Origin of the sequence: Kitasatospora saccharophila, assembly GCF_039529925.1 — a bacterium.
In the GTDB taxonomy this organism is placed as follows: Bacteria; Actinomycetota; Actinomycetes; order Streptomycetales; family Streptomycetaceae; genus Kitasatospora; species Kitasatospora saccharophila.
In genome coordinates, this window is sequence record NZ_BAAANS010000061.1 from 1 (window position 1) to 46989 (window position 46989).

The 46989-nt window shown below is 71.5% G+C and carries 46 protein-coding genes and 2 pseudogenes; 29 read left to right on the top strand and 19 right to left on the bottom strand.

Features of this window, described 5'->3' with window-relative positions; all coding sequences use genetic code 11:
* Positions 1-24 precede the first annotated feature (24 nt).
* From ABD345_RS32300 to ABD345_RS32320, 5 genes are read right to left on the bottom strand one after another with little or no spacing between them, the layout of a single operon-like run.
* Positions 25-756 carry a class I SAM-dependent methyltransferase gene (locus ABD345_RS32300; RefSeq protein ID WP_344557372.1) on the bottom strand — a complete coding sequence of 244 codons (732 nt, stop codon included), beginning with the start codon at positions 754-756 and terminating at the stop codon, positions 25-27.
* Positions 753-3158, bottom strand: coding sequence for an amino acid--tRNA ligase-related protein (locus tag ABD345_RS32305; protein ID WP_344557374.1), 2406 nt, complete (start codon positions 3156-3158; stop codon positions 753-755). Before ABD345_RS32305 ends, ABD345_RS32300 begins: the two co-directional genes overlap by 4 nt.
* Positions 3151-3693, bottom strand: a complete 543-nt coding sequence (gene dcd, locus ABD345_RS32310) for a dCTP deaminase (RefSeq protein WP_344557376.1) — start codon at positions 3691-3693, stop codon at positions 3151-3153. The genes ABD345_RS32305 and dcd overlap by 8 nt, the downstream gene beginning before the upstream one ends.
* Positions 3690-4181 (bottom strand): dCTP deaminase, encoded by a 492-nt coding sequence (locus tag ABD345_RS32315; RefSeq protein WP_344557378.1) that lies wholly within the window; start codon positions 4179-4181, stop codon positions 3690-3692. Before ABD345_RS32315 ends, dcd begins: the two co-directional genes overlap by 4 nt.
* A complete protein-coding gene (locus ABD345_RS32320; protein ID WP_344557382.1) occupies positions 4178-5392 on the bottom strand; it encodes a cytochrome P450 in 1215 nt (404 codons plus the stop codon). Before ABD345_RS32320 ends, ABD345_RS32315 begins: the two co-directional genes overlap by 4 nt.
* Positions 5393-5658: 266 nt before the next feature.
* On the opposite strand from ABD345_RS32320, the gene ABD345_RS32325 reads away from it, so the two are divergent.
* The 3 genes from ABD345_RS32325 to ABD345_RS32335 all read left to right on the top strand — a co-directional run bounded on the left by ABD345_RS32325 (position 5659) and on the right by ABD345_RS32335 (position 7185).
* Positions 5659-6516: a helix-turn-helix domain-containing protein gene (locus ABD345_RS32325; protein ID WP_344557384.1), complete on the top strand. Its 858-nt coding sequence runs from the start codon at positions 5659-5661 to the stop codon at positions 6514-6516.
* The gene (locus ABD345_RS32330; RefSeq protein ID WP_344557385.1) at positions 6513-6794 is read left to right on the top strand and encodes a DUF397 domain-containing protein; all 282 of its coding nucleotides are present in this window, start codon (positions 6513-6515) and stop codon (positions 6792-6794) included. The genes ABD345_RS32325 and ABD345_RS32330 overlap by 4 nt, the downstream gene beginning before the upstream one ends.
* Positions 6795-7062: 268 nt before the next feature.
* Positions 7063-7185, top strand: coding sequence for a hypothetical protein (locus ABD345_RS32335; RefSeq protein ID WP_344557386.1), 123 nt, complete (start codon positions 7063-7065; stop codon positions 7183-7185).
* On the opposite strand, the pseudogene ABD345_RS32340 reads toward ABD345_RS32335, so the two are convergent.
* From ABD345_RS32340 to ABD345_RS32360, 5 genes and pseudogenes are all read right to left on the bottom strand, one after another.
* A pseudogene (locus tag ABD345_RS32340) lies at positions 7173-8013 on the bottom strand (hypothetical protein). The gene ABD345_RS32335 and the pseudogene ABD345_RS32340 sit on opposite strands and share 13 nt — an antisense overlap.
* A complete protein-coding gene (locus ABD345_RS32345; RefSeq protein ID WP_344557387.1) occupies positions 8010-8843 on the bottom strand; it encodes a hypothetical protein in 834 nt (277 codons plus the stop codon). Before ABD345_RS32345 ends, ABD345_RS32340 begins: the two are co-directional and overlap by 4 nt.
* Positions 8824-9669 carry an aldo/keto reductase gene (locus ABD345_RS32350; RefSeq protein WP_344557388.1) on the bottom strand — a complete coding sequence of 282 codons (846 nt, stop codon included), beginning with the start codon at positions 9667-9669 and terminating at the stop codon, positions 8824-8826. The genes ABD345_RS32345 and ABD345_RS32350 overlap by 20 nt, the downstream gene beginning before the upstream one ends.
* The gene (locus tag ABD345_RS32355) at positions 9666-10856 is read right to left on the bottom strand and encodes a cupin domain-containing protein (protein WP_344557389.1); all 1191 of its coding nucleotides are present in this window, start codon (positions 10854-10856) and stop codon (positions 9666-9668) included. Before ABD345_RS32355 ends, ABD345_RS32350 begins: the two co-directional genes overlap by 4 nt.
* Positions 10857-10870: 14 nt before the next feature.
* Positions 10871-11014, bottom strand: coding sequence for a hypothetical protein (locus ABD345_RS32360; protein ID WP_344557390.1), 144 nt, complete (start codon positions 11012-11014; stop codon positions 10871-10873).
* A 154-nt stretch (positions 11015-11168) separates the two neighbouring features.
* On the opposite strand from ABD345_RS32360, the gene ABD345_RS32365 reads away from it, so the two are divergent.
* Complete coding sequence (locus ABD345_RS32365) at positions 11169-12587, top strand: NsdA family TPR-like regulatory protein (protein ID WP_344557439.1); 1419 nt, start codon at positions 11169-11171, stop codon at positions 12585-12587.
* A gap of 40 nt (positions 12588-12627) precedes the next feature.
* The gene (locus ABD345_RS32370) at positions 12628-13311 is read left to right on the top strand and encodes a RibD family protein (RefSeq protein WP_344557391.1); all 684 of its coding nucleotides are present in this window, start codon (positions 12628-12630) and stop codon (positions 13309-13311) included.
* A gap of 88 nt (positions 13312-13399) precedes the next feature.
* Here ABD345_RS32370 and ABD345_RS32375 read toward each other — a convergent pair whose 3' ends face one another.
* Complete coding sequence (locus tag ABD345_RS32375; protein WP_344557392.1) at positions 13400-14125, bottom strand: 5-formyltetrahydrofolate cyclo-ligase; 726 nt, start codon at positions 14123-14125, stop codon at positions 13400-13402.
* Between the two features lie 16 nt (positions 14126-14141).
* Positions 14142-15278 carry an NsdA family TPR-like regulatory protein gene (locus ABD345_RS32380; RefSeq protein ID WP_344557394.1) on the bottom strand — a complete coding sequence of 379 codons (1137 nt, stop codon included), beginning with the start codon at positions 15276-15278 and terminating at the stop codon, positions 14142-14144.
* Between the two features lie 201 nt (positions 15279-15479).
* On the opposite strand from ABD345_RS32380, the gene ABD345_RS32385 reads away from it, so the two are divergent.
* A complete protein-coding gene (locus tag ABD345_RS32385) occupies positions 15480-17288 on the top strand; it encodes a S9 family peptidase (RefSeq protein ID WP_344557396.1) in 1809 nt (602 codons plus the stop codon).
* On the opposite strand, the gene ABD345_RS32390 is transcribed toward ABD345_RS32385, so the two are convergent.
* Positions 17239-18510, bottom strand: a complete 1272-nt coding sequence (locus ABD345_RS32390; RefSeq protein WP_344557398.1) for a helix-turn-helix transcriptional regulator — start codon at positions 18508-18510, stop codon at positions 17239-17241. The two genes, ABD345_RS32385 and ABD345_RS32390, sit on opposite strands and share 50 nt — an antisense overlap.
* Positions 18511-18791: 281 nt before the next feature.
* Between ABD345_RS32390 and ABD345_RS32395 the strand changes: the two genes are divergently transcribed.
* The 14 genes from ABD345_RS32395 to ABD345_RS32460 all read left to right on the top strand — a co-directional run bounded on the left by ABD345_RS32395 (position 18792) and on the right by ABD345_RS32460 (position 32744).
* The gene (locus tag ABD345_RS32395) at positions 18792-19817 is read left to right on the top strand and encodes a hypothetical protein (protein ID WP_344557400.1); all 1026 of its coding nucleotides are present in this window, start codon (positions 18792-18794) and stop codon (positions 19815-19817) included.
* 62 nt (positions 19818-19879) lie between these two features.
* On the top strand, positions 19880-21391 hold the full coding sequence (locus ABD345_RS32400; protein ID WP_344557402.1) for an amino acid permease: 1512 nt from the start codon (positions 19880-19882) through the stop codon (positions 21389-21391).
* Positions 21388-22752, top strand: a complete 1365-nt coding sequence (locus tag ABD345_RS32405) for a glutamine synthetase family protein (RefSeq protein ID WP_344557404.1) — start codon at positions 21388-21390, stop codon at positions 22750-22752. Before ABD345_RS32400 ends, ABD345_RS32405 begins: the two co-directional genes overlap by 4 nt.
* 157 nt (positions 22753-22909) lie before the next feature.
* The gene (locus tag ABD345_RS32410; RefSeq protein WP_344557405.1) at positions 22910-24415 is read left to right on the top strand and encodes a Mur ligase domain-containing protein; all 1506 of its coding nucleotides are present in this window, start codon (positions 22910-22912) and stop codon (positions 24413-24415) included.
* Positions 24416-24432: 17 nt separating this feature from the next.
* The gene (locus tag ABD345_RS32415) at positions 24433-24927 is read left to right on the top strand and encodes a hypothetical protein (protein WP_344557406.1); all 495 of its coding nucleotides are present in this window, start codon (positions 24433-24435) and stop codon (positions 24925-24927) included.
* A complete protein-coding gene (locus ABD345_RS32420; RefSeq protein WP_344557407.1) occupies positions 24924-25247 on the top strand; it encodes a hypothetical protein in 324 nt (107 codons plus the stop codon). Before ABD345_RS32415 ends, ABD345_RS32420 begins: the two co-directional genes overlap by 4 nt.
* Positions 25241-25513, top strand: a complete 273-nt coding sequence (locus ABD345_RS32425; protein WP_344557408.1) for a hypothetical protein — start codon at positions 25241-25243, stop codon at positions 25511-25513. Before ABD345_RS32420 ends, ABD345_RS32425 begins: the two co-directional genes overlap by 7 nt.
* Positions 25510-26442 (top strand): hypothetical protein, encoded by a 933-nt coding sequence (locus ABD345_RS32430; protein ID WP_344557409.1) that lies wholly within the window; start codon positions 25510-25512, stop codon positions 26440-26442. Before ABD345_RS32425 ends, ABD345_RS32430 begins: the two co-directional genes overlap by 4 nt.
* A 36-nt stretch (positions 26443-26478) precedes the next feature.
* Positions 26479-27042 carry a nucleoside 2-deoxyribosyltransferase domain-containing protein gene (locus tag ABD345_RS32435; RefSeq protein ID WP_344557410.1) on the top strand — a complete coding sequence of 188 codons (564 nt, stop codon included), beginning with the start codon at positions 26479-26481 and terminating at the stop codon, positions 27040-27042.
* Between the two features lie 35 nt (positions 27043-27077).
* Positions 27078-28997 carry a glycoside hydrolase family 15 protein gene (locus ABD345_RS32440; protein ID WP_344557411.1) on the top strand — a complete coding sequence of 640 codons (1920 nt, stop codon included), beginning with the start codon at positions 27078-27080 and terminating at the stop codon, positions 28995-28997.
* Between the two features lie 74 nt (positions 28998-29071).
* Complete coding sequence (locus ABD345_RS32445; protein WP_344557412.1) at positions 29072-30142, top strand: hypothetical protein; 1071 nt, start codon at positions 29072-29074, stop codon at positions 30140-30142.
* A 53-nt stretch (positions 30143-30195) separates the two neighbouring features.
* Positions 30196-31191 carry a hypothetical protein gene (locus tag ABD345_RS32450; RefSeq protein ID WP_344557413.1) on the top strand — a complete coding sequence of 332 codons (996 nt, stop codon included), beginning with the start codon at positions 30196-30198 and terminating at the stop codon, positions 31189-31191.
* Between the two features lie 73 nt (positions 31192-31264).
* Positions 31265-31726, top strand: coding sequence for a hypothetical protein (locus ABD345_RS32455; protein WP_344557414.1), 462 nt, complete (start codon positions 31265-31267; stop codon positions 31724-31726).
* A 55-nt stretch (positions 31727-31781) separates the two neighbouring features.
* The gene (locus ABD345_RS32460) at positions 31782-32744 is read left to right on the top strand and encodes an IS481 family transposase (RefSeq protein ID WP_344557416.1); all 963 of its coding nucleotides are present in this window, start codon (positions 31782-31784) and stop codon (positions 32742-32744) included.
* Here the strand turns inward: ABD345_RS32460 and ABD345_RS32465 are convergent.
* Complete coding sequence (locus ABD345_RS32465) at positions 32741-32941, bottom strand: hypothetical protein (protein ID WP_344557418.1); 201 nt, start codon at positions 32939-32941, stop codon at positions 32741-32743. The genes ABD345_RS32460 and ABD345_RS32465 overlap by 4 nt on opposite strands.
* Before the next feature lie 15 nt (positions 32942-32956).
* On the opposite strand from ABD345_RS32465, the gene ABD345_RS32470 reads away from it, so the two are divergent.
* The 8 genes and pseudogenes from ABD345_RS32470 to ABD345_RS32505 all read left to right on the top strand — a co-directional run bounded on the left by ABD345_RS32470 (position 32957) and on the right by ABD345_RS32505 (position 39329).
* The gene (locus ABD345_RS32470) at positions 32957-33598 is read left to right on the top strand and encodes a tetratricopeptide repeat protein (protein ID WP_344557420.1); all 642 of its coding nucleotides are present in this window, start codon (positions 32957-32959) and stop codon (positions 33596-33598) included.
* A 44-nt stretch (positions 33599-33642) separates the two neighbouring features.
* Positions 33643-34233, top strand: coding sequence for a helix-turn-helix domain-containing protein (locus ABD345_RS32475; protein WP_344557422.1), 591 nt, complete (start codon positions 33643-33645; stop codon positions 34231-34233).
* Positions 34230-35189 carry a phosphotransferase family protein gene (locus tag ABD345_RS32480; RefSeq protein WP_344557424.1) on the top strand — a complete coding sequence of 320 codons (960 nt, stop codon included), beginning with the start codon at positions 34230-34232 and terminating at the stop codon, positions 35187-35189. The genes ABD345_RS32475 and ABD345_RS32480 overlap by 4 nt, the downstream gene beginning before the upstream one ends.
* Before the next feature lie 536 nt (positions 35190-35725).
* A pseudogene (locus ABD345_RS32485) lies at positions 35726-36061 on the top strand (NUDIX hydrolase); the annotation flags it as partial.
* 150 nt (positions 36062-36211) lie between these two features.
* On the top strand, positions 36212-36730 hold the full coding sequence (locus ABD345_RS32490; RefSeq protein WP_344557440.1) for an AAA family ATPase: 519 nt from the start codon (positions 36212-36214) through the stop codon (positions 36728-36730).
* A gap of 63 nt (positions 36731-36793) precedes the next feature.
* The gene (locus tag ABD345_RS32495) at positions 36794-37285 is read left to right on the top strand and encodes an NUDIX domain-containing protein (protein WP_344557426.1); all 492 of its coding nucleotides are present in this window, start codon (positions 36794-36796) and stop codon (positions 37283-37285) included.
* 77 nt (positions 37286-37362) lie between these two features.
* Positions 37363-38826: an ATP-binding cassette domain-containing protein gene (locus ABD345_RS32500; RefSeq protein ID WP_344557429.1), complete on the top strand. Its 1464-nt coding sequence runs from the start codon at positions 37363-37365 to the stop codon at positions 38824-38826.
* Between the two features lie 83 nt (positions 38827-38909).
* Positions 38910-39329, top strand: a complete 420-nt coding sequence (locus ABD345_RS32505; RefSeq protein ID WP_344557431.1) for a resolvase — start codon at positions 38910-38912, stop codon at positions 39327-39329.
* A 139-nt stretch (positions 39330-39468) separates the two neighbouring features.
* Here ABD345_RS32505 and ABD345_RS32510 read toward each other — a convergent pair whose 3' ends face one another.
* The 4 genes from ABD345_RS32510 to ABD345_RS32525 form a co-directional block, all read right to left on the bottom strand.
* Positions 39469-40455, bottom strand: coding sequence for a hypothetical protein (locus ABD345_RS32510; RefSeq protein WP_344557433.1), 987 nt, complete (start codon positions 40453-40455; stop codon positions 39469-39471).
* A gap of 281 nt (positions 40456-40736) precedes the next feature.
* Positions 40737-43409 (bottom strand): tetratricopeptide repeat protein, encoded by a 2673-nt coding sequence (locus ABD345_RS32515; protein ID WP_344557434.1) that lies wholly within the window; start codon positions 43407-43409, stop codon positions 40737-40739.
* Positions 43406-43777, bottom strand: coding sequence for a hypothetical protein (locus ABD345_RS32520; RefSeq protein ID WP_344557435.1), 372 nt, complete (start codon positions 43775-43777; stop codon positions 43406-43408). The genes ABD345_RS32515 and ABD345_RS32520 overlap by 4 nt, the downstream gene beginning before the upstream one ends.
* Positions 43778-44026: 249 nt before the next feature.
* The gene (locus ABD345_RS32525) at positions 44027-44380 is read right to left on the bottom strand and encodes a hypothetical protein (RefSeq protein ID WP_344557436.1); all 354 of its coding nucleotides are present in this window, start codon (positions 44378-44380) and stop codon (positions 44027-44029) included.
* Positions 44381-44568: 188 nt separating this feature from the next.
* Here ABD345_RS32525 and ABD345_RS32530 point away from each other — a divergent pair, with 188 nt between their 5' ends.
* Complete coding sequence (locus tag ABD345_RS32530) at positions 44569-45855, top strand: IS256 family transposase (protein WP_380276240.1); 1287 nt, start codon at positions 44569-44571, stop codon at positions 45853-45855.
* Between the two features lie 64 nt (positions 45856-45919).
* On the opposite strand, the gene ABD345_RS32535 is transcribed toward ABD345_RS32530, so the two are convergent.
* Positions 45920-46989 (bottom strand): ISL3 family transposase (locus ABD345_RS32535; RefSeq protein WP_344557438.1); only part of this gene is annotated, 1070 nt, incomplete at its 5' end.

Below are 46989 nucleotides of genomic sequence, written 5' to 3' on the forward strand. Positions count from 1 at the left end.
CCCCGCGTCATCACGCTCACCAACCTAGCCCCTCGCACAGCCAGGACCTGGGGAATTACGTGACCACGGCCCTTGAGGAATTACGTGACCGTCCACAGCGTCGGCGCTCTCGGGGGTGAGGGTGTGGTCGGCCTGGTGGAGGACGTCGAGGTTGGCGAAGAGGGCGAGGGCCTGGTCGCGGTTCTCCATGGGGCTGGTGATGCCGAAGACGTCGCGGCGGACGGCGGCGGCGTGGTCGGGCAGCGCTTCGGGGGCCCAGAAGGGGGAGGCGAGGATGTAGCCGTCGGGGGCGAGGAGGTTGAGCAGGCGGCGGGCCATGGCGGGCGGGTCGGGGAAGAAGCCGAGGGCGGCGCCGACGGCGATGTGGGTGAAGGCGTGGTCGGAGGTGTAGGTGGTGCCGTCGGCCTGGTGGTAGGTGAGGTTCAGGGCCGGGTCGAGGAGCTGGTGGTTGTAGCGGGCGAGGGCGACGGAGTCGGCGCTGAGGTCGAAGCCGGTGGCGGTGCAGCCGGTGAGGCGGGCGAGTTCGCGGCTGGTGAAGCCGGTGGTGCAGGCGACGTCGAGGAGGTGGTGGTGCCGGTCGAGGCGGGAGTGCAAGGCCCAGGTGCTGAGGGTGGCGTGGGCGCCGGGCATGACGTTGGTCTGGTTGACCATGGCGACGAAGTCGGGGTAGCTGGCGGCCCAGACCTCCTCGGCGGTGCGGGGGATCGTGGGCAGGGGCCAGCGGGTGACGGCGGGCGCGGCGGCGGTGGCGGTCATGGGGTCCTCTCGGTGGCGCGGTGCGGGGCTCGGCGCTGGACGGGCAGGTGGACGGGGTGGAGGCCGGCGAGGCGGGTGACGCTCATGCCGAAGCCGACGCACGGGGGCAGGCCGCTGTCGTACAGGTCGACGACCTGCTGGTAGCTGCGGTGGGCGAGGTGGCGGTCCGCGGCGAACTGGGCGGTGAAGGCGTCGGCGAGGCGGTGGGGGGCGCGCTCGTTGGCGGCGATCTCGGCGAGTTCGAGGCCGTCGGCGTAGAGCCAGACCCGTCGGGCCTGGCGGCCGGTGCCGGCGATGAGGGGCGAGGCGGGGCCGGGGATGTCGGTGATCGCGGTGAAGCCGCGCAGGTGCTGGCGGACGCTGTGGCGCCACAGGCGGCGGGCGAGGAGGTCCGGGTCGTCGGTGCGCGCGGCGGTGAAGGGGATGCGTTCGGCGGCGAGCGCGCGGACGGCGGCCCCGTCGGAGGGGTGGATGCCGGTGATGGCGGCGAAGGCGTGGTCGAAGGTGTGGTGGACCAGCGGGGCGGTGAAGGCGGTGGTGTTGGTGACGAGGTCGGCAAGGTAGGCGGTGGCCTGCGGCAGGGTGAGGTCGGCCGCGTACGCCTCCAGCATCACGAACTCGACCGCGGGTCGGCCTCGCTGGCCCTCGTTGCGGAAGCTCGGGCCGATCTCGTAGCAGCGGGTGGTCCCGGCGGCGATGGTGGCGAGCAGGTCGATTTCGCTGGTGACGCGCAGGTACTGGTGCTGTCCGGCGGCGTGGGCCCAGGTGGTGAACGGCCGGGCGGCGCCGCCGAAGTAGCCGCTGGTGAGCGTGGGGGTGATCGTCTCCTGGAACCCGCTCGCGGCGAGGTGTGCGCGCAGGGGGTCCAGCACGGGGGTCAGGACTGCGGAGGGCGGCGGCGGTGCGGGTGTGCCGTTCTCGTGCAGGTCGAGGTGCTCGACGAAGAGGGTGGGTTGGCCGGTTCGGCTGGTGGAGCAGGTGCCGCGGGCGGCGACCAGGTCGCCGGTGCGCAGCCCGGCCGCGTCGGCGGGGTTGAGGGCGAGCTGAGCGGTGCGGCCGTCCCAGACGAGGTCGGCGAACGCGCTCTTGCGGTGGGCGCGGACGGCGGTGACGCGCCCGGCGAGCAGGAGTTGTCGGCCAGGGGTCGGCCAGGTCGCCCAGTCGGCCAGCGGCAGCGGGGCGGTGCCGCGCGGACGGGCGGTGGTGGAGCTGCGGGGCGGTGGGGCGAGCGGGTCGTTGGGGCCGGTGAGGGTGAGCAGTAGGTGGACGGGGTCGTCGGTGCGCGGGTCGAGGAGCCAGGCGGTGCGCCGAAGCAGGTCGCGGTGCTGCTCGCCTCGGGTGCCGGGTAGCAGCCGCAGCAGGTGCAGGACGGCGGCGGTGCGCAGGGCGGAGAGCCGGCAGGGGATGGTGGCGCTGAGGGCCTGGGCGGCGGCGGCCAGGCGGGCGGGGTCGGCCGGTCCGTGCGGCCAGGGCGGCCGTCCGGGTTCGGCGGCGGCGGCGAGCGCGTGGTGGAGGACGTCGAGTTCGCGCGGCCCGCGGGCGCCGGGGGCGCTGTGGAGGGGGACGGCCTCGTGGGGGCCGTGGTCGAGGAGGCGGGCGATGCCGGCCAGCAGGTGATCGGCGCCTTCGGCGGGGTGCGCGGTGAACAGGACGGCGGCGGCGCTGAGCAGTTCGGTGGGAGCGTCCCACCGGGTGGGGGTGCCGCTGGCATGGGTGCGGGCGACGGCCGCGGCGAGCGCGGCGGTGCCGCTGCGCACGGTGTCCGCGCTGCTCGTATCGGCGAGCCACCAGGTGACGGGCGGGGCGTCGGGGTGGAGCGGGGCGACGAACTTCTGTGCTTCGGCGGTCTGCTGGGCCAGCTCGGCGTCGTAGGGGGTGCCGGCCGCCTGGTGGGCGGCGCGGATGCGCTCGCGGACGGCGGGGGCGATCACCGTGCCCTTGGGGGTGGCGTGCCGGTCGAAGGAGTGGACGGGCTGTAGGAGGAGGAAGGTGGTGCTGGACCCGCGGGTGGAGCGCGGGGAGGTGGCCGGGTAGCAGGGGGCGAAGACGATCAGGAACCAGCGGACTCCGGCCAGTTGGAGCCACCAGCCGTCGGTGCCGGCCCCGGCGAGGGCGGCGGCCGGGTCGGCGCCGGTTGCGGCCAGCAGGCCGGTGACGGCCTGGCGGACCGTGGTGGCCAGGGCCTCGATCGTGGAGCCCAGGCTCGGGTCGGTGAGCTGGAGGAGGAGTCCGTCGACTTCCTCGGCCTCGATCCGGCGCGCGAGGTCGGCGACCGCGGCCCCGGCAGTGTGGCCGGCGTCGTACGGTCGGGGGCCGGTGTATGCCGGGACGGTCTCGATGCGGGCGCGGGCGGCGAACAGGCACGCCGAGGCGCTCTGGATGGTGCGGAAGCCGTCAGCCACGGGCGCCGACCGCCCATGCGTCGAGGTGGCTGCGCGAGGGCAGCGGGCCGTCCCCGCCCTGGTACTTGCCGTCGTACAGGTCGGCGATCTCGCCGTACGTGGTCCAGAAGGTCACCTGGGCCAGCGGCATGCCCGGCATGAGCACCACGGGCAAGGTGGCGTAGAGCTGCAGGGTGGAGTGCCCGAAGAAGCCGAGGTCGATCAGGTCGGCGGTGACGTGCGCGAAGGCTCCGCAGCGGGCGAAGCCGCTCTTGGCGTGTATGAGCGGCACGAAGGTGTCGCTGCCGAGCTGCTCGGCGGTCTCGCCCAAAACGAACTCCCCGGGCTCCATCGGGTAGCCGGTGGTGGGGATCTCGAAGTACTCGACCTCCGGCTCGTGCAGGGGGTCGAGGACCTGGCCGGGGCGGTACCTCGCCAGGCGACGGCCCAGGGTCAGGTCGTAGCTGTTGGTGGTGCAGCGGCCCGGGTCGAAGGGCGTGATCCGGATGTGGTCGGCGGCGACTTCCTGCGCGATCTGGTCTCCGGTGAGGATCACGGCGTCACTCCGTTCTGCGGTTCGCAGGCGTGGTTGAAGCGGGCGTAGGTGGCCGGGCTCGGGACGAGGCGTCCGGTGTTGCGCCAGAAGCTGACCTGGCCGGCCACCATGCCGGGGCGCAGACGGGTGGGCAGGGCGGCGAGGATCTCCAGCGTCCAGCGGTGGCAGGAGGTGGTGTGGCCGAGGTCGGCGCTGAGCTGGAGGAACAGGCCGCGCCGTCCGTTGCTGCTGCAGCCGATCAGCCGCATCGCGAACTGCCGGCTGCCGATGACCTCCTCGGTGTGCCCGAGGTACATCCGGTGCGGTTCCAGGACGAAGCCGTCGTCCGGCAGGTCGATGTCCCTCCAGCTGCCGTTCTCGAAGACCTTGAGTCCGCGGCCGAGGTGGTAGTTGATCGAGTTGGGGTTGACGCTGGCCGCGTCGTACGGGGAGAAGGTGATCTCGCCCGAGTCGACGGCGTGCCGGATCGCGTCGCCGGTCAGGATCACCGGGTGCCCCTCCCCTCGACGGTGACGGGCAGGACGGTGGCGGTGCGGATCACCTGCGAGGGCTTCCACTGGGTTCCGTCTGCCACTCGGAGGCGGACACCGCGGCGTGCGACGGCGCGCAGTACGGCGGCGGCTTCCATGCGGGCCAGCGCGGCGCCGAAGCAGGCGTGCGGGCCGTGCCCGAAGCCGACGTGCCGATTGGGCCGCCGGTCGAGCCGGAACGCCTCCGGTTCCTCGAACACCTCGGGGTCGCGGTTCGCCGATGCTTGCAGGAGGATCAACCGCCTTCCCGCCGGTACCGGGACGCCGAAGACCTCGCAGTCCGCCGCCGCGGTACGGGCGGTGATCTGGGCGGGGCCGTCCAGACGCAGCACCTCCTCGACGAACGCGCTGGCGGCTTCGGCGGAACCAGCCACCAGCGCTGTCAGATCAGGGTGTTGCGCGAAGGCGCGCAGAATGCCGCCGATCAGCCCCGTCGTCGTCTCGTGGCCCCCGACGAGCAGGGTGATCAGGTTGGCGACGGCCTCCTCGCGGCTGAGGCGCTGGCCGTGTTCCTCGGCTTCCACCAGCGCCGACACGATGTCGTCGGCACGCTCGGCGCGGCGCTGCTCGACACGCTCGGAGAAGTACGCCCACAGGCGGGTCCACCCGTCGGCAAGCCGCAGCTCCTGCTCCTCGGTGAGCGCCGGCTCGGTGAGCAGGAGGACGTCGTCGACCCACTGCACCAGGAGGTCGCGGTCGTCTCGGGGGACGCCCAGCAGCACGCAGATCGTGCCCACTGGCAGGGGCTCGGCGATCTCCCGCGCCGCGTCCCCGCCACCGGCCGCGACGAAGCGCGACACCAGTTCCTCGGCCTCCGCTTCGAGGCGCGGCGCGAGGGCAGCGATGCGGCGCGGCGTGAACGCCTTCGCCAACAGCCCCCGCAGCCGGGGATGCTGCGGGGCGTCCGAGTACAGCACCCACGACTTCACGGGCTCCAACACGGTGCGCAGGCCCGGGTCGATCTCCTGGAGCATCCCCATGGCGGTCGGCGCGCACAGGAAGTTCGGATCCCGCAGCAGATGGCGCACCTCCCGGAACCGGGGGAACACGAGCCTGCCGCTGCCCAGATCGGGACAGTCGACGACCCGCGGCCCGCCGGCCAGCGCGGAGAGCGCGGGTACCCGCTGGGGCCCCTCTCGCAGCGCGGTTAAGACGGTGTTCTCGTCCATGGGCTTCCTCCCCTCTGCCGGGAGCGCGCAGGACGACATGCATGCGCCATCAACCCGGCTGTGGTGCAACGGAGTTCGATCGGTCGATGAGCGGCACTCGGCCAACTGGGCAGTGCACGCTCCCACTTCGGACCGTCAGTCGATGATGACGCTACGTCAGGCGAACGGCAAGGGGGTCGAAAAGGAAACCCTGTCCTTTTCGGGAAACGGGCATATGCGGGTCTGGGACCAACCGCTAACCTGTCTCAGAAAGGGGAGGTGTACAGGTGGCCGTCGAGCCGACACCGCGGCGACGCCGACTCGGCACCGAGGTCCGGCATGCCCGGCACCGTCTCGAATGGAGCCTGGACGAGGCCGCCGCCAACCTCGGCTACAACAGCGCTTCCACCGTCTCGAAGATCGAGAACGGCACCCAAGGCATCAAGCCGCAGCAGCTCCCGCACTTCTTCGACGTCCTCGGGATCACCGACCCGAAGGTCCAGGACTTCTGGCGCGAGCTCGTACGCAACGCGCGCAATCCCAACTGGCACCAGGAGTACCCCGGGATCGCGGACGACCCCCTCGGTGACTACCTCGTCAACCTCGAACTCGCCGATGGGCTCTTCATCTGGTCACCGGTGGGAGTCCACGGCCTGCTGCAATGCGACGACTACGAGCTGGAGGTGATCCTCGCCGGCCGACCGTCGAAGGGCGAGGACGACGTCCAGCGGTTCATCACGGTGCGCCAGAACTGCCGGCATACCGCCTTCACCCGCAAGACGCCCCTGCCGATCTGGGCCGTCCTGACCGAAGCCCAGCTGCGCCAGGAGGTCGGCGGCCGGGCCACGGCCCGCGCTCAGGCCCTCCACCTGATCGAACTCGTCCGCGCCCACCCGAACATAGTGATCCAGGTCATCCCGCTGTCCCACGGCGCACACGCCGGATTCGACGGCCCCTTCATGGCCTGGACCTTCCCCACCGGCCACCACTCCGTCACGATCGAAGGGATGAGGGCCGCTCTCCACCTCACCGACCCCGCCACCGTCGCGGACTACCGCACCATCAGCGACCACCTCAAGACGGACGCGCTGCCGCCGAAGGAATCGCTGGAACTCCTCGCTCAAATCGCCAAGGACCTCACGTGAACCACCCTCCCGCCGACAGCATCATCACCGCCGACGAGAAGAACCAGCTCGACCCGGCCTGGGTTGCACAGCAACTGGAACAAGCGAAGTGGTTCAGCAACAGCACCGGCGGATCCAACTGCGTGGAGGTCGCGTTCCTCGACAACGGCCTTGTCGCCACCCGGGACTCACTCAACACACACAACCCCCCACAGCTCTACTCCGACGACGAATGGATCGCCTTCATCGACGGCGCGAAGAACGGCCGGTTCGACCGCAAGACAGCAACCACCCCGTAGCACCACGGTGGACCCGCCGAAGGGTGGCCCGTCGGCAAGGTGCAGCCAAGCCCTATCCGCACCCGCGACCTCGACGTCCGGAAGGAGCCCGCTCCACGTCAGCAGAGGCCCGCGAAACGGCGTAAATTGAGTGGCCGTCAGCATGCAACCGATGCCGCCGATAACAGCAGCGATTCCCATATCTTCCTGGCCAGGGAGAGGACCGGGACGGCTGCGGCCAGGCGGCGTTTCGGCCGCCTTCGAACTTCTGGTAGTCGGGTCGGTCGCCGTGGGCACTGATCGGCCCGACCATCTGCGCGAGCTGGTCGACGCCACCGGGCTCGCAGTCGACTACGACCTCGTTGGGTGGTACGGGGAGTTGTTCGTCGAGCGGGCCGCTCAGGCCCGCTGAAGGTCGCGGATCAGCTCCCGTGCTTCGGCGCGGGCGAGCTCGACCCGGGGATCGGCTGGGTGGGCGTGGGGTCCGGCGATCTTCGCCAGCATGAACAGCCGCATCACCTTGCCGTCCCGGCTCTCCAGGTCAGCCCGGCGCTCGCGCCGGACGCGGGCGGCAAGTGCCGGGACCGCCAGGGACGCGGCCAGCAGCGACGCCGAGTCGAGGCCCCGCGGCGCCATTCCCCAGTCCTCCCAGTCGAACAGGCAGAACTCAATGGTGACGTTCGCCCAGTTCAGGTCTGCGTGCGCCGCCCGCCACGAGGTCACACCCGTGTTCGCCGCCGTCGGAAACGCGGCCCGGATCACCTCGTCGACGTGTGCCTGAGTGATCAGTTCGGTGTCTGGCGTCGCCACCCGGGTCGTGGGTTGTGCCGCGAGCGCGTCGAGCGAAGTGTTCAGCGCGGCCCACCGGCGGGGACGGCAGGAGGGAGGTCTCGTCAGCCCTCCAGAGGGCCCCGCAGCCCGATTCCAGCCACGTGACTGCCCCGGCCCAGCGTGGCATCGCTACACCGGTCAGCACGGCCGCGGCCTCGGTGCCGGCCCAGCCTTGCTCGACGGCTCGGCTCCACGGACGGCGCTCGACCCGCACCCAGGTCGACCGGCTGCTCCGGGCCCCGACTGTCCGGAGCTTGCGCACGACTGTGCCCCGGCCGAGGATCGTGCCGAGCCGCTGCTCTACCAGCTCCAGGACGTGATCGACGGGTTCCCGCCGAAGGTCCACCGACCCGCCGTCCGCAGGGGCAGCCCCCGTACTGTGTGGGGCTCGGTGCCGCTGTGCTCTCATCCGGCCAGGAACGGTGGAGAGAGATTGGTCAGCTCCTGGGCCCGTTGGGCGAGGGGAGCGGCCAGATGGGGATACCAGCCGCGTTCGACGGCTTGGAGCATCTCGGCGAGGGCGACCAGTTCTCCGACACGACCGGTCGGGGTGTCGAGGATCTCGGCGAACTCGTCGCGGACGCGCGCTGCGACGGTGGGGACGTGAAGGCTGTTGGCCCACAGCATCGCGGGGTCGTAGCCGACTGGCACGGAGCCCCAGCGTTCCCAGTCCAGGAGGTTCAGGGGGGTGGCGGTCAGGTTCGCCCACTGGAGGTCGCCGTGGCCGGTGATCCACTCAATGGAGGTCGGAGCCGGGGTGCCCAAGTACTTGGGGAGGTTCTCTTCGATCCACTGCTGCCGCGGTGTGGTCCTGGCGGCGGAGGCGGTGGCGAGGTCGGCCAGCGCGGCTCTCAGGGCACCCCACCAGTGGTCGTCCAGCAGGGGCTCGTGCTGCAGGTCGGGGGTGGGGGAGATAGCGGGGCCGACGAGGTCGAACACGTCGCCCTGGTAGAACCATTCGCCGTCGATCCAGTCCACGGTCCGGTGGATCCGGGGGCGGGGGACGGAGTCGGGGAGGAGTTGTTCGGCGCCGAGGGGGCCCTGGCCGGTCGGCCGGGGCGCCCGTGTGCGGCTGCTGCGGGAGACACGCAGCCAGAAGTCGTCGGCATGGCGGCCGACTGTGGTGCCGGAGGTGCCGTACACGGGCGGCGCGGAGCACACGAGGCCGAGGAACGCGGCCGCCCTGGCGTGTGCCGCTACCAGGGCGGTCCGCGTCTCGTCAGTCGGCTGAAAGGACATCAAGTACCGTTCTGAGTCGGCCGATCGGAATCGGCTTGGTGAGCGCTTCCCGAGCATCCTCCCAGCGCTGGAGCGTGCGGGCGGGGGTGAGGACGACGTCCAGCGCCGGGCACGCCCCGACGACCTGGAACGCCGCCGCAGACGGTGCCGCCCCCGGCTGGATGAGGTTCACCAGTTCGGGTGTCATCAGCTCCATCAGCTCGCCACCGTGCAGGGGCGCGGAGCCGAACGTGGTGAGCCCCGCGTCGTGTGCCTCGACGAAGGGACCGCCCCCGTCGAGCGCCCGGGCAAGAGCGTCGTACATGACGATGCTGACCGGCATCTGCACGGCACCGAGGTGGTGGTCGGCGGATCCGGCGGCTTCGCGGGCCAGCGCGGTCAACTCGGCGACCGTGAACGCTCCCGAGGTGAAGCCGTTCCAGGTGGCGACCCCATAGCGGCCGATGCGGCCGGCGTGGGCGAACTCCTCCAGGACGGCGAACGCCTCGCGGATGCCGTGCTGCAGTTGCTGCCGGTCGTGGCCGTGGTGTTCGGGGTTGTGGACGAACACCAGGTCTGCGCGGCCGAGGACGGAGAGCGACTCCTCGGTCTGGGCCCGGACGTCCCCCGGGGCGAGGCTGTGGCGCCCGCCGGGGTGGAACCCGGTCTTCGTCGCCACCTTCGCGGCGGGGTGCTCGGCGAGGACCGGGGCGAGGGCTTGGTGCACGCTGCCGTGGCCGTAGTTGGGCGCGGTGTCGATCCACTGCCCTCCGGCCGCCAGAGCGGTGCGCGCCGCGTGGCCGGCGTCGCGCACCCGGTAGGTTCCCAGGCCGAGTTCGGCGCTCACCGGCCGGTCCCCACGACGGCGAGGGCCCGGCCGTGGACGAGGTGGGTCAGCAGAGCGGCCACGTCCTTCTCCCCCAGCCCTGCGGTGTCGGCGAGTTCGCCGACGGTTGCGGCCCTGCCGGTCAGCAGGACCCGCAGCAGCGGTTCCGCACGGGCGTTGAAGTCCCATTCGGTGCCGGCCGCAGACAGCGTGAGCGTCGCGCCGTCCGGGTTGGCGGAGAGTTCGGCCCGCGGCGCGGTGAGCCGCACGGCGATCTCCCGGTCCGCGGGCAGGGCGTCCACGTAGGGCAGCGAGGGGGCCGGTCGGCCGTGGTGGGTGGTGCCGGTCGAACGCGCCCAGTGCCGGATCAGGTCGGGATCGGAGAACTTGGCTAGGACCGCCTCCCGCAGCAGTTCCAGGTAGGCGGCCTGGTCTTCGGGCGTGGCGTGGACGGGGATGTCCGTCCGCACGGCGGAGTTGTGGTGCAGTTCGTCCGTCAGCCAGCCGAGGAGGGTCGCGCCGGTCTGCGCGACGAGCCCGAAGGTGAGGTGCAGCGACGCGCTGCCCTGGTCGGCGGTGACGCTGTGCCACCAGCCTCTGGGCAGGTAGAGGATGTCGCCGGGGTGCAGGACGAAGTCCGCGACCGGTTCGCCCTCGGGATCCGGCGGGGAGTCCACGTCGCGGAAGGTCGGGAACGGCCTGGTCGGCTCCCAGAGCCGCCAGCGCTTCGCCCCGTACTGCTGGAGCACGACCACGTCGTGGTCGTCCCAGTGCCGGCCGAAGCCCTCCTGCTCGGTCCAGGAGGCGTAGGCGTTGGTCTGCACTGGCGTGCCGAGGAAGCGTTCCAACTCTTCGGCGGCGGCGCGGACCAGCGGGTGGATCTCGTCGATCGCGTCCAGCACCAGGGAGGCGCCCTCGGCGAGAGCGGCGTGGAGCCGGGCGGTGTCCGGCCGGTTCCACGTCACCCCGCGCCGGTTGGTGGTCGGGGCCGAGTACCGGTCGACGGGGACGGTCTGCCCGTCCTGCGACAGCCTCAGTCGGGGCGGCTCCAGCCGGTGGGTGGCCAGGACGGCGTTCAGGTCGTCCCAGGACAGCAGGGGACCGGATTCGGTCCCCTGCGCGGAGGACAGGGCATAGGAGCGGTGAAGCGCCTGGGCGAGGAACTGGTCCCCGCCCAGGCGCACCGCCCACGAAGCGGACTCAGGCATCGTGGGCGTTCCGATCAGGTGTCGTTCTGGTCGGAACGGCCGCCGGTGTTGTCGGACGGCACCTCCGCCCGGGACCGCGCGGCCCGGATGTCGCGGACGGCGACCACCAGGCCGCCCTCCTCGGCGGTCGGCGGGTTGTGCGGTTCGGTGATCGGCATGCGGTCAGCCTCCCGTTCCTGTCGTCTGCCGGACTTTCCGGCGAACACCAGAGAACCGCTGCGCGTCGCATCCGAACAGAGCAGAATTGGTGCACCGATGGGGCATCCGTGTTGCAAACCAGGCGCTGAGCAGCCGACTTCACGGTTGGAACTGGTGCACGGGGCGAGGGGGCGGGTGATTCAGGTGCGGCGCGACCGGTTGATCGAGCTTCGTGTGAGCGCCGGGTTCTCGCAGGAGACGCTCGCCGAGGCAATGAACGTCGACCGGTCGACGGTCGGCCGGTGGGAGCGGGGCAGAGCCACCCCCCAGCCCTGGCAGGTACCGAAGCTGGCCGACTTGCTGAAGACGACCTCGGATGCCCTCGGTCCTGTTCTGCATCCAGCCCCTCCCGGCACACCGGACACCGGAGAGCACCAAGCCCTCACGGGCGCACGGAGGCCCGAAACCCGGCCCACCGGAGACGGTCCGCCACAGCCGGCCACGCCCGCAGCAGCGGAAATGGCGACGACGGCCCTCATCGACGGAGGCGTCCGAGTGGGCTGCCGGACGGCCGACGGACAGATCGTCTTCGTGACCATGCCGCGCCAGCTCCTGCCGCACAGCGTGTCGACCACGGCCAATCCCACGTCCTTGCCCGGCCTGCCCCAGCCCGGTGTCCAGGCCCTGCCTTCCCTGCTGTCCCATGGTCTCCACCCGGTCGAGGGCATGCGGGCGTTGCGCAGGTCGTTGGTGGAGTGCGACAACGTCCTCGGCCCGCGGGGCGTCATCGCCACCGCTCAGGAGCATGTCCAGGTGATCCAGCACCTGCGCAGGGAGGCCACCGGCGACGACCGGCGGGCCCTGCTCCAGTTGCTCGCCGAGTACGCGGAATTCTGCGCCTGGCTCCACCAGGACGGCGGTGACCACCGCGCCGCCCAGCACTGGGCCGCTCTCGCGACGGACTGGGCGGCAGCCAGCGGAGACCACGACCTGACCGCGTACATCACGGCCCGGAAGGCGCAGTTGGCCGGCGACATGAAGGAATCGGCCGACGCCGTCGACCTCGCCGACTACGCCCAGCGCCTGACCCGCCCAGGTAGTCGGTTGAGCGCGATGGCCGCGGTCTACGGTGCTCACGGATACGCGCTTCTGGGCGACGAACGAAGCGCCCAACACGCCCTCGACCAGGCGCTCGCGCTGATCACGGACCCTTCCGAGGCGCCGATCGGCCGCGGCCGGTGGCTCGACGCCACGTACGTGGAGGCCCAGCGTGCCCGGGCGCTGGCAGTGCTCGGACGCCACCACGAGGCGGTGTCCGGGTTCGAGCAGGCGATCGAGTCGCTGCCGGTCAACTTCCGCCGGGACCGCGGCGTCTACCTCGCCCGCGCCGCCATCTCCCAACTCGTCGCCTATGGACCGGAACCGGCGGCCGAAACGGCCGAGGCTGCGCTGTCCATTGCCGTCAGCACCGGCTCCGCCCGGATCCTCACCGAGCTGGCCACCCTCGACGGGATGCTGCAGCGCTGCCAGAGCGTCCCCGAGGTCCGGCACTTCCGTGAGGTTCTCGACAGCCACCTCCTGCATGAAGTCTGATCACCACACACGTCCGCTACCACCGAGAGAACGGATCGCGATGGCCACCCGCCCCCACGTCCTGCTCAGCGTTGCCACCTCTATCGACGGCCACATCGACGACGCCTCGCCCGAACGGCTCCTGCTGTCGAACGCGGCCGACTTCGACCGCGTCGACCAGGTCCGCGCGGACAGCGACGCGATCCTCATCGGCGGCAACACCCTGCGCAGCGACAACCCCAGGCTTCTGGTGAACAGCGAGGAGCGCCGCGCCGCCCGCGTCGCCGCCGGCAAGCCCGCGTACCCGCTGAAGGTGACGATCAGCGCCAGCGGCGACCTGTCCCGCGACCTGAAGTTCTGGCACCACGGCGACAAGAAGGTCGTCTACACGACCGACTCCGCCGCCGCCAAGCTCCGCGAGGAACTCGACGGCCTGGCCGACGTCGTCAGCACCGGCGCCACCGTCGACTTCGGCGCCCTGCTCGACGACCTCGGCACCCGCGGTGTCCAGCGCCTCATGGTCGAGGGCGGCGGCCGGATCCACACCCAGTTCCTCTCCCAGGGCCTGGCCGACGAGATCCACCTCGCCATCGCCCCGCTGGTCGTCGGCGACGCCGACGCGCCCCGCTTCCTCCACCCCGCGACCTACCCCGGCGGCAGCACCCGCCGGATGCGCCTGCTCGGCGCGGAGACGATCGACGACGTCGTCCTCCTGCGCTACGCCGCCAAGGAGGAGTCCGCCTGAACACGTCGGGCCGGTGGCCGGCAGCCGATGCTGCCGGCCACCGGCCCGACGACTCCGACCGCCTCAGCGCTGGCCGGCCTCGTGATCCTCAGCCCTGACGGGCCCTGCGCCGCGCGAGGGCCGGGATCGCCGCGATCTTCTCCCCAGGCAGGGTCTCCCAGTGGATCCGGGCGGGCACGCGCGGCCCGGGACAGGTGATCACCTCGTCGGGGGTCACGATCAGGTCGACCCTGACATCGTGGGCCTCCGTCGGCACCTCGTCCACCACTTGGAGCTGGTGCACAGTGGTGACGATGACCGTCTTCTCGCTGATCAACCCCGCCTCGGTGAGGAGCGCGACTTCCAGGTCCGAGTAACCGGCGCCCTTGCCGATCCGGGCACCGGTCCGGTCGACGGCGACAGTGCCCAGAACAATCACGTCGACAGGGGCTAGCGCGTCAACGTCTACGGCGGTGGTGAGATTCCGGACCTGATGGCGGTTCGCAGCCACCGCCGGAGGCACCGTCAGCTTCGCGGGGTCCAGCACGTAGAACGGCGCCTGCTCCGCCAACCGGGGAACCGCCATGTAGAGCAGCTTCCCCTGGTCCAGGGCGAGGGCGCGCACAGGCTCCTGCGCGGTGTCCGGCACGGCCTTGACTACCCCGGCCGAGCGCCACACCGGAAGCTCGGAGAGGCGGCGGGCCGCCGCCTCCGCACCCCGGAAGTCGGGGATCCGGTCGTGCGCGGTGTCGTCCTTCACCGCGGAAGCGGCGTCCAGCGCCGACCAGACCCGCTCGCGCAGCTCGCTCTTGCCGCTCTCCCGAGTAGGGGACACGCATCGTCTCCTTCGATCACGGGGCCGCCATCAACGACAGCAGCCTGTCCTGGAGGTCCAGCACGGGGACTTCCTGCCGCCAGGGTCTCAGCTCCCGGGCGGCGGCGAACACCAGGTTCATTCCCCCTCCGCCGCGGGTCTGTTCGAGTTCGTCCACGGCCTGGTCCAGGACCGCGAGCGCGCCGTCAATCTGCTGCTGCCGGATGAAGGCGAGCGCGAGGTTGCCCAGCACGATCGCCCTCGACTTCCGGCTGTGCCCCAGGATCCCGGCCACCGTTTCCAGCTCGTCCTGCGCACGCCGGAGCTGCCCCAGTTCCAGGTAGCACGAGCCGGCGAGTCGACCAACCTGGTCCGGCGAGACCAATCCGTTGACGGAACCGGTGTCGATGCGGCCCAACTGGTCCTGCGCCAGGCCGATACTCCGCTCGCACGCGGTCCGGTCGCCCAGCATCGCGTGGGCCTCGCCGACATGGAGCAGCGCCAGACTCGCCAGGGCCGGACTGACCGGTACCGCCCGCCGCACTGCAGCCTCGGCCAGCGCCAGCCCGGTCGTCGCATCCCGGGTCCCGTACAAGTCGATGTAGCTCGACCGGAGAAAGGCATGGCTCTCCAACTCGGGGTCCCGCACACGTCGGGCGAGCGCCGCGGCCTGCGAGTAGTACCGCCGAGCACCGGCGTGATCACGCCTCTGGGAGGCGTCCCAGACCAGCTTCCCGAGCAGCGTTGCCGCCTCCGCCTGCAGCGCCAGCACCGCTTGCTGCTCCTTCCCGCCTCGGAGCTGGCGGCCCAGCCGGTCAAGCCGGGCGAAGTACTGGCTGGCGTCGGCGAGCAGGCTCGATGAGGGGACTCGGTCGTAGCGGCGCTCCAGGTCCAGCAACACCATCCGCAACTCGCCAGGGGGGAGGTCGACAACTCCGCTGGGGTTGATCACCGGTTCCGAAGCGCCTGACTGCCTTTCGAGAGCTTCTTGGACCTCGATGGGAGTGCGGTTGATCAACTCAGCGAGCAGCGGGACCTGCCACGGCCGCGGGCTGTTGCTGCCGGCTTCCCAGCGATGCACGGTTGACCGGTCGACCCCCAGGGCCTCGGCCAGCTTGTCCTGGGTAAACCCTGCTGTCTGGCGCCACTGGGCCAGCAACCCGACCCGTCTCATCACTCACTCCCAAGCCCTGTGTTACAGAGAGGCCACAACGCACAGCCAAGTACCACCCGCACGGTTGCCGCAAGCTCCGACAAATCTGCCCTGTTGCATCGGTGTTGGCTGCTGGATCCGTAATTCCTGCCCAGAGCACCTCTGCGGCTGCAGGTAGCCTACGAGCTGCCAGTTGGTTGGCGCTGAAGGGATCAGGACGGCATGACCGAACACGACGGGTTGTCCGCTGGATGGGTGGCCCGGACGACCGTCGCTCTCGATGAACTGCGCGCGACTGGAGGCTGGTTGTGGTGGCTGCAGTCGGACCCGGTGCACGGCGGTGTGCGGCGGGTGGTGCGCGCGGGCGAATCCGGGGCGGCGGAGTTCGTCACCCCGCCCGAGTATCCGGTCGGCGGGAGTCTGCATGCCTACGGTGGCGGGGCGTTCGCGGTGGCCGTCGGCAGCGTGTGGTTCACGGGCGCGGACGGCTCGCTGCTGCGGCAGTCCGGCGGAGGCGGTGTCGAGCTGGTTGCGGGGGCGGCCGGGTGGCAGTACGGAGATCTCACCGCGGGTCCGGGCGGGTTGCTCGCGGTCCGCGGCAGTGATGCCGCCGACGAGATCGTTTCGGTCTCGGAGGACGGCGGTGTCGAGGTTCTGGTCCGGTCGGAGGGGTTCCTTGGGCACCCCGGGGTGATCGGAGACCGTCTGTGCTTCACCGAATGGGACCGGGATCGGATGCCGTGGGACGCTTGCCGGGTCCTGGTCGCCGACCTCGCGGAGCGCACCGGCGCCCCCACGGCCGTGGCGGGCGGGCCCTGTGAGTCGGCTCTCCAGCCGGTGTGGGGGCCGGACGGCCTGCTCTACTTCCTCTCCGACCGGACGGGCTGGTGGAACCTCTACCGCCGCTTGGCGGACGGCACGATCGAGCCCGTCGCCCCGATAGACGCCGACTGCGCGCCCGCCCCGTGGGAGGGCGGTTACCGTTCCTACGGGTTCACCGACCGCGGCGGGGTCGTGCTGGCGGCGACCGATGGCATCACTACCGAGCTGCTGCTGGTCGACCGCGGGGGTCGGCGGGTCCGCGTGGGCGCCAACCTCAGCTCCGTGAAGCCGTACTGCGCGGTCCTCGGCGGCTCCGTGGCCGTGATCGGGTCGACTCCGACCAGCGCGCCGTCCGTTCGGCTGGCCCGTCTCGAAGAGGGCTCCGAGGCTGTGCTCCACCCGGCGCTCGCCCGCTTCACCGGGAGCGGAAGCGGGAGCTGGCGGCCGGTCCGGCCGGAGGTCCTGGCGGTGCCGGCCAACGGTACCGAAGTGCGCTTCCTCCTGCACCTGCCGACGACCGGTCTGCCCGTGCCGCTTCTCGTGCGGGCGCACCCCGGGCCGACCGACGGGGTTCCGCTGCGGCTGGACTGGACGACGCAGTTCTGGGTGAGCCGCGGTTGCGCGGTCGCGGAGCCCCTCTACCGGGGTAGCACCGGACAGGGCCGGGACTTCCGCAGGCAACTGGACGGGCGGTGGGGCGAGTTCGACGTGGACGACTGCGCGGCTGTCGCCGAGCACCTCGTCGAGCGGGGAGTCGCCCGGGCCGGAGCCGTTTTCATCAGCGGCGCCAGCGCCGGCGGCTACACCGCGCTCAACGCCGCTTGCCGGAAGGGGCCGTTCACCGCCGCCACCGCGATCTCGCCGATCATCGATCCCGGCCGCTGGCAGTACTCCGTCCCGGCATGGCAGCGCCCCCACGCGGCGGCGCTGCGCGGCCCCGCCGGAGCTGTGCGGGCCGAGCAGGTGACTTGTCCGGTGCTGGTGGTCCACGGGTCGAACGACACGATCACCTCCGCCGGCGACGCGATGGCCCTCGCCGAGGCGCTCGACGGTCTCGGCACGGGACGGGGACTGCTGATCGAGGGAGGCGACCACTACCTGTCGGATCCCCGGGACCTCGAAGCCGCGCTCCGCGCCGAACTCGCCTTCTACCGCGAGGTCATGTCCCGGGCCGCCGGGGAAACGCCCCGGGCAGCACCGCCCGGGTGAACTCGTGCAGGTCGCGCACCGGGGCGTAGCCCATGTGGGGCGAGGTGGCTTCCAGCACGGTGGTGACGCGCTCGACGCAGCGGCCGGAGCCGGTGCGCGCCGTGTACTCGACGGCCTGCCTGCCGACCGCGCACGCCTGGTCCAGGTCGCCCGAGACGACCCAGGTCGAGGCGAGGAGCGCGGCGTCGATCGCCCGGCGGCGGACCCGGTCGTCGCCGACGCCGTTGAGGGCGTCGGCCAGCTGGGTGCGGGCGGCCGGTGGGCGGCCGAGGTCGTGGAGGCAGTGCGCGGCCTCGTCCGCGAGGTAGGCGGGGGTGAAGTAGCCGATCCACGCGGGATCGTCTCCGCGAACGGCTCCCAGCAGGCTCTCGGCCTCCAGGATCATCGCCGTGGCTTCGCTCTCCTGCCCGAGCCGGGCATGGGCGCGGGCGACCACCGCCGCGACGGCCGCCCTCGTCGCCGGGCTCGCGGCGCGGCCGGCCGCTCGCGCCGATGAGGCCCATTGCAGGGCGAGTTCAGGCCGGCCGCTGTGAAGGGCCAGGTGGCCCAGGTTCACGGCGGTCAGGTAGGCGCTGTAGGCACGGTCGCCGGTGGACCCGGCCAGGTGCAGCGCCCGCTGGTAGTAGTCCTGTGCGCGGGCGGGCTGTCCGCTGTCGACGGCCTGGTACCCGGCCAGTTCGCAGAACTCCGCTGTCAAAGCGGAGCGCTTGCTGGCGACTTCGGGGGAAGACGCCGGGCGTCGGAGGAGGGCGCCGAGTTCGCGGTCGAGATAGTCGGCGACCTGCTGGGCGTTGCGGGCTCCGTAGGTGTGGTCGAGCTGCCGGAACATCGCGAGCATCCGCTCGACCATGCTCAGGTCCTCCTCGACGACCCACAACGTGTGTCCGGACGGCTTGTCGCCGAGCCCTCCCAGTGCGGTCCAGTCCATGACCAGGATGTCCAGGCGCTCCCAGCCCGGAGAGTCCGGTGAAAGGGAACCGGGCGCTCGGGGCCCGCCCTGTTCGTCGCCCTCGGCCGCAGGCTGCCCGACCACCTCGGCGACTTCCCGCTTTCCGCGTCCGAGGGCCTCGGCAAGCAGGGGGATCTGCCACGGGCGCGGCGTGCTTCGGTCGCTCTCCCAGCGGTACACGGTCGAGCGCTCGATGCCCAGCTTCGCGGCCAGGCCCTCCTGGGTGAGGCCCGCGGCCTCCCGCCACGCCGCGAGGCGAGCGCGTCCGGTCATCACCCGCTCCAGGAATTTGTTGGCGGAAAAAGTCTCCAGCTCACGGGCCAGTCTGCCGCACAGATGCATCACGATGCATCAAAAATGCACTGTTCCAAGGCTCTTGCAAGGTGTTCCGTATGCCTCACCCGCTGCTTCGGCCTCGCTGGGCCGCCGCACGCGGGTCACTCCGAGGCGGGGCCGCGGGTCTCTCCTGTCACTGGGAGTGGGGCCGACCGTGCACTGTCGGCGGTCCCGAAATCCACGAATGTCATGGCTGGGACAAGAAAGAGGTTGGGGTGATGGAGACGCTCACGCCCGATCGTGCCCGGAGTCGGTCCGAGGCCGAGGCGGTGGCCCGGTCGGGGGACTGGCCGATCTACCACCCTGCCGGGCTCGACGTCCAGCTCCGAAGGGCCGTGGACGACTTGTCGGCCGGCCGCTGGCTGTCGACGGGGCGGCTGCTGGCCGCTACGCGGGAGCCGGGTCTGTGGATGTCGCGGACGCAGGTGCTGGCGCTTGTCGCGGCCCGCTCGGCGGTGCTCGACGACTGGGCGCGGGAGGAGCCGAGTGCTCCGGGGCTTGGGCTTCTGCGCACGCGAGTGCTGGTCGAGCGTGCGCTGTCCGCGGCCCGGCAGGGCCGGCCGGAGGCGTGGCGTATGGAAGGAGAAGCGCGGCAGGCGTGCTGGGAGGCTTCCTCCGCCGACCCGTCGGATCCGGTCCCGTGGGTGTGCCTGCTCGCCTTGGCCGTGGTGGACCGCGGCCAGCTGCGTCCCGAGCACCGGGTGCGGCCGACCGATCCGCTGCTGCCGGGTGGGCCGTGGGGGCTGCTCGACGAGGCGCTGCGCCGTGATCCCGGCAACCGCGAGGCGCACCACCGGATGTACCGGTACTGGCAGGAGTTGAACCGGCATGCGGTGGCCGGCGACTTCGTGCATGCCGTGATGCCGTCGGTGGCCGGGGGGTCGCCGCTGGCGGCGCTACCGCTGTACCTGTCGGTCGACCAGTACCGCAGTCTGCGGGGTCAGGACGGGCTGGTGCGCCGCCAGTGGATGAGGGAGCCGCACTACCCCCGTATCCAGTTCGCCTACGAGAGCTGGAAGTCGTCCGAGGCCGGGGGGTGGCCGGTCGCGGACCTGAGCCATCTCGCCCACGCGCTGTGGGCGTCGGTGCAGATGCGTGCAGCAGCCGAGGTGTTCACCGCCCTGGACCGGTTCGCGTCGAGGGCGCCCTGGAACCAGGTCGCCGACTCCCCGGCGCAGGGCGAGGCGCTCCTCGTTGCCGCACGGCAGCAGGCGTTCGCCGGCCGCGCCATGCCGCTGGCCTGACCAGCGCCCCCTCTTCACCCACCGATCCGTTATCCCATTTTCTCTGTATGGAGGTTGTTCCGATGCCCCCTGCCCACGCTGCGCCATCAGCCCTGCCCTCGGGTGACGAGGAGCATCTTCGCCTTCTGGGCTACGAGTCGAAGCTGCACCGCCGGATGGGCGGCTTCGGGAACTTCGCCTCGTCCTTCTCCGTGATCTCGATCCTGTCTGGCTGCATGACGATGTTCGCGTTCGGGATGAACGCGGGCGGCCCGGCGGTGATGTTCTGGGGCTGGATCGGCGTCGGCGCGATGGTGCTGTTCGTCGGCGCGGCGCTGGCGGAGGTGACCTCCGCCTATCCGACGTCCGGCGCCCTGTTCTACATGGACCATCAACTGGGCGGACCTCGCTGGTCGTTCGCGGTCGGCTGGCTGAACCTGCTCGGCCTGATCGGCGGGATCTGCGGGATCGACTACGGAGCGGCCTCGTTCGTCGGGGCGTTCTTGAACATGCAGTTCGGCTACGCGCCGACCCCGCTGGGCCTGCTCGGGATCTTCGCGGTGATCCTGCTGCTGCATGCCGCGCTGAACGTCCGCGGGGTGCGGCTGCTGTCGGTGCTCAACTCGATCTCGGTGTGGTGGCACCTCGGCGGCGTCGTGCTGATCGTCGCGGCGCTGGCCTTCGCGCCCGTCCACCACCAGGATGCGAGCTGGGTGACGACGCACTTCGTCAACAACACCGGCTGGTCGAACCCGCTCTACGTCTCCGCGCTCGGCCTGCTCCTCGCCCAGTACACCTTCTCCGGGTACGACGCCTCGGCACACATGTCGGAGGAGACCACGCGGGCGTCGGTGGCGGCGCCGCGCGGCATCGTCCGCTCGATCCTGGTGTCCTGGATCGCGGGCGCGGTGCTGCTGGCGGGCCTGCTGTTCTCGATCGGCGACTACGACGCGGTCCTCAACAGCAGCACCGGGGTGCCGCCCGCGCAGATCTTCCTGGACGCGCTCGGCCTGACCGGCGCCAAAGCGTTGCTGCTGGTGGTGATCGGCGCGCAGTTGTTCTGCGGCAACGCGGAGACCGCGGCCAGCGCGCGGATGGTGTACGCCTTCAGCCGTGACGGCGCGCTGCCGGCCTCGGGCCTGTGGAGCCGTCTGTCCGAGCGGACCGGCACGCCGGTCGCGGGGGTGTGGCTGTCGGTGGTGGCGGCGTTCGTCCTCGCGCTGCCCTCTCTGTACAGCACCGTCGCCTACGGGGCGGTGACGGCGGTGAACGTGGTCGGGATGACCCCGGCGTACGCGGTGCCGGTGTACCTGCGCCTTCGCCGGGGCGGCAGGTTCCGCCCGGGGCCGTGGAACCTGGGCCGCCGCGGGCCGCTGGTCGGCTGGATCGCGGTGGTGTGGGTGGCGCTGGTGAGCGTGGTGGTGTGCCTGCCGCAGTCCTACCCGGTCACCGTCGACACGTTCAACTACGCGCCCGTCGCGCTGCTGGCGGTACTGCTGCTGGCGGCTGTGTGGTGGCGGTGGGGCAGGCGTACCTACGCCCCGCCGGTGCAGCAGTCCGCCGAGCTGGTCGAGCTGGCCGGGGAGGTCGTGTGAGTGCGCCGGGGCCCGAGGGCTCACTGGCGGACCTGTTCGACGGTGGCGGCGTCGACTCGGTGATGGTCGCGCTGGCGGACGCGCAGGGCCGGATGAAGGGCAAGCTGTTCGACGCCGGCACCCTGCGGACGCGCCTGGAGCGGGAGCCGGTCTCCAGCGAGGTGTGCGGCTACCTGCTGGGCACTGACCTGGGTATGACGCCCGCCGAGCGCGGGATGTGGTCGTGGGAGTCCGGGTTCGGCGACATCGAGCTGGACTGGCACGTGGAGCGGGCGCGGCTCTTGCCGTGGCTGCCGGGCACCGCCCTGGTGTGGGCGACGCCGTTGCACAACGGCCGGCCGCACCCCCTGTCCCCGACGGGCATCCTCGCCCAGCAGGCGGCCGGACTCGTCGGGATGGGCCTGGCGCCGAGGGTCGGGCTGGAGTGCGAGTTCGTGCTGGTCGAGGGCAGTGAGCGGGACGCCGAGCGCTCGGGGTGGCGTCCGCGCCCGGCGACGCTCGGCAACCTGGACTACGCGCTCGACGCGCCGGGAAACGTCACCGCGTTCCTGCGGGAGCTGCGGCGGGTGCTCGCCGAGGCGGGCCTGCCCATCGAGGCGCTGAAGCTGGAGGGCGCGCCGGGCCAGGTGGAGGTGACGTTCCCCTTCGGGCCGGTCGAGCGGGCGTGCGAGCAGCACCTGCTGCTCAAGATGGCGGCGAAGGCGGTGGCCGAGCGGCACGGGATGTCCGCGCTGTTCATGGCGGCCCCGTTCACCGGCACCGGATCGGGCCTGCACCTGCACCTGTCGCTGCACCGGCTGGACGGCGAGGGCGCGGTGTTCGCCCCCGGCGACGGTGAGGAACTGCTGTCCCAGAAGGGGCTGGAGGCGGTCGCGGGGCTGCTGGATGTACTGCCGGTGACCGGCCCGATGTGGGCGCCGACGGTCAACTCCTACCGGCGCCTCGCCCGCGACCGCGGCTTCGCGCCGAGGAGGGCGACGTGGGGGTGGGACAACCGCTCCTGCGCGGTGCGGGTGGTCGGTCACGGCAGCGGTCGGCGCCTGGAGGTGCGCGTTTCGGGCGCGGACGCCAACCCGTACCTCGCGGTGGCCGCCGTCCTCGCCGGTGTCCGGCACGGCATCGCGGGCGGCCTGGAGCCGCCCGAGCCCGCCGTCGGCGATTCCTACCAGGACGCGAAGGCGCGGCGCCTGCCGCGCGATCTCGCCTCGGCAGTGCGGGAGTTCGAGACAGACCACATCGCGGCCGAGCTGTTCGGCGTGCGGGTGATCGCGCACCTGGCTTCCCTCGCCGGCCTCGAACTGGACCACCACGCGGCCCTGGTGAGCCCGGCCGAGATCGCCCGCAGTTTCGCCCAATCCTGAGCCCCGGTCCGGCGGCGGGCGGATCCTGCTCACCGCCGCCGGACCGGCACCAGCCCCCCTTTCCCGAAGCCTTGTTGTTGGAGGAGAAGTCGTGAGCGCTTCTACCGTTACCGCCGCGCCCGCCGCTGCCGGAGCCGAGGCAGCCGGATCCGGCGCCGTGCCCGACCTTCTGGCCCGGCCGCACCTGGTGGGCGTGGCCGAGCCCGGCATGCAGGGCCTGGCCCTGTGGCTGGCCGGCAGCGGCGCCACCGTCACCGGCACCGTGCCCGACCGGCTCGCGGACAGCCCGGAGGTGGCCGCGCTGAGAGCGGCGGGCGTGCACGTCGACGTCGGCCACGACGCCGCTCACCTGCCCACCGGTGCCAGCGCCGTGGTGTGGTCGGGCGTCGTCGCCGAGCCGCAGCCCGAGCTGGACCGGGCGCAGAAGCTGGGCCTGCCGGTGCTGGGCCGCGCCGAGGCCCTGACCGAGATCGCCGCCGAGGCCGGGGCGCGGACGGTGGCGGTCGGCGGCAGCCACGGCACCGCGACGGCCGCCGCCGCCCTGGCCGTGGCGCTCGGCGACAGCGCCGGCTTCATCCTCACCGCCGCCGCCCGGGACGGTCGGGCGGGCAGGGCTGCCGGGACGCCGGGTGGGCGGCTGGTGGTGGACTTCTGCCCGGACGCCGGGACGCACGAGGCGACGCCGCCCTTCGGCTGGCAGGGCCGTCCCCGGCCCCACTTCGTGCGCCACCGGTCGGAGCCGGCCGTCGCGCTGATCCTCACCGCCGCGGAGAACCAGCCCCACTTCGAGGACAACCCGGCGGGCCTGGACGCGGCCGAGCGCCTGGCCACGGTCGCCGAGCGGGTCGTCCTGCCCCTGTGGGACACGGGCGCCGTCAATCTGAAGGCCCGCTTGGCCGATCGCGCCGAGCGCGGCCTGCCCTCGCCCTTCGCCTACACCGTCGGCCGCGACCGGGGCGCGGACGTGTGGGTCATGCCGATCGAGTGGACCGGCACGGCGCACCGCGTCACCATCCGCCACGACGGCAACGACCACACCTACCTGCTGCCGGTGCCCGGCCGCAGTCACGCCCTGGCCGTGTGCGCGGCCATCGCCGCCGCGCTGGTCATGGGCGAGGACCCGGCCGCCGTCGCCGACCGCCTGGCAGGCTTCCACGGCGTCGAGCGCTCTCTGGCCGCCCTGGGAACCGAGAAGGGCGTCAGCGTCGTCGACTCCCGCGCCCGCCACCCCGAGGAGATCGCGGCCGACCTGGCCGACGCCGCCCGGACGGCCGCCGCCACCGGCGGGTCGGTGGTCGCCGTCCTGGAACCGGACGGCCTGGCCCGCACCCGCGCCCACGGCACCAAGATCGGCCGCGCGCTCCAAGGCGCCGGAAGTGTGCTGCTGCTGCCCGTCCACACCCCGCTGGCGCGGGTCCTGGACGTCACCGACCCGCTGGTGGCCATCGAGCAGGCCGCCCGCGAGAAGCTCGGCAAGGGCGCGGTCCGCCGCCTGCGCAGCGGACCGCGCGAACCCGGTTTCGAGCAGCAGATCGCCGCCCTCGCCGCCCCCGGCGACCTGGTCCTGCTCATCGGCCCCGACCACGGGGTAGCGGCCCGCCTGGGACGGCGGCTGCTGTTCCACCTGGCCGCACCCACCGCGCCCGTCCCGCGCCAGCTGTGACCCGGCCAGGAGACAACGTGTCCAACGGAGTTCTGCGCGACCTCACCATCAAGGAGGTCGCCCTCACGAACCTCATCGCGGCCGGTCTCACAGCCCGCGACATCGCCCACACCTCCAGCGCCTACAACAGCACCGAGGCCGCCCGGAAGGCCATCGAGCACCTCCTGCGTAAGACCGGTGCCGGCCACCGCCTGCAGCTCACCGCCTGGGCGACCGCAGCGAAGATCGTCCCCGGCCCGGTGCGCGAGTCGAAGGCGCTCGCCTGCGCACCGAAGATCCCGCCCCGGATGCTGGAGATCCTGCAGGGCTGGACAGACGGCCTCGCCACCGAGGAGATCCGCCACGGCCTAGGCACGGCCCAGGATTCCATGGAGACCTACATCCGCACCCTGCAGGTGCACCTGGACGTGGACTGCCCCGAGCAGGCCGTGGTCGTGGCCATCCTCGCCAGCCTCGTACACGTGGCCCTGCCCGGCGCACCGCTACCCGCGGCCCTGGGGAGCGCGCCGTGAACGCGCCCCCGCCCGCCCCGGCGGGCACCGACCAGGTCCAGCAGCCCTCGGACGAGGCCGCGGCCGACAGCCGCCTGCGGTGCATCGCCTCCAGGGCTCTGTTCCTCGGCGCCAGCACCGGCCTCGGCATCGGGCTGGCCGTGGGCTTCGTCCTCGGCTGCCGACCCGTGCTGCGCGTCACCACCGTCCTCGTAGCGGGTCCCGCCCTCCTCGTGGCCGCCGCCCCTACTGCCGTCCAGGAACTGCGGCGCCACCGCGAGGGACTGTTCCCCCGGCGCACCCCCGGCGGGCCGGAGCAGGCCGGGGAGGTACCGTGCTGACGCCCCGTCGGCTGATCGTCCGGGCGAGGCCGGCGATCGTGTGCTTCCTGCTCGGCCTGCCCACCGGCGCGGCCGTGCTGTACCTGATCGAGCACAGAGAGAGCGCCCAGCCCGTCTGGCTCGCGCTCGCCGCCGCCCCCGCCCTCGCGGCAGCGGCGGCCACCGATTGGCTGCTGCGCCGACGCGCAGGAGCCGACCGCACCACCCATGGCGGCTGTTCGGGCCAGGGCCGCACCCGCACCGCCACCAGCCGGTGGCGTCGATGAGAGAGGTATTCGCCGAAGAGGTCCAAGTCGCACCCTACGAGTCCGACGAACTGTTCCGGCGCCTGCTGTGCTCGCACCCGGGCGTGGTCGTCAGCGCCGGTGCGCTGCTCAGCGCAGCCCCGCACGCCTCGCGCGTCTGGCTGCCGCCGCTGGTCCGGCTCCTGACGCACGCCCGCAAGGCCGGCCTTCCCGTGCTGCTGCACGGGGCGGAGCAGTCCCGGGCGGTGCGGGCGGAGTACAAGCGGCGCGGACTGCAGCAGTTGTGGACCGAGGAGCTGGAGGAGGACGAGCGGCCGGAGCAGGCTTCGCGGGGGTGGGGCGCGGTGACGGTGGTCCTACCCGAGGAGGCGGCCGAGGTCGTCGTCCCCGTGCCGGGGCTGCTGACCAGCGTCAGCGGCCGGGTGATCGGTGCGCCCCAGCACCCCGTGCCGACGTCGCAGCTCACGCAGGCGATGCTCGTCCAGGCCGTGGCGGGCCGGACCATGGAGGAGATCGCGCAGCATTCCTTCTACGCCCCGGGCGCCGTCTCCGCAGCCCTCTACTCCGTTGCGGCGAGTCGCGGCTGCCGCAGGCCGGCGCACCTGGTGTGCCGCGACGTACTGGACGGCTACCTGGACCCGGCCATCGCCGTGCGAGCGGCCCTCGTGCCACCCAGAGACCCTCGCCCCGACGATCTCGACGTCCTGATCGCCACCATCGACACCACGCTGGCCGAGGCGGCGCGCCGCCTCGCTCTCAACCGCAATGTGGCGGAGGACCGCCGGGACGCGGCGCTCAAGGCATTGGGAGCCCGCACCCCTGTGCAGGCGGTCGCGATCGGGCTGGCGATCCGAGTGATTCCCGACCACGCCGTCCCGCTCCGCGACCCCTACCTCAAGCCGGATCGGACGACCCGTCGACTGACGGGCCTCGTCAACGCGCTGCACTGACCAAACCCCCGCACACCTATCGCCCGCGAAGAAGAGATGACCCATCACCTGAACCAGCCGCCTGCCGGAGTCGGCCTCGCGTCGGCCGGCACCGGGCTGTCGACCGGGCCCGCTTCGGCCCGGCGCGGCCTGCGCTACATCGAGGCGCCGCAGCAGTTCGAACCGGACGGCCTGCCCTCGGTGTACCTGGCTGGGACCGTCGACTGCCCCGACTGGCAGTCGCAGGCTGTCCGCCTCTTGGCGGACGCCGACTTCGAGGGCACTGTCCTCAACCCCCGCCCGTCCCGCAACTCCGTTGCCGACCCCTACGCGGCGTGGACCCCGCTCGGCTGGCAGGACCGCAACATCCGCCGCGTCGATGTCGTTCTGTTCTGGAACCCGATCGGCCACCACCACGTACGGAACTGCTACGAGGCCCGCCTGTTCACCGGGCGGGGCGGGGCGGTGGTCGTCGGCTGCGACCTTGCCGACCCGGTCCAGCGGGCCCACCGGGCGCTGCTGCTCCACGCCGTGCCGTGGCTGCCCGTCGCCGACACCCTCGCGGCCACCGTCTGCGCGGCCCTCGCCGAACTCGAAGCCGCCGCCTCGGCCAGGCGCTGACCACCCCTCATCCACCAGTACATGTCAGGATTTCCATGCTCCGCACCCAGCCCCGGTTCCGGATCGAGGACCACGCGCTCCTCGGCAACACGGCCTCGGCCGCCCTGGTCCTCCCCGACGGGACCATCACCTGGGCGTGCCTGCCCGACTTCGACTCCCCGTCAGTCTTCACCTCCCTGCTCGGGACGCCCGAGCACGGCTACTGGCGCGTCGGGCCGGCCGTCCCGGACGGCCCGCCGCCGGTCGCCGACCGCCGCCAGTACGTGGGCGACACCCTGGTCGTGCGCAGCGAGTACGACACCGGCACCGGCACCCTCGTGGTGACGGACTTCATGCCCGCCCCCGACCGGCTCGGCATGGTCGCGCCGCGGATCGTGCGGATCGTCGAGTGCGTGAGCGGCGTGGTGCACGCCGTCTCCGTCTACCGGCCCAGAGCCGACTACGGGGCCACCGCGCCGGTCATCCAGCGGGCCAGCTCCGGCGCCCCGTGGCTGGAGGCGGTCGCCGGGGCCGACACCTACTGGCTGCACAGCGACCGCGACCACACGGTCAACCGCGACCGAGTGTGCCGCGCCACCATCACCCTCACCGCCGGTGAGAGCGCCACGTTCACCCTCACCTGGGGCCCCACCCGGCGCGGCGGGTCCGCTCCCGTCCGGCCGGACGCCTACGCCGAGCTGGCCGCGACCGTGCAGTACTGGGAGGAGTGGGCGCGCGGGTGCACCTACCGCGGCCCCTACCGGGAGGCGGTGGTGCGCGCCGCCCTCACCCTGGCCGCGATGTGCCACCCCGGCGGCGGGATCGTCGCCGCGCCGACGACCTCCCTGCCCGAGTGGCTCGGCGGCGAACGCAACTGGTGCTACCTGTACGTCTGGGTGCGCGACAGCGCGCTGACCGTCGCCTCCCTGCTGCGCGTGGGCAAGACCGAGGAGGCCGGGCGCTGGCGCGACTGGCTCCTGAAGCACCTCGATCCCGAGCACCTGCGGCCGATCTACCGCCTCGACGGTTCCACCGACCTCACCGAGCGGGTGCTGGACCACCTGCCCGGCTACGAGGACTCCCGGCCGGTGCGCCTGGGCAACGGCGCCGCCGGACAGCTCCAGCTTGACGTGTACGGCGAGGTCGCCGACACGCTGCTGTTGGCCGAGGAGGCCGGCCTGCCGGCCGACCCCCGGGTCGACGAGCTGTTGCTGGCGCTGGTGCGGCAGGTGGAGGAGCACTGGCGCCAGGCGGACGAGGGGATCTGGGAGATCCGCGGCCCCGCCCGGTACTTCACCCACTCCAAGGTCATGTGCTGGGTTGCCGTCGACCGCACCGTGCGCCTGCTGGAGCGCCGCCCGGACGCCGACCCCGCCCTCCTGCTCCACCTCGTCGAGCTGCGCGAGCAGATCCACGCGGACGTGTGCGAGCGCGGCGTCGATGCCGAACGCGGTGTGTTCACCCAGTACTACGGCGGCCGGACCCTGGACGCCTCCCTGCTGCTGATCCCGCTGGTCGGCTTCCTCCCCGCCGCCGACGAGCGCGTCGTCGCCACCGTCAAGGCAGTACAGCGCGACCTCACCGAGGACGGACTGGTCCTGCGCTACGCCACCGAGCAGCACGCCGGCGCGAACGTCGACGGGCTCGCCGGACACGAAGGGGCTTTCCTGGCCTGCTCGTTCTGGCTGGCCGAGGCACTGGAGGCCATCGGCCGCGAGGACGAGGCACGCGACCTCTTCGATCATCTGCTGGGGCTGCGTAGCGACCTGGGGCTGCTCGCCGAGGAGTACGACCCCGTCGCCCGCCGCCATCTGGGCAACTACCCGCAGGCGTTCAGCATGTGGGCCTCGGTCGACGCGGCCGTCCGTTTCGGCGACCGCCCTGCTCCCTGGGTGTTCGTCCCCGAGCAGGCGGCTCGCACCTCCTCCACGGCCCCGGCACGGACGGTGGAGCTGGCGGGGCAGGTGAGCCGGTGACCGCGGCCCTGCCCGCCGGTGCCCTCGGTACCGCGCTTGCCCGATTCCCCCTGACCCCCGACACCGGCCCGCGGGTGGCTCCGCCGCTGGAGCAGCGGGTGGAGGAGATCGCGGCCTCCGCCCGCAGCGCCGCCGACCACGCGGACGCGGGCCTGGCCGCCGATGTTCACCGCTGCGCCGCCCAGTTGCACTTCGACCAGGGCCGCCCCGGGACGGCGTACGCGCTGTGCAATCTCCACACCGCCCTGTTCCTCCAGGCCCGCCCGCTGTCCGTTCCCCTCGCCATGTGCGCGCTGACGTCGCAGCTCACCCACGCCGAACTCCTGGTCCGCGAAGGCCACCCCGGCACGGCCATCGCGCTGCTGGAAGCCGTCTCGCTGGCGATCGGGACGAACCGGGACGCTGAGACCCCTGCCGTCGGCACCTTGTCGTTGGCCGGCCTGAGCGCCGACGATGACGACCGCGCCGTGCTCTACGACTGGTGGGAGGGCGCTTCCCTGCTGCCTCTGGCCCACGCGCTGGCATGCGCTGGCGAATGGGCGCGGGCCCGGGGCACCCTGATGGCCGACCCGACTCCGCCGCCCGGCCCGGGCGCCGCGCTGCAGCTCGGGACGATCGCCCTCGCCCTCGGCGGCCAGCACCAGATCGCCGCGACAAGGCTGGCCCGAACCCGCCTCGACCGCCACACCCCGTGGGAGCACGTCGTGGCCGCCGCGCTTACCGTGGCCTGCACCCTGCTCAGCCCCCGCCCCGACAAGCACGTGCTTGCCGATCAGCTCACCGCGCTGTGTGAGGCCCACGAGACCTACCGTCCGGGCAGCAGCCCCGAGTTCGACACCGAGCTGACCCTCGTCTGCGTCGACCTGTGCACCGCCGCGGACACGCTGATGGCCGCCGACCCGCTCTACGCGGCCGCCACCGACTGGACGCTGGAGAGGCCCGACGGGTACAGCGCCCGCGCCCTGCTGGAGCACCCCCTCGCCGCCCGCCTCCCGGACACCGACCGCAAGGAGCTGGCGTCGATCGTCAAGCAGGCGGGGCTGGGGGCGAGTGCACTGCCGCCGCATCTGGACAACCGGCTCATCCAGTCGCTCGACCTGGCCACTGAGGCCATCACCGCCGCCCTCACGACCGGCCCGTCGTGAGCACGCCGCCGGCACCGGCCCACCGCACCGCCCGAGATGAGACGAAGGAACCCATGCTCGACCTGTCCGACCTGTCCGACCTGCCCATCCCGCTGCCTGGCCTGCCGCCGTTGCCGCTGCCGCGCTCGCAGTACCTCTCCGTCCTGTCGTGGACCACCGACCACGGCCAGGACCTCGAAGAGGTCTGCCTGATCGCCACCCGCTACGACCCGGACCTCGTCGTCCTGGGCGAACTGCGCGAGGAGCAGATCGAGGACGCCGCGCGGATGCTCGGCATGGACGCCCACCGCAGCGCCGGCACGGACGTCACCGCCCACCGCACCGTCATCCTCGTCCGGCGCGACGGACCGCTGGTCGCCCTGCACAACCACCAGAAGCCGAACTCCCGGGACCCGCGAATCCCGCGGGTGAACGTCGAGTTCACCCTGCGCCAGGGCGTCGGCGGGCGCGTGCCGGGCAGCTTCACCGTCGCCGGCCTCCACCTCAGCTACTGCTCGCCCACCGAGCGCCTGATCGCCGCCGAGAACGTATCCAACCTGCAGAGCCTGCCGCGCCTGGTCATCGGCGACTTCAACGAGGACCCGGTCGGCGAGCAGATCGACCGCAGCCGGGACGCGGACCGCGCCCACTGGCACGACCGCTCCTTCTACATGCCCGGCGCCGGCCGGATCACCGCGACCCGCGTGGACGAGGACCTCACCACCCAGGGCCTCATCGATGTCGCCCGCCTACTCGGCACCGAGGAGGCGATGCGGCCCACCAGCAGCACCGTACTGCGCGCCCTGGGGCAGAGCCCGGCCGGACGCGGCTGCCGCGTCTACGCCGACGAGCCCCTCGCCCTGGCCGCCGTGCACCTGGAGGTGCTGGCCGGCTACGACGACGTCTCCGACCACCACCCGCTCCTCACCGTCTTCCACCTGCCCGCCCTGCGCGACGCCATCGCCGCCGCAGCCGCCCGACGCGGCGAGCGCCGCCAGCAGCGGGTCGCCGAGCGGGTCGAGTTCAAAACCGCCCGCCTCGCCCGCGAGCTCGCCGCCGGGATCCGCTGACCGCCGGGCCGCCCCTGCCACGGGGCGGCCCCGAACACCTACCTGCCACCACCGACCTGAACGGAGCCCCCCGTTGGACGCCCTCCCGCCGTTCGCCGAGCTGCCCGTCGACGAGGAAACCCTGCTGGCACGCCTCGCGTACCTGCCGGCCGCCGCCGACGTGCCCACCGCGGCCGCCGCGGCCGGCGTCCCGCCCCGCCTGGCACACGAGTTGATGCGCTCCCTCACCGGAAAGGGACTACTCACTGCTGCCCCCGGCGGCGCGGTGCGCGGCACCCTCTACACCCTCCACCCCGACATCGCCTCCCAGGCTCGCGCTCTGGTCCCGGCGATCGGCCCCGAGACCCTCGGGCGCTACCTGGACGCCCTCGTGGACACCGCCGAGCAGGCCAGCCGACTGCTCACCCCCAACCACCGCATGAGCCCCCCGTCCGCCCGCCGACACCGGCCCGACCAGGCCCTGCGACTCATCAACGGCCTAGATGTGTTGTCCCGGGACGTTGGTGACACGCGGGCTGGGTTCTTGAATGAGTGAGGGCCTCCGGGTTCGGTGTGGATTGCGACATCTCCACCTGGCCCGGGAGGCCCTCATGCCCCACCGTAACGCCCCGCTGACCGAGACCGGGCGCCTTCGGCTCGCCCGCTGTGTCGTGGACGACGGCTGGCCGGTGCGGCGGGCCGCGGAACGTTTCCAGGTCAGCCACACCACCGCGGCCCGCTGGGCCATCCGCTACCGGCAGCTCGGCGTCGCCGGAATGAGTGACCGCTCCAGCCGCCCCCACCGCCAGCCCGGCAGGACCTCAGCCGACATCGAGGCACACGTCCTGCGTCTGCGGCGCGAGCACCGCATCGGCCCGCTACGGCTGGCCGCCCGCACCGGCATCGCCCCTTCCACCGCCCACCGCATCCTGCGACGACACGGCCAGCCGCCGCTGTCCGCCCTGGACCGGGCCACCGGCGAGCCCGTGCGCCGCTACGAACGCGCCCACCCCGGCGAACTCGTCCACATCGACGTCAAGAAACTCGGCCGCATCCCCGACGGAGGAGGGCACAAGGTCCTCGGCCGGGCCGTCGGCAGCCCGAACAAAGACCGCCGCAGCGGCGTCGGATACGCCTACCTCCACACCGCGCTCGACGACCACACGCGACTGGCCTACACCGAGAACCTGCCCGACGAGAAGGCCCCGACCTGCGCCGGCTTCCTGCGACGGGCCACCGCCTGGTTCGCCGCCCGCGGCATCACCGTCGAACGGGTCCTGACCGACAACGCCTGGGCCTACACCAAGAACACCTGGCGCCAGACCTGCCACGACCTGGGCATCAGCCCACGCCGCACCCGCCCCTGGCGGCCCCAGACCAACGGCAAGGTCGAACGCTTCCACCGCACCCTGCTCGAGGAGTGGGCCTACGTCAGGCCCTACACCTCGGACCGAGAACGCACGGAAGCGTTCACCGACTGGATCGACTGGTACAACTACCACCGACCCCATACCGGCATCCAAGGCCACACACCCGCCAGCCGTGTCACCAACCTCCCCGAACAACACACCTAGAGGCCCGCTCCTGGCTGCAGTCGACGGCCCCCTCTCTGCCCGCCGTCCTGGCCGCCGCCCGCACCGCCCGCGAGGACGCCGCGGCCCTCGCCCTCGTCGTCGCCTGCTTCGCCTACTTCCACCTCGTACGCGACCGCGACCTGTGGATCCCCGTCCACGAGCAGGGCCTGCTCGCCGCCGAGCGCTGCCACGACCAAGCCGCCGTCCGCAGCATGCTCCACACCCTCGCCATGGGCCACCGCGACCAAGGCCGCCACGACGCCGCCATCGCGCACCTGACCCGCGCCCGCGAGATCGCCACCGCCACCGGAGACGAAGCGGGCATCGCCCAGCACACCCGCGGCATCGGCGCCTGCCACCACGCCGCCGGCCGCTACGCCGAGGCCCTGCCGTACCTGGAGCAGGCCCGCGATCTGCTGCGACCGCTCGGCCAGCCCCGCGACCTCGCCCTGACCCTCATCATCCTCGGCTCCTCCCGCACCGCGCTCGGCGAGCCCGGTGTCGCGATCGACCTGCTGGAGGAAGCCCTGCGACTGCTCGACACCCTCCCCGGGCACGACGGCGTCAACACCGGCCGGGCCCTGGCCTTCCTCGGCGAAGCCCACTCCGCCGCCGGAGGACGCCCCGAAGCCACCGCCCACCTCGCTCGTGCGCTGGCCCAGTTCGCCGAGACGGGCGCCCAGCACTGGGTCGCCCGGACCATGCTGCTGCTCGGCGAGGCCGCCCGCCGCGCTGGCGACGAGAAGACGGCCAGGATCTGGCTCAACGCCTCCCTCGGGATGTTCCAAGCACTCGGCCGCACCATCGACACCCAGCGGCTGGCCGAGTTGCTGAACGGAGCCGAAGGCCGGTGACGGACCACGGGACGCCCACGTCCGTAAGGCAGGTCAAGGCGGCGATGGCACTGGCAGCGGAGCGATTCGAGACGGCCGTCGCCGCCGCGCCGGAACCGACCGGCTGGTCGGCGCTGTACGTCGACACCTTCCGCTTCTTCGCCGGCGGATCTTCGCACCAGCAGACCTGCGCGCAACTGCACATCGCGCCCGACACCCTGCGGTGGCGGATGGGACGGATCTACGACCGCCTCGGTGTGCGTACCCCGCTGTCGGCCGCGCTGGTCGGGCTGGCGCACCGCATCGTCCCGGTTGAGGACGTCTCCCCGTGGTGGCCGCAGCCACAGCCGCCCGTCCTGACCGACCAGGGGACCTGCGCGCTGGTGCTGGCCGCGTCGGGCCTGGACCGCCGCCAGGCCGCGCGCCACCTCGGCCGCACCCCCGACGCACACGCCTACCGCCTCCTGCTGCTCCGCCGCCGCCTCGGCGTCCGCAGCCTGTTCCACGGCGTCGTCGCCGCAGCTATCAACGGCGCGATCGACCTGCCGGGGGTACCACGCCGGCAACCGCCACCGTCTTCGGTAGAGGACGACAGCCTGCCCTCGGACACCGGCCGGGAACGCCTTCTCCACCCAGCACCCGAAGGACCTCGATGACCAGTTCCCTGCTCACGGCCGAGGCGCCGGACCCTGCCGACACCGCCCAGCAGGCGCTCACCTGCGCGGCCTTGAAACAAGGGCTCGATCCAACCGGCGCCGAACTCATCTACGACGCCCACAACCGGGTCTTCCGCCTCCCGCGCGTCAACGTGATCGGCAAGGTCTACCACCCGTCCACCCGCTACAGCGAGGCGGCGCGCCAGGTCCGGGTGGCCCGAGCGCTGCTGGCCCGCGGCATCCTCACCGCGGCCTCCGTCGGACGCAGCATCATGGTCCACGGTCACGCCGTGAGTTTCAGCAGGGACCTGGGCTCGGAGAGGCCGAGCGACAGCCAGTACGCCACAGCACTCCGCCGCCTCCATCACCTGCCGCCCACCGGCATCGACTTCAACCCGAAGAACAAGATCGCCTACACCTTCGGCCAGTTCTACACGCTGCCGCCCGGCGCCGTCTGCGACACCGACCGCATCCGCCTGCACCGCTTCCTCGCCGGTGCTGTCGACGCCTACCGGCAGGTCAGCCGTCCCGAGTACGGCCTGGTCCACGGCGACATCACCCCCCTCAACGCCGTCCTCACCGACCGGGGCACCGCGCTCCTCGACTGGGAGTACCTCACCCTCGGCGACCTCGCCTTCGACCAGGCCGCCTCCCGGTTCGCGGTCGACGCCTTCGGCAAAGAGCTTCGCAAGCACGAGGAGTGGGTGGCGGCGTACGGCTACGACTTCGCCGCCACGAACCCCGAGCGGTACGAGCTGCTGGTGCCCATCATGGGCGCCAGCTCGGCCCTCTACTACCTCGCCTGGAGCGTGCGGTGCCCCCAGGCCCGCCCCGAGGCGGAGCACCGCCTCGACACCCTCCTGAGCGGCCGTCCACTGCCCTGGGACTGGACTCCCGTCCACCTCGTCAAATCGCCCGCCGCGGGCAGCGGCTCCCGGCCCGGCGCAGGAGCGTGAGCCCGGTGCTCCGCCCGCACCCCCCTCCACGCCGCTCTCGTCGCAGCCGCCACCGTGGCCGCCGTACCGCTCGTGCCCGGCCTCAACGAACAGGGGCCCCAGCCTCCTCGCCATCGTCGTCGTCAGCCTGTCGAAGTCGAGGCAGTCGCTGGGGCCGGACTTCTTCCCGTCCAAGCACCTGCTCCTCTGGGGCGAGACCCTGGCTGCCGGCCACCGGGTGCGGGGTCTCGACAGGTGCCCGGCCGCCGCGGGCCGCCGCTGTCAGTGCCGAGTGGGAGAGTGACCGCGCCAGTCGGCAACAGCGTTGCAGATATGACTAGTTGACGCGATTCACCGGATCGTGTGGCTTCCTCCGGGACACGCCGACACAGGCCCGGGACGCCGCCTACGGTGAGACGTCCGCAAGCGCACTCACGTACGACGATCGATCACTCGGTCGATCGCTGCCCCGCCATGCCCGGAGGCGGGCGGCTGCCCCGTCCGTGGCCGCGTCCGCTTCCCGAGGAAGGAGAAGTCCCGTGTCGCACACCTCGGTGGTGGGGGTCCACCTGGTGCTGGTCGAGGGCGGCAGGGTGCTGCTGGGCCGCCGTACCGGCACCTCGTTCGCCGACGGTCACTGGCACCTGCCGGCAGGCCACCTGGAAGCCGGCGAGTCGGTGCTGCGCGGCATGGTCCGGGAGGCCGAGGAGGAACTCGGCGTCCGGATCCGCGAGGAGGACCTGGCCCTGGTCCACACCCTGCACCACCTGGACGCCGATGACGGTCTGGGGCGGCTGCAACTGTTCTTCGCCGCCCCCTCATACACCGGACGGATCATCAACTGCGAACCGGACAAGTGCGCGGAGTTGCAGTGGTGGCCGCTGGACGCCCTGCCGACGCCGATCGTCGCCTACACGGCCGCCGCCCTCGCCGAGATCACCGCCGGCCGCCCGCTGTCCGTCTTCGGCTGGCCGACGAGGGGAACGGCCGGTGGCCCGGGGCGGGCGGCGTCCGCGACGGCCGTAGGGAGTGCGGAGAGCCGACTGGTGATCCTCCGGGGGAACTCCGCGTCGGGCAAATCCTCTATCGCGGCCGGGCTCCGGGAGGCGTTCGGGCGGGGCCTGGCCATCGTCGGCCAGGACGTCCTGCGCCGGGTCGTGCTGCGCGAACACGACCGGCACGGCGGCGCGAACATCGGCCTGATCGACACCACCGCCCGCTACGCGCTGGACGCCGGCTACCACGTCGTCGTCGAGGGCATCCTGTCCGCCGAGCGCTACGGGCCGATGCTCCAGCGCCTGGTGGACGACCATCGCGGCACCACCCGCTGCTACTACCTCGACGTCCCCTTCGAGGAGACCCTGCGGCGGCACGCTTCGAAGCCCGACCCCCAACTGCAGGCGGCCGTCACCGCCGACACCCTGCGCGGCTGGTACCGCGAACGCGACCTGCTCCCCGGCGGGATCGAGACCGTCGTCGGGGCCGACAGCGCCCTGCCGGACACCGTCGACCGGATCATGCGCGACACCGGCCTGGCCCACCTCCCCGCCCTCGACGTCTAGCCCTCCGCTCGGCCGACCGGCCGACTCTTCCACCCTCCACCCCTTCCAACCCCGAGGAGACCCATGGCGCACGCCACGAGCCGGCTGTCGGTCGGAGTCATCGCCCACGACCTGGCCACCGGCAAGATCGCCCTCGTCCACTACGCCAAGCGCAGCTGGACCCCCGAGCCCGCCTGGACCTTCCCCGGCGGGAAGGTCGAACCCGGCGAGGAGATCACCTGCGCCGCCGTCCGCGAGCTGTACGAGGAGAGCGGTCTCATCGCCCAGCCCTCGGCCCTGCGCCTGGTGCACACCATCCACGCCAAGGAGGGCTGGGACGGACTCGGCTCCTTCGTGCTGTTCACCTTCACCACCACCGAGTTCACCGGCGAGCTGACCAACACCGAGCCGGACAAGCACCTGGAAGTGCGCTGGCACCCCGCCGCCGACCCGCTGCCCGCGCCGATGTTCCCCACCTCCGAGGCCGCGGTACGGGCCTACCTGGACGGCGGACCGGCCTACTCCACCCACGGCTTCGACCACACCCCCGGGCCGTACGCACCGGCCCGCGCGTAGCACCCGGAACGGCACTGCCTTCCTCACGTCGCGGCGGTCCGCCGACGACCTCAATCCTCCGATGCGAAAGGGCGTCCATGACGCGAAGGACCAAGCCCGCGGACGCGGATCCGCCGGTCTCCGACAGCGAGCAACTGCTGTTCGGTGGGCCGATGCGCTACAGCTACGGCTGGGCCCGGCACGAACTCGCCGCCGGGAAGCTGTCGTTCGGGTCGGTGGCCCGGCAGATTCCGCGGTTCCTGCTGCTGGCGGGGCGGATGGCCTGGGCGGCCAGCCCGCGGGCGCTGGTGGCGCTGGTCGGGGCTGAGGTGCTGCGCGGGGCCGCGGCGGCGGCCTCGCTGGTCGCGGTGAACCGGGTGCTGGCCGCGCTGCTGGCGCAGGGCGACGTCGGGCAGGTGATGCGGGCGGCGGTACCCGCGGTGGCGGCGGCCGGAGCGCTGGCCGCCGGCTCGGCGCTGCTGCAGGCGCTGTCGACCTGGGCGGCCGGGCGGCTGGAGCCTGCCGTGTTCCGGCTGGCCACGCTGGAGTTCCTGGAGGTCGTCAGCCGCTCCGAGCTGGCGGCGATCGAGGACCCGGAGTTCCTGGAGGTGGTCGACAGCGCCCGCTGGGGCGCGAGGTCGCTGCAGAACATCATCGGGCAGGCCACCGCCGTGCTGACCGGCGCGCTGTCGCTGATCTCGGTGGCCGGGGTGCTCTCCGTACTGAACCCGCTGCTGCTGATCACCGCGCCGCGCGGATGGGGCGCGGTCGTCACCGCCCGCCGCCAGTACACCTCCACCCGCGCGATGCTCCAGCACAACCGGGCCAGCACCGCCATCGCCGACCTGCTGATCCACCCGTATTCGGCGGCCGAGCAGCGCGTCCACGCCGCCGGGCCGTTCCTGCTGCACCACTACGCCCTGATGTCACAGGCCGCCGAACGCGAGCAGAACCGTCTCGCCCGCGCCCGGGCCGCCACCGACACGCTCACCGCCGCCCTGGCCGGCCTCGCCACCGCCGGCGCGTTCGCCCTGCTGGGCTGGCTCGTCCTCGACCACGCCGTCCCGCTCGCCGCCGCGTTCACCGCCGTCCTGGCGATCCGCACCGGCGCCGCGGGCATCGCCGGCCTGGTCGAGCGGATCAACTCCCTCTACGAGGAGTCCCTGTTCGTCCGCGACCTCGACCGGCTGCGCACCGAGGGCCACCGCCGCGCCATCCCCACCGGAGGCACCCCGCTGCCCGAACGCCCGGAGACGATCACCGTCGAGGACGTCACCTTCGCCTACCCCGGCAAGTCGGCCCCCGCCCTCGACCGGGTCACCCTCACCGTCCCCGGCGGGCAGGTGACCGCCCTGGTCGGCGCCAACGGGTCCGGCAAGTCCACCCTCGCCCACCTGCTGTGCGGGGTCTACCGGCCGCAGAGCGGCAGGATCCGCTGGGACGGCGTCGACACCGCCGGAGGCGACCGCCACCAGCAGTTCCGCTCCACCGTGCTGCTCGACCAGAACTACCAGCGCTGGCCGTTCACAGTTATGTGGCCTGTTCAGGCGTCCCACGCGTGAGTGTCTCATCCTGACCGACCGCGGCCCGGCCAGTCACACTTCGTGATCCGGTTCGATGACCGTGTAAAGGTTTGCGGCCCGGGATGTTGTGGAGGTGGGGCGGCCGGTCGATCGCCGGTCTGGCCCGCGACCACCACGTCAGCCGGGGCGCCATCCGTACCGCCGTCGCTGACCTCATGCCCGAGCACACCGACGACCGCCAGAACACCCCGACATCGGAGACTGCGGTCACCCTCGACACGCCGGGCAAGGTCGCCGACTTCCTGCGCGCGGCCGAACTGGAGCCCGCCGAGCGGGACGCGCTCGACCAGGGCGTGACCGTACGACGGGGCCAGGACTACACCCTGCGCGTCAGCGCCGTGCCCTCGGTGCACTGCGGGCTCCTCGCCCGTTGTCAGCCCCTCGGCGGTGCCCAGGGCTCCCCGGTCGTCCCGGCCCAGCGCAAGGCCCGCCGCGAGTACGAGAACCGCGTCAACACCCTCACGGCACCAATCGGAGCATGACCAATCTCAGCTCCAACGGCTGTGCCGCTGGCAGCCCGTCAACGAGTACGGGACGTACCCGCACCACGGCCGCCGCCTGCCCGAGCCCACGGACGGTATCGTCCCCTTCGGGTCATGGATAGGGACGTGCGGCTACACCTCAAGCCAGGTGTCTGTCGACAAGGTCCAGGTAGCTAAAGGGGTGTTCCTTTTGCCCCTTACTTAGGGGGCGAATTTCGCGGGTGGCGACATTGAAACCAACACTCCCGAGGATTCCAGCAACCCAGCCCATATCAGGGGCGATCAATGCTCCGGCGGCCGCCGAGGCCACGGCTACTGTCGCGTAAAGCGATCTTTCGGTCCATGCAATACGCCTACTTTTGGCTGCATCCATGTAGTCTTCACGCGCACTCGTGAGCTCTAGTTCCATTCGGCGAAGAACGTCGGCTGGATGTTCCCAATTGCGGCAGAGCTCAACCAGCATTTCCTGAGTGGCGCGTAGTAGCCGCTCGCGCTCATCGGCGTACTTCTCCCGAAATTCCAAAACCTGTTGCGTCGTGGTGGCGGGAGAAGGAGTTGGAAGGAGTTGCCCGAGCCTAACTCGCCAGGCCGCGACGCCGGTATTCGGGTCACACCCGAGCGCGACTTGGTCGGGTGCCTGCTGATCCGTGTATGGCGTGTACGCGCGATTCGCGCTTGATCGTGCCACTTCGTGAGCCATTACGGCAGTTAGGAGTGTCACTACTTCTCTCGGCATAGCGAGGCTTTTAAAGCTAGTGGGATTGCGCACGCGCCTGGCCAAGCCGAGGTCGACTAGTGAATTCAGTATTTCAGCGTCGTTCCATTTGCTGTTATAGCTGAGAATCCAGCTGCGGGGGACTTGGCGGCCGGAAATTTCAATCAGGGTGTCTGCGAGTACGGGAAGTCCTTCCGTGGCCCGACGCAACAGCCCCTGATATTCCTCCTCAAGGGCGATCGGGTGATATAGGTGGCGCTCCTTGAGGTCCCTCAGCTCGCTGGACAGCGCTTCGTCTTGAACGTCAGAGTCTCCCGGCATGAGAGAAGCGATCCCATCCCAGTACAAAAGAGCCTGGTGGACGGCTTTCTGCGGGGGCTGGACAAGCGGGTAATAGAGCATCGTGGGCATGGATCCCCCTTCGTTTATTGTCAGTCGAAGATGCGAACACGCGCCGCCTCAGTCGCGTAGGTTCGCCATGGTCGGGTCGGCTTTGATCCGCTTCGAGCACCGCGCCGAGCGCGGCCTGTCAAAACTTCTGACAGCAACCCCGGTTTCCTGGTCCGTTCCTACTTGGATCCCAAGGAACGGGCCGCGTCTGGGAACCGAGCCGCGAGCGGGTGCACCACGAACGGTCGACCCCGGGCACCATTGGCCGCGCGATGGGACCAGGACGTGGATCTCCGGCCGGTTCAGTCCTCGTCCGGCACCGCGACCGCTCCGTCCCGGCCGTGCAAGCGAGTGAAGATCGGGTTGGTGACGGAGATGTCCCGCTCCATGGTGTCGGCCTCCTCAGCGCGGCCTTCCGTTCGGAGGGTGCGGATCACGTCGTGAGCAACTGCGGCCTCGTTCCATTCGTACGAACCGGACCTGTAGACCCCGAGCGCGGCGTCGAAGTCGGCATGCGCCTCCGGGTACCGGCCGAGTTCGCGATAGGCCACGCCGCGCAGGTGACGTGCCATGGCGCCCGCGTAGGAATCGCCGGCTGCCGCACAGGCGTCCACGGCGAGAGTGAGCGGCGCCTCGGCGTCCTGGGGACGTCCGGCACGCAGGTGCAGCCAGCCGGCATCCCGCTGGGTGTGCGCCACCCACATCTCGTCGCCCAACTGCTCGAACAGCGCGATCGCCTCGCGGGCAGTCGTGGCAGCGTCATCGAGCTGTCCCATGCCGGCGAGGACGCGGATCCGGGCATTGTTGACCCGGCCGACCCACAGCCGCTCGCCCATCGGGCCGAAGATACCCTCCGCCCTGCGGTAGCAGTCGAGTGCCTTCTGACGCTCTCCGAGGAGCCGGTAGATCTTGCCGAGGGCGTACTCGGTGGCGCCTTCCCACCGGCGGTCGCCGAGGAGCCTGAAGTCGTCCCTGGCCGACTCAAGGAGCGGGGCCGCTTCCGCCGGACGGCGCAGATAGCCCAGTGTCTCAGCCAGGGTGCGCCGCAGACGCGCCTGAGCCCTCAGGTCGCCCGCCTGTTCGGCGATGCGCAGGGCCTCCCGCTGGCTCTGCTCGCCCAGCTCCGGTTTTCCACGCCAGCGCTGTAGCTCGCCCAGCAGTTCGAAGGAACCGAGGGTGTGCCAGGAATCGCCGACCGCGCGAAGCTGGTCAGCCGCGGTCGTCATACGGTCGAGGGCGGTACGGTAGTCGCCCTTCATGGAGTACGCCCGGGCGATCACTATTGTGTCCCGGGCCCGTGCGGTCAGGTCTTCGGAGCTCTCCGCCGTATCGTCGCTGCCCGGGGACAGAAGCGATAGCACCTTGTCCGGGTTGCCTTCGGCGATGGCAGCCATCGCGCGTGCCCTGCGGAGAGCGGCCAGCACCCGCAACCGGGTCTCCCCCGGAACGTTGAAGAGCCAGTCGGCGGAGTTCGGTGCCAGAGTGATGTCGTCGAGGAAGTACGACAGCGCCTCGCCGATCTCCGCCGCCACCGTGTTCAGCCCCAGGTTTCGCGCATGGTCGATCGCCCAGAGGAGGCGGTCTTGCTCTCCGGCGACCCACTCGGCGGCTGTCATCGACGACCCACGGAGGTCCGGCACGCGCTCGGGGGCGATCTCGGCGCGCAGTTCCGGGGCGCGCTGAGCTGCCCAATGGACGACGGCGTCGCGGTAGGCCCGGACCAGGCGTTCCTCCAGAGCGTTCCGTTCCTCCGGCGGCAACTCCTCGTACTGACGGGCAGTGAAGACACGGATCAGGTCGTGCATGCGGTAACTGCCCTCGAAGTCGCCGCCCCCTTCCCCGTCCAGCGTCTCCATCAATGCGACCTCGACCAGTTCGTCGCTGGCCGCGAGCCCGGCCCCGTGGGTGGCCGCGAGCCGGGCGAAGTGCCAGTCCGTCAACCGGCCCACGGGCAAGGAGGCGAGCATGGCGAAGGAGGACCGAGTGGTCGACGTGAGGCTCTCGAAACTGAAGATGAGGCAGGCAGTCAGACTGCGATTGTCGGAGTTCAGGTGGTCCAGGCGGCTTCTCTCGTCCTCCAAAAGCAGGCGCATGCGGCCAAGACTGTGGCCCGAGCGCTGCTTCAGCTTGCAGCCGACCAACCGCAGGGCCAGCGGGAGGTTGCCGCAGAATCGGACGATGTCCATGGCCGCCGCCATCTCGGCGGCAACGCGTTCCTGCCCTGCGTAGAGGGAGAGCACGGCAAGTGCGTTCCGGTCGTCCGGCAGGTACACCGGGACGGGTCCCCGCTGGGTGGTGCTGTTGAGGGACAGCGCCCGTCGAGAGGTGATCAGTACCGAGCATCCGGCGCCAGTGGGCAGCAGCGGCTCGATCTGGTCCGTACTGTGCGCGTTGTCCAGCAGGACGAACAGTCTCAGGTCGGCGGTGAGTGTCCGGAACATCGCCGCCCGGCCGGCGACGGAGCGCGGCATGTCCTCCCGCGCCACGTGCAGGCTGCCGAGCATGTGGCCGAGGGCGTCCGCGCTGCTTGTCGGAGTTGCCTTGTCACCGTGGAGCTCGACGTAGATCTGGCCGTCCGGGTAGGCGTCCTTCACCTCGTGCGCAGCATTGAGCGCCAAGGCAGTCTTTCCCACCCCGGGCTGGCCGTGCACAACGACGAGCTTCGACTGGCTCTCGGCGCCGCTCGACGGGAGCGTGCGATTGCCGGGCACGGGCACGTCTCGGAAATAGGTGCACAAACCCTCCAGGGTGGTGGTCTCGCCCGCAAGCGCTTCCCTGGTGGGAAGTTCGCGAGGCGGCAGCGGAATGGCGTCCAGTCGATGGGGCCGAGCCTGGACGACCATCTGATCCACCTGCAGGGCGACCACGTTGGCGATGTTGCCACCTGCGACGATCGAGCCCTGCTCGGCCCTCAGTCCGCCACGGCCCTGCCCTTTGTCGCGACCTGAGCCGCGCCGCCACCACGCGGCACTCACCGGGGCCCCTGGTACGCCGACGAACCATCGATGTCGCCAGCGGCGGCGATCGACCCGCCGTCCGCCCAAACCCCCGCATCAGGAGGCGAACTCGCCCCCGCTTGCCGCCGTCCATCGTCGCTTCGCGCCTGGACATTCCGCACGCTCCCGGCCGAGGCGACCGACCCGCCGCGCGCCACCGCCACCACCGACGGCCGCTGCCGCACGTGCGCCACCAGCGACAGGACGAAGCCGGCGACGGTGAAGAACAAGCTCAGCACACTGCTCAACTTGTCGGCCCGGTCCAGGCCCAGGAGGGTCATGAACAGCGCCAAGCCGATGGTGCCGGTGATCGCGCCTGCCCAGCGCAGCAACTGCCAGTTTGTCATCAGACTATGATGGCGCATCAGCTACCCGGGTGGGGAGGGTGCGACGGAGTCGATATCCGCCAACAGCAGTGCACCCGTGACGGCCCCGCCCCGCCATAGGCTGTGCCGACTGTCCCCACCAACTGCCCGCGCTCGCCGACAGGATCTCGCGCCGCAGGGCGGCGTCGGCGAGATAGTCGCAGATGAACGCCGTACGCACCGCGCGGTCCGGTTCGTCAGCACGATCCCGCTGGTCGTCCGCCTACTCGATCATGGTCTGGGAAGTGTCTTCAGCGGTAGAACTGTTCCACGGGTCGCCTCGTCATTCTGCGATCGGAGCTTGCGGGCGTCCTCGGCCAGCTCAGCATTGCGTAGAGCCAGTGCCTGGATCTGGTTGGCGTAGGTGTTGATCGTTTCCTGGAGTTCGCGGATCTCGGCGGCCTTCTCCTTGCGGAGCTCACGCTCTGTCTTGCGCAGGCGTCTGATCTCGGCCTTGAGCTCGTCAACCTCCGGACGCTTACTGTCGGGGGCCGCGAGGATCTCCTTGATCGCGGCGGCCACCGGAGAGCGGTAGTAGGAGGCTCGGCCCACTCCGGCTTCTGCCGCGATGTTGACGACGGTCAAGCTTCCGTCGGTCGTTTGGGGGCGCCCGTGCGTGAGTTCTTCGAACGCACGCATGATCCGCCGGTCGATCTCGCCCAGGTTCGGGTGTTCCCGGGCGAGACGGGCGAAGACGGTCTCGATGGTGCTGGAGCGGGTCTGTACGGTGACCGGTGTATCTCCTGATCAAGGAAGAGCACCTGATGAGCGACGTGATCGTCTCGGTTGAGGCGGTTGAAGAGGTCCGGCCGGCCGGGCTGGCGACGGACCTGCTGGACGAGCAGTTGATCGGGCAGTTGGTCGACCGGGCCCGCGCGAGCGGCCTGCAGTTGACCGGCGAGGGCGGGCTGCTGCAGCAGCTGACCAAGCGCGTGCTGGAGTCCGCTCTGGAGGGAGAGATCACCGACCACCTCGGCTACGAGAAGCACGACAAGGCCGGGGCCGGTAGTGGCAACTCCCGCAACGGGGTCCGCTCGAAGACCGTACTGACGGACGTCGGCCCGGTCGAGATCGACGTGCCGCGCGACCGCGAGGGCTCCTTCGAGCCACAGCTTGTCAAGAAGCGCCAGCGGCGGTTGTCCGGCGTCGACGAGATGGTGCTGTCCCTCTCGGCCCGGGGCCTGACGCATGGCGACATCTCGGCCCACTTGGCCGAGGTCTACGGCGCGAGCGTGTCCAAGTCGACGATCTCCACCATCACCGACAAGGTCATGGACTCGATGGCCGAGTGGCAGAACCGCCCCCTGGACCCGGTCTACCCGGTCGTGTTCATCGACTGCATCCACGTGAAGGTCCGCGACGGACAGGTCGCCAACCGTCCCGTCTACGTCGCCCTGGCGGTCACCGTGGACGGCGCCCGCGACATCCTGGGCCTGTGGGCCGGCGATGGCGGAGAGGGCGCCAAGTACTGGCTCCAGGTCCTCACCGAGATCAAGAACCGCGGCGTCGAGGACGTCTGCATGGTCGTCTGTGACGGCCTGAAGGGCCTACCGGACGCCATAGGCGCGGTCTGGCCGCAGGCGATCACGCAGACCTGCGTCGTGCACCTGATGCGCGCCAGCTTCCGCTACGCGGCCCGCCAGGACTGGGACAAGATCTCGAAGGCGCTCAAGCCCGTTTACACCGCTCCGACCCAGGACGCCGCCGAGGAGCGGTTCCTGGAGTTCCAGGAGGCATGGGGGACGAAGTACCCGGCGATCGTGCGGCTGTGGGAGAACGCCTGGGCCGAGTTCGTGCCCTTCCTGCAGTTCGACGTCGAGATCCGCCGCATCGTCTGCACGACGAACGCGATCGAGTCGGTCAACGCCCGTATCCGCAGGGCCGTCCGGGCCCGCGGGCACTTCCCGAACGAGCAAGCGGCCCTGAAGTGCGTCTACATGGCCGTCATGAGCCTCGACCCCACCGGCCAGGGACGCAAACGCTGGACCATGCGATGGAAGCCCGCCCTCCAGGCGTTCGACATCACCTTCGACGGCCGACTCTCCATCGGCCGCCGGTAACTCACACAACATCAGATACATCACTGGGCTCTGTCCCGTAATCGGTGGTGACGCTGTGTCGTGGTCACTGGAGGAGGATTCGGTGGCGGAGCAGAGGGAAGCCGGCCCGGCCGTGCATCTGCCGCATAATCCGTTTGGTTCGGGTGTTGACGCCCTCGGTACGGCCGTTGCTGTGGGGGAGGGTGAGTCCGGCATTGACGGCGGCGCGGTCGAGTTCGAGACCGTTCGCGAAGGAGTGCAGCTGGGGAAGGTCGGCGGTGCGGACCCGGGTGATCCAGTCGGCGAGCTTGGCGGCGTTGCCCTCGGCCGGTGTCAGCAGCATGGCGAACTCGCGCGTGAGGCATACGAGTTCGGTCATCTCAGGGCAGGTCTGGGCGAGTTCCCGCAGGAGTTCGGTGTCCTTGTCGCGGAGGTTCTCGGGGCGGGTGAGCAGGAGGCGGGCGAAGTGCTTCGGGGTGGTGACGGGCCTCTCGCCCTCGGCGCGGCCCTGGTTGAGGTAGCGGACCAGCAGGTTCGCGCTGCCGGTGTAGCCGAGTTCCTTGATCTCGCGCAGGAGGTGGGTGACCGGTACTGCGGGGCCCTCGGCCCGGCGCCTGCGCAGGTGGTCGCGGTAGGGGTCGACGAGCGTGGGCTTGTAGCGGGGCGCGCGGCGGTCGCCGGTGGGCTCGTTCATGCGGGAGTACCGCTTGACGGTGTTCAGTGCGACGTCGAGGCGGCGGGCGCATTCGAGCAGGCCGACGCCCTGGCCGAGCAGGTCGTGGACCTTGTGCCACCGGTCGCGGGTGGTCTGCTCGCGCACGCCTCCGGGTCGGACGGGGTTCACGGCGGTGGCCCAGCAGGCGGCGTGCGAGCGGACCTCGGCCAGGACCCTGTCGCACAGGTTCGACCACAGGTGCCACCTGTCGATCACCTGCACCGCGTCGGGCAGGGCCCGGCGGATCGCCTCTCCGTAACAGCCGGATCCGTCCCGGCAGACCACCTCGACCCCGGGGTGCTCGCGCAGCCACACGGTCAGTGCCGAAGCGGTGCGGCCGGGCAGGACGTCGATCCGCTCCCCGGTCTCGGCGTCGATGACCACGGTCGCGTAGCGGTGCCGGCGCTTGAGGGCGAAGTCGTCGACTCCGAGCACCCGCG

Coding starts and splice junctions, on each gene's coding strand:
- ABD345_RS32360 (WP_344557390.1), bottom strand. CDS start 11,014: ATGCCGATCACCGAACCGCACAACCCGCCGACCGCCGAGGAGGGCGGC.
- ABD345_RS32345 (WP_344557387.1), bottom strand. CDS start 8,843: ATGTCCTTTCAGCCGACTGACGAGACGCGGACCGCCCTGGTAGCGGCA.
- ABD345_RS32435 (WP_344557410.1), top strand. CDS start 26,479: ATGACCCATCACCTGAACCAGCCGCCTGCCGGAGTCGGCCTCGCGTCG.
- ABD345_RS32495 (WP_344557426.1), top strand. CDS start 36,794: ATGGCGCACGCCACGAGCCGGCTGTCGGTCGGAGTCATCGCCCACGAC.
- ABD345_RS32385 (WP_344557396.1), top strand. CDS start 15,480: ATGACCGAACACGACGGGTTGTCCGCTGGATGGGTGGCCCGGACGACC.
- ABD345_RS32370 (WP_344557391.1), top strand. CDS start 12,628: ATGGCCACCCGCCCCCACGTCCTGCTCAGCGTTGCCACCTCTATCGAC.
- ABD345_RS32500 (WP_344557429.1), top strand. CDS start 37,363: ATGACGCGAAGGACCAAGCCCGCGGACGCGGATCCGCCGGTCTCCGAC.
- ABD345_RS32470 (WP_344557420.1), top strand. CDS start 32,957: ATGCTCCACACCCTCGCCATGGGCCACCGCGACCAAGGCCGCCACGAC.
- ABD345_RS32320 (WP_344557382.1), bottom strand. CDS start 5,392: ATGGACGAGAACACCGTCTTAACCGCGCTGCGAGAGGGGCCCCAGCGG.
- ABD345_RS32520 (WP_344557435.1), bottom strand. CDS start 43,777: ATGACAAACTGGCAGTTGCTGCGCTGGGCAGGCGCGATCACCGGCACC.
- ABD345_RS32430 (WP_344557409.1), top strand. CDS start 25,510: ATGAGAGAGGTATTCGCCGAAGAGGTCCAAGTCGCACCCTACGAGTCC.
- ABD345_RS32355 (WP_344557389.1), bottom strand. CDS start 10,856: ATGCCTGAGTCCGCTTCGTGGGCGGTGCGCCTGGGCGGGGACCAGTTC.
- ABD345_RS32380 (WP_344557394.1), bottom strand. CDS start 15,278: ATGAGACGGGTCGGGTTGCTGGCCCAGTGGCGCCAGACAGCAGGGTTT.
- ABD345_RS32440 (WP_344557411.1), top strand. CDS start 27,078: ATGCTCCGCACCCAGCCCCGGTTCCGGATCGAGGACCACGCGCTCCTC.
- ABD345_RS32460 (WP_344557416.1), top strand. CDS start 31,782: ATGCCCCACCGTAACGCCCCGCTGACCGAGACCGGGCGCCTTCGGCTC.
- ABD345_RS32480 (WP_344557424.1), top strand. CDS start 34,230: ATGACCAGTTCCCTGCTCACGGCCGAGGCGCCGGACCCTGCCGACACC.
- ABD345_RS32475 (WP_344557422.1), top strand. CDS start 33,643: ATGGCACTGGCAGCGGAGCGATTCGAGACGGCCGTCGCCGCCGCGCCG.
- ABD345_RS32395 (WP_344557400.1), top strand. CDS start 18,792: ATGGAGACGCTCACGCCCGATCGTGCCCGGAGTCGGTCCGAGGCCGAG.
- ABD345_RS32390 (WP_344557398.1), bottom strand. CDS start 18,510: ATGACCGGACGCGCTCGCCTCGCGGCGTGGCGGGAGGCCGCGGGCCTC.
- ABD345_RS32510 (WP_344557433.1), bottom strand. CDS start 40,455: ATGCCCACGATGCTCTATTACCCGCTTGTCCAGCCCCCGCAGAAAGCC.
- ABD345_RS32400 (WP_344557402.1), top strand. CDS start 19,880: ATGCCCCCTGCCCACGCTGCGCCATCAGCCCTGCCCTCGGGTGACGAG.
- ABD345_RS32505 (WP_344557431.1), top strand. CDS start 38,910: ATGTTGTGGAGGTGGGGCGGCCGGTCGATCGCCGGTCTGGCCCGCGAC.
- ABD345_RS32300 (WP_344557372.1), bottom strand. CDS start 756: ATGACCGCCACCGCCGCCGCGCCCGCCGTCACCCGCTGGCCCCTGCCC.
- ABD345_RS32450 (WP_344557413.1), top strand. CDS start 30,196: ATGCTCGACCTGTCCGACCTGTCCGACCTGCCCATCCCGCTGCCTGGC.